The sequence below is a fragment of the Desulfonatronum zhilinae genome (genome assembly GCF_900182865.1).
GTDB lineage: Bacteria > Desulfobacterota > Desulfovibrionia > Desulfovibrionales > Desulfonatronaceae > Desulfonatronum > Desulfonatronum lacustre.
Genome location: NZ_FXUJ01000022.1, coordinates 1 through 55,645 on the forward strand (window position 1 = coordinate 1; position 55,645 = coordinate 55,645).

Consider the following 55,645-nt stretch of genomic DNA (forward strand, 5'->3'; position numbering starts at 1 on the left):
CGAGACTTTTGGGGTCTCGCTCGCAAGCGCCACGCCAGCCCTCGACTATGTGCTCAAATAGAAAAATCATCGCAAAGCCAAACCCATAAATTCTGCGGAAGAGCCAAAAACAAGAGATACTCGGTCACGCCGAATTCCTCGTACAGTTGTTTTTTGATCACCGTGTCCTTGAACGCTGTCGCCTTGGATACGATTTCAATGACCAGATCCGGCGCTCCCTGGATGGACTTGGGCGTGACCTTGGCCTTGTCGCAAACAATGAACAGGTCCGGCTGAACCACGGTCCGTTCGTCCAGGACCACGTCCGTGGGGGCGGTGAAGACCGCGCAGGGTGATTTCCCCGCGAGAAGGGACTTTTTGATCTCAAAAAAAAAATTGCCGACCAGGGTTTGATGCCGTGTTGACGGCGCGGGAGTCATGGCAAAGGCCTCGCCGTGAATGATTTCCCAGCGTTCCTGGTCCGGCCAAGTCAGGTAATCCTGGTACGTGAATCCGTCGGGTTTCAAAGCGGGCAATGCGGTCATGGCGCCTCCAGCATGGGGAGCGATCCCAGGAGTCTGAATTGATGATGAGACAAGCTTTAAGCCTAAGCGCCGGTTGCTTCCTGGTCAAGAAATCGGTGCGGAAAGTTGACCGCCTTGCTTCATGAAAGCGTCCGGATCATGCATGCCTTTTCCGACGATGCCTTCTCTATCAATACTCCGTGGACGAGAACGAGGGAATCGTGTTCATGCTGACGGTGGATGATCGAAAAGACGCTTACGGATGATCGGCCAACCGGCAAACTAAGCCTGCTCCGGACCGTCGCGACGCGGGCTCGTGACGTTGACTCTCATACGTCGCCGAGGCCCTTGTCCCATTCCTTCCCCATGGCCCTGCCCACTGCGGCAAAGCCTTCAAGGTGCGAGACGCCGTGCGCGAGTTCTTTTTGGGCTTGCCTGACTCCGTGTTTGACTTCTTCCAGGATCATGTCCGCCTGCTTGCGCTGCAGGCCGCAGTGATGTTCGGCAAAGCGCAGCAGGCGTTTCCGGTCCGGCCATTTTTTTGATCCGTCCAGGGCCAGGGCCAGGGCGTCGTGGGGGAGGTAGGCCGTGGTGGTCACGATGTCGAAGGTGGGGGCCAGCTTTCCGCGTCTTGCCTCAGGGCTGTCGGAGATCAGGCAAAAATTTTTACGGTGCGCGTCTCCGTTGCGCAGCACAACGCTGACGGCGATCATCTTGAACAGGTCGGCAAGGCATTCTCCGAGGCATTCTTGGATGCAGTAGTTCTGGAGCACCTTGGTCAGTTGTTCATAACTCCCGTGGTACTTCTTCGCGCTGGGCAGGCCCGCCAGGACGCAAAAATCCTCAAATCCCATGTACCGGTCCTGCTCCGTGAGGTCGAATCGTTCGACCACCAGGAACTTCCCGTTTTTCGAAACCTCCCGGTACGTCGTTTTGGCAGATCGATTTGCTCTTGACGTTGTCCGTGATGTGGATTACTCATAGCTATAAGTATCCACATTGAGGAGGTGCGTTATGCGAACAATTCAGATGACCCTTGATGATAATCTCGTCAAGGCGGTGGATCGTGTTGCAAGGGAACTCCACACGAGTCGGTCCGCTTTCACAAGAAAGGCTCTACAGGATGCGCTGGAAAAGTATAAAAACGGGCAACTTGAGCTAAAACATCGACGTGGTTACGAACAATATCCGGTTGCCGGCGATGAGTTTTCGGTTTGGGAAGCCGAACAGGCATGGGGGGATGGATGAAGCACGGGGAAATACGCTGGTATAAATTCGCGGCGCCGGATAAAAAACGGCCAGTCCTCATCCTGACGCGCGACAGCGTGTTGGAGTACCTGGGGGAGGTTACCATCGCGCCTATCACAACTACTGTGCGCGATATTCCATCGGAAGTGTTTCTCTCGACGATTGAGGGTATGCCCAAGGATTGCGCGGTCAATTGTGACCACTTGCAGACTGTTTCAAAAGGTAAAATCGGTCCATTGATCACATCCCTCCCCCGAACGAAGATGGTAGAGGTCGGACGAGCAATCCGGTTTGCACTCGACATTTGAAAATGGAGCTGCCAACCACGATCTTCAGCGGATCGCAAAATCGCGCCTGTTGAAGTTGAAGAGCAGCAGTCCAAAATGCCTGCCACATGCCACAAGTAATCGCCAAAAAGGATCGGCACGTGAGCTTGGTCACGCCCAAGAAACAGGTCGCTGAGCACGGGGAGGTCTTTCCTCCCGGGTGGATGATTGAGGCGATACTGAAAAAAGGAACACTTTGAGCCAAGAGCAGACCTGACCCCTCTCCGCAGAAATGCACCGGCACATGAGCTTGGCCAAGTCCAAGAAACGCGCCGCTGGCCACGCGGAGGTGTTTCCAGCGTGGATGGTCGAAGCGATGCTTCTCTGTCGCGGAACGACGTTCGTTTCGCGTGGGGTCAGCTAGAAAAGAATCGGCGTCTTGTTGTGTCGTTTTTGTATGGCACTTTCCTACAAATTCAGAATTGGAAAAAAAGGAAAATTGAATGTTTGGACGGTTTTTTATGATAGGTATGAAGGTGATGTGTATTCTAGTTGCGCTTTCAAGCAGTGTTTCCTTTGCACAGGATTCAGCAACGGAATTTGACAGACCAGTCATCGGGGTCATTCTTCCTTTTTCCTCAGCCTTTGAAGATATCGCTATTGAGCAGCAAAGAGCCATCAATCTGGCTCTTTCAAAGTCGGATGTTCCTGTAACGATTATCTTCAAGGATGGAGGTGCGGACAAGGAAAGCGCTGTGCAGGCATTTCAAGAGCTTGCAGGGCTTGAGGATCGTCCTCTGGCAGTCATCAGCTGCTCCAGTTGGGCTTCTGACGCGATACATCCCCTTGCTGCCGAGAAAGGCATATTTCACATCGCCATTGGCAGCGCGGCGTTGAATCGCACCCATTCAGGAAATACAGTCCGATTCACTCTGGACGCGGCGGATGAGCAGCAGCAGTTGGCCGAGTATCTGTCCTCCTTCGAGAAAATAGGAATTATGGCCATGGACAACGACCTGGGCAACAGCTGGATTTCCCACATCCGGCACACTTTTCCTGATCAGGTTGCAGCAGCGTATGTGTATGATCCTCAAAAGATGGACATCCACGAAGAACTTGCGGAAATACAGACCATTGATCCAGACGTCCTGGTGCTCATCAGTGCGGGGGAGGCTGCCGGGATTGCCCGGCAGGCCCGAAAAATCGGAATAACCTCGCAATTCGTGGGCACTCGGCCCATTGAGCGTGTGGAACTACTGGCTGAGCCGGAATACACCAACGGTCTTGTCTATACCTACCCTTCCTACAATACAAAGCATGAATTTTCTGGCATGTACCGGGGGAAATACGGAAGCGATCCCGGATTTTTTGGGGTCGAAGCCTTTGATGCAGTGACCACTCTTTTGCAGATCCTGGACAAGGGGGTTGTGCGGTCGGCTGATCTGTTTCAGAGCTACGCAGGGCGGATATTCGTGGGTGCGCTGGGGGAGATTTACTTCACCAGCCATGGAGACGCCAGGTATCCATATCTGTTTAAGCAGATAATGGACGGCCGGTTTCAGGTTGCCGGATTTCAATTTCCCATGCTTCTTGAAAAGACTTCGCAACAGCTTGAAAACATATTCCAGGAAATGGACCAGGATATTGCACTGGCTGCCCGGAAGCTTTCCAAAACAGGACTTGCGGGAGAGCCTGCCGCTTCAATACTCCAGGAACTTTACGCAAAAAATCCCCATGCCTACAACTGCGTTACCGTTGATGCTGAAGGGATAATCGTCAATGTGGCCCCGGACAGGTACCTGGATGTCATTGGAGAGGACATCAGCCATCAGGAACAAATCGTTCGGCTGCATTCCACGCGTCAGCCTGTACTCAGTCAGGCCGTAAAGATGGTTGAGGGGTTTGTGGGTATTGACCTGGAGCATCCTGTATTCAATCTTGAAAATGAGCTCATTGGATCAGTCAGCATTTTGGCCAAACCGGATTTTTTCGGGAGCATTATTTCCCAGAAGGTCTCCAACTTTCCCTTGGAAATGTTTGTGATCCAGAAGGATGGGGTCATGGTCTATGATATCAATGAACAGGAAATCGGCAAAAATGTTTTTCTTGATCCTCTATATCAAACATATCCTTCCCTGCTTGCAGTTGCTCGCAGGATTGCTGCCGAGCCGGATGGCCGGGGGCGATACCGTTTTCTGGACAAGAACATGCGTGAGGAAGTGGTCAAAAATGTTGTCTGGACCACGGTGGGGCTGCACGGAACCGCCTACCGGCTGGCTCTGGCCTTTGAAGAGTAAGAACCAGACAACTACCCGATGAACCAGGACCGTTTCTCGATGCGTTCCTGTTGATGTTATGCTAAAAATAGCATAGCTGATTCCTTCAGAAAAGCTTCCACATTGGCGTCGAGTTCCTGGCAACGATACATAATTGTATGGAGTGTATGCTGCAAAAGTGTAGCTTTTTCTAGAGTCTAGGAAATATTCTCAACGATTCCAGGATTTTATTTTTGGCACACATGATGCTCTACTCAGAAAAAACATTGAGCAGGAGGAGGGAGTCATGGGTATTGTTCTGGGGATTTGGATCGTGGCCATGGTTTTTGTGGTTTGTGAGAAATTGGTGGGTAATTGCCTGTATGTCTATTCCGACGGAGTGGATGGGGACGCTTCGTGCAGCTTGTCCCGGATTCCGGCAGGGGAAGCGGCCACGAAAGGCCTGCCTTTGTTCCTGGCAGGTATCGGCCTGCCACTGACCATGGCCAGTCCTTTCGGCGGGTTCCTTTGTCTACTGGTTGCGGCGCTGCTTTGGAGAATAGGCAAGACAACCGGAATCCGACCATGGCCGGACAATGACTGACGGCTCGTTTCTCTTCCCCCTGCAACTGACCTTGCGCGTGGCGTCCCTGGCCACGCTGTTCGCCCTGGTGTCCGGGGTGCTGTTGGCCTGGGTGATTCATCGGTTTCGTTTTCCCGGTCGGAACATGCTTGACGCCGTGTTGACCCTGCCCATGGTTCTGCCGCCCACGGTGCTTGGCTACTATTTGATCGTGCTGATAGGGCGCAACGGAGTGATCGGCGGCTGGCTGGAGTCGACTTTTGGGATCACCCTGATGTTCACTTGGCAGGGGGCGGTGATTGCCGCGTCCGTGGTGGCGTTTCCCCTGGTGTTCAAGTCGGCCCGAGCCGCGTTGGAAGGGGTGGGGCAAAAATACGAGAACGCGGCCCGCACCCTGGGCTGCGGCGAATGGCAAATTTTCTTGCGCGTCTTGCTGCCCATGGCCGTGCGCGGAATCGTGGCCGGAACCATGCTGGCCTTTGCCCGGGCCATGGGCGAGTTCGGGGCCACCTTGATGGTTGCCGGGAACCTGCCCGGTCGAACCCAGACCATGCCCTTGGCCGTGTACAGCGCCGTGCAGACCGGGAACCAAGACTTGACCAACATGTTGGTGCTTGTCTTGTCCGCCTCCTGCGTGTTGATTTTATGGATTACGGGATCTCTGCTCAAACCCAAATGGGAGGAAAGGTGATGCAACGAATTGCCGCCGCCTTGCTGTGTGTTTTTCTGTTTCCTGCCTCGGTCGTGCCGGTTGCGGCTCAGGAGTTGATCGTGTCCGCGGCAGCCTCGCTGACGGATGCCTTCAGTGTGCTCAAGAATGATTTTGAAAAGGAACACCCTGGAACGCAACTGGTCTTCAACTTCGGAGCCTCCGGGGCGCTCTACCGGCAGATCGAACAGGGCGCGCCCGTGGACGTATTCGCCTCCGCGGACATGCGCTGGATGGGCGAGGCCATCCGGATCGGGCGCGTTGAAGCGATGGAATCCAAAGTCTTTGCGCAAAACCGGATTGTCCTGGCCGTGCCTCAAAACAACCCCGCCGGGATTTCGACCTTGAAAGACCTGGAGAACGCCGGTGTCCGTCGGGTTGGTGTGGTCACCCCGGACACCAGTCCCGCGGGGAATTACACCAGGCAGTCACTGAAGGACCTGGAACTCTGGGAAGTTTTGGAGCTTAATTACATTTTCGCGGAAAACGTGACCCAACTGCTGAGCTATTTACGGCTCGGCGAGGTGGATGCCGGGTTCTTTTTCGCCTCGGACGCGGTCCGGGGGGCGGACAGCGTGGCCGTGGTCATGGAAATGCCCATGAAGGAGTCGGCCCTGTTTCCCATCGCCCCGCTCTCCGACAGCAAACAGCCGGACTTGGCCCAAGCCTTCGTGCGTTTCATCCTCTCCGAGAAGGGACAAGCCGTCCTTTCCGGGTACGGATTCAGCAAAGCGGAATGACAATGCTTCTGCGATGCGACATCACGACACGCTTCACCGGTGATGTCGGCGGTTTTGCGATGGATGCGTCGTTCCAGGCGTCTTCCACGTCCATCGTTCTCTTTGGGCCGTCCGGTTCCGGCAAAACACTGACCCTGATGACCCTGGCGGGATTGCTGGCCCCTCGGTCAGGGCACATCGCGGTCCGAGGCGTCACGTTTTATGACTCCCGGACAGGAGTGAACGTGCCCGCCAGAAAGCGCAATGTCGGCGTTGTGTTTCAGGACTATGCCCTGTTTCCGCATCTGACTGTCCGAGAAAACGTGGCTTTCGGCCTGAAGCGACCATTTCGTCCGCTCAGCACTGAACAGCGGCGAAAGGTGGAGGAACTGCTGGAATTGTTCGGCATCGCCGCTCTTGCCGGACAACGTCCCCATCAATTGTCCGGCGGCCAGCGCCAACGCACGGCCCTGGCCAGAGCCCTGGCCCCCAATCCGCGGCTGTTGCTTCTGGACGAGCCGTTCACGGCCCTGGATCAGCCCTTGCGGGCGAAAATGCGCGAGGAACTGGCCCAAATTCAGAAACGTGTTGACGTGCCCATGGTCATGGTCACCCACGATCTGGCCGATGTGGAGGTCTTTGCCCAAAGCCTGGTGGCTTTTGGTCACGGACGGGTGTTGGAGGTGCTGGATTATCGGGAGCGTCGCTCCGGTGGTGAAAGCGCGGGAGATATTCTGACTCCGATGTTTGAGGCGGCCAATGGCAATGCCAATGAATCCGGATGATGTCCTTTTTCCGGCCTGAAGGCGGGCTTGACTGAAGACTCCGGAATCTGCGACGGCAAGACGTCAAGCGTGGAGCCTTTTGGCTTCGGCATCTTTCCAGCGGAAGACAAAATTCTTACTTTGTGTCACCAGTGCCTTGAGCATAGTGGGCGGTTCATCTCTTCACGTGTCAACAGCTTTTGAACCATCCCGTAAACTTTTCTACTGATCCCACACCAAAATGCACACCATCCCTGATGAAGACCCCGCGACACGGCATTCGCCGGGCGCTTCGTTTTCCGTCCCACCGAACGTCAAGATTCTCGACTCCGTCCAACTGGCGGAGCTGGAGCGAACCTTTCGCGTCTGGGCAACGGACTCTCCGCGGCGGGACGTTCGGGAGTCCAGGCGGCGCATCCTTTTGATATTTCTTTTGATCCGTCATACGGGCGCCAAGCTGAACGAAATATTGGACCTCAAGGCGGGGGACATCGATCTGGGGAAGCGGGTCGTCACCGTGGGCGGCGAGGAACGGGAACGCGCCAGGGTCGTTGAAATTCCCGACGACCTGGCTGAAGAGCTGCGCGCGGCCTTGACTGCGGGCGGGCATGGTCCGGAGGATGCCTTGTTTCGAATCGACCCGGCCCATGTCCGGCGCAAGTTTTACGAGCAGGCCGAGGCTTGCGGGCTGCCCCGGGAGTTCGGCAATCCCAGTACGCTGCGCCGCTCACGCTCCGTGGAACTGCTGCGCGGCAATCTGCCCCTGCCCGTGGTCCAGCGGCTGCTCGGCCACTCCACGCCCAACCTCACCGCCGCGCATCTGGATGTCTCCGAGGAAGACGTCCACCATGCCGCCAGACGGTATATCGACCGGGAGAGTCGCCGGCGCACCAGCGCCCGGAACATTTTTTTCGGCAAGATCACGGAAATTCTCACCGGGGACATTCAGTCCGAAGTGACGCTGCTGACTCTGGGCGGGCTGCACGTCGTCTCGGTGATCACCAACGCCAGTCTGCGCAGGATGCGGCTGAAGGCCGGGATGTTCGTGACCGCGGAAATCAAGGCTCCTTGGGTACTCGTCGCCGGCTCCGAGGGAGCGGACCAGAACAGCGCGGACAACCGCCTGCCGGCCATGGTCATCGACGTCAGCACCGGTCGGATCAACGCCGAAATTCTGCTGCGCCTGGCGGACGGCACGGAAATCTGCTCCATAACGACCGCCGCGAGCAGCCGTCGCCTGAAGCTGCGCTCAGGCGACCAGGTCTGGGTGCTTTTCGGGGCCTATTGCGTGGTTCTCAATCGGGAGTGAGGCCGACTTCAGTCGGGACGCGGCGCGGCGTCCCTCATTCCTCAACGGACTTGACCCATTGCGGCGTCAAGGGTATCTCCACGCATACTTACACGATAATTCATGAAAACGTGCCTTTCTCCTTTCGATTTGGTTTGAATTTGATCATCGGAGCCATATTCCTGGCCCTGGCCGTGCTCCTGGGCAACCACATCCTGTCAGTCCTCTTCCCCATGTCCGCCCTGGGCGTGCTGCTCGTCTTTGCCGGTCTCCAACTTTGCATGAGCATGCTGGACATCAATGTTCGCAAGGATTTGTTCGTGGCGGTCGCCGTGGTCGGCATCACCCTGGCTTCCAACCTGGCCGTGGGATTCGTCGTGGGAACCGCCCTGGCCTATGTGCTGCGTTCGGATAGGTTGAAGGTGTGACCGGAGGCGACCATTTGTCCAAACTCTTACTTGTTGAGAGTTGGTGGCGAGGCAACGCGGCTGAACCCCAGAGTTGCCCCACGGATGAGGCGTGAAGCGTCATGTTCCCGGTGACACGCTCGTTGGGTCACACGTCGCCGAGGCCCTTCTCCATGACCCTTCTCCATGACCCTTCTCCACATTCATAGATCCTGCTTCCGCGAATTTAATCTCCTAATCCTGGCCGCGCATTCAGACAGCGGGCCCGCCACATTCCCGCCGCCGACTCTGATATTTCTCTGGCCTGAACTCCGCGATGCGAATGGTGCGAAAGACTGACAAAGGCCTTGCTCATCCTCTATCCGGCGTACTATGTCTGGCCCTGTTCTGCTCCTCGGGGTTGCCTCTCCTGGGAAGAAAACTCTTCAACTGATCCCTGCACGCCAGAAGTTGAAGGTGTGATCGGGGACGAGCGTCGATGAGTGGCCATCACGCCGTAAAACGCAAGCACTTCACTCAAGACAGGAGAACACACAATGACATCCCCCTGGATTGCCTACAACGACCTGGCCTGGGTCGATGATTGGTTGGCCGATGCGGCGGATTATGAGCGGGAGGCCGCTGTTTATGTGGAGCTGATCCGGCGGGCCGCGACGTCGGGCCTGGTTCGTGCGCCGCGGACTCTGCTGCATCTGGGCTGCGGGGCGGGCGGGCATGATCGGGAGTTCAAGCGGCACTTCGCGATCACCGGCGTGGACCTGAGTCCGGGCATGTTGAACATGGCCCGGACCAGACATCCGGAGATCGAATATTTGGAAGACGACATACGCTCCGTGCGCTTGAACCGACGATTCGACGCGGTGGTCATCCCGGACTGCATCGACTACATGACCACCCCGGACGAGTTGCGCCAGGCCGTGCGAACCGCTGTTGAACACCTCCATCCGGGCGGGGTACTGCTGGTGGTCGGCAAACCGGCGGAGACCTTTCAGGACAACAATTTCGCCTATACCGGCGAAAAGGACGGCGTCCACGTCACGCTGCTGGAAAACAACTACGTCAATCCATACCGCCCCGGCACCTACGAGGCCGCGCTCTTCTATCTGATCCGCCGCCACGGCGACCTGACCACCCACGCGGACCTTCACGTCCTCGGCCTCTTTCCCCAGGCGACCTGGGACCAGGTGTTCCAGGAGGCCGGGCTCGCCATGCGTCAAGAGATTCTCGACGGCGTCTACGACAAGTTTCTGCTCAACGACGGCGCGTATCCGATGACGATTTTCGTTGGGCAAAATAGCTGAAAAACAGGAAACGCTCATGACCAATCCGCTGATCAAGCCCGAATTCCCCCTGTCCGCGAAGTACGACCCGGACTGGATGCTGGATAACCAGATGGGGCCCAACGCCGTTTGGCTGATGGAATGGCTGGCCCGGGCCCTGGCCCTGCGACCGGGACTGCGTGTACTCGACCTGGGGTGCGGGCGGGCCATGACCAGCGTTTTCATGGCCCGGGAGTTCGGCGTGCAGGTCTGGGCCGCGGATTTATGGATCTCTCCGGAATTCAACCATGCCCGGGCCGAGGCTGCCGGGGTTGGCTCCCTGGTGTATCCCTTGCGGGCCGAGGCCCACGCCCTGCCTTTTCCCGAGGCCTTCTTCGACATGGTCGTGTCCGTGGACGCCTATCAGTACTTCGGCACGGACGTGCTCTACCTGGGCTACCTGACCCGCTTCCTGAAACCCGGCGGCCGGATCGGCGTGGTCGTCCCCGGCCTGACGCAAGCCTTTTCGGAGGTTCCGGATCACCTGGCCGCGCCGCAATCCAACGGCAAGGTCTTCTGGGAAGATGAGTGCTGGAGCTTCAAGACCGCGGACTGGTGGCGCGAGCACTGGAGCCGTAATCAGGGCGTGACCGACCTGAGCGTGGATATGCTGCCGGACGGATGGCGGCACTGGCATGACTTCGAGCGGGCCGTGGAAGCTTCCGGAAAGTCCCATTTCCCATCGGACGCCGAAGCCCTGGCCGTTGACCAAGGGGAATTCATCGGTTTTGTCCGGGCCGTGGGCAAGCGCACCGACTGGATGGCCGAGAACCTGTACAGCCCGGACGTGGGCGTGCGCTGCGGCGTGGACGGCTGATGAAAGGGCTGAACAAGCTTTCGATGGTCGCCGACCTGCTGACCGGACTGCGCCGGACGATCCGAGGGGCAGCCGCTGACAAGAATCCCGAAAGCGACCCGGGCAACGCCGTGCTGGACGAGGCCCTGCGCCGAGCCAGGGCGGCCCAGCCTCCGCCGGTGGTCTGGCTGCTGGGCAAGACCCAGTCCGGGAAGACATCCATCATCCGCTCCCTGACCGGCAGCCCGGATGCCGAGATCGGCAACGGTTTTCAGAGCTGCACCCGGACCGCCCGGTTCTACGACCACCCGGCCGATGCCCCGGTGGTCCGCTTCCTGGACACCCAGGGGCTGGGGGAGGTGGACTACGATCCCGCCGAGGACCTGGCCTTTTGCGAATCCCAGGCCCAGTTGGTCATTGCCGTGATCAAGGCTTCGGACGGGCTGCAAGGCGCGGTGTTCGACGTCTTGCGGGCCGTGCGCCGTCGGCGACCGGACTGGCCGGTGATCGTGGCCCAAACCTGCCTGCACGAAGTCTATCCCCCGGGCTTCGAGCACGTTCTGCCCTACCCCTTCGACCAATCCGGCTGGGAGACGCGGGTTCCCCCGGACCTGACCCGGGCTCTGCTCTTCCAGCGCGACCGGCTCGGCGCCCTGCCTGGAAACGAGCCGATGGCCTGGGTCCCGGTGGACCTGACCCTGCCCGAGGACGACATTCTACCCACGGATTACGGCCTGGACGCCCTTTGGAAGGCCGTTCAGCGGGCTTCCCGGTTCGGCCTGGAAGAGCGGCTTCGAGACGAGAGCGACCGGGAAGACGGCCAGAGCGATTCATTTTCCCTGGCCGCTCATCAGCAGATCGTCGGCTACGCCATGGCTTCCGCGGCCATTGGGGCCCTGCCCCTGGTGGACCTGGCGGCCCTGCCCGCCTTGCAGATGAAGATGCTCCACAAGCTGGGCGAACTGGCCGGAGTGCGCTGGGACAAGCGGCGCGTCGCCGAATTCTCGGCCCTGCTCGGCCCGGGCATCATGGCCGGATATGGGCTGCGCCTGGCCGGGCGCAGCGTGATCAAGTTGATTCCGGTCCTGGGCCAGACCGGAGGAGCGGCCTACGGCGCGGCCACCGGCGCGGGCCTGACCTTCGCCCTGGGCAAGGCGGCCCGACTTTACCTGGACCACGCGGCCCAAAGGCGCTCCGTGCGGGCCGAGGACGTCCGGAAGATCTTTGACGAGGCGTTGCGCCGGGGCCGGAACCTGATCAAGCCCTTCGGGCAAAAGGACGGATCATGATCAGCAAGATCGCCCTGCTGCGCGGCTTCGGCCTGCTGCGCCTTCTGGCCGTGTTCCTGGCTGCCCTGCCCCTGCTGGCCCTGCCGGCCCTCGGCCTGGCCTGGATCTGGCTGTCCGACCACCGCCCTTTCTGGCTGGCTGCGTTGGGAATCTGCGCTGTTTCCGGCTACGGGTTGCACCTGCTGGCGGCCCGAATCGAACGTTCCCGATCCAAGACCGATCAAGCCGAACAACCAATAGACCCCGAATCTCGCACCACCAGACCCGCCCCTCACTGGTCCCGCCAAGACGAGGCCTGTTGGGTCAAGGTGGAGGAGTTGGCCCAGCGAACCTCGCCCAAGGACTGGGCGGTCGCGGACGTGCAGCGCATTGCCCTGCTGGGCCGGGACACTCTGGATGTGGTCGCCGGCCACTATCATCCCGAAGCGGACAACCCTCTCCTGGAACTGACCATCCCCCACGCCCTGCTGATCACCGAACGGGCCGCCCGGGATCTGCGCCGGGAGATCACCCGGACCATCCCCTTCAGTCACAAGCTGACCATGGGCCTGCTGGCCCGGATCAACCGTTGGCGGGAAACCGCCAGGCAGTACGAAACCCTCTACCGCCTGGGCCGGGCCGTGCTTTCGCCCTATTCGGCCCTGTTTCATGAAGTGCGGCGCAACCTGGGAAACAGCATCGCCGGATACGGCCTGGACAACGTCAAGGCCTGGCTGCTGCGCGAATACGTGCGCAAGGTCGGGTACTACGCCATTGAACTGTACAGCGGAAAACTGCTGCTGATTGACGAGGACCCCACGGCCCGTCCCACAGCGGCCACCCGAAGCGACCTCAATGACGCCGGAAAGCACGGCGAACCCTCCACCTCAGAGCCCTTGCGCATCCTGGTCCTGGGGCGGGCCAACACGGGCAAGTCCAGCCTGATCAACGCCCTGTTCGGCAGGCTTCAGGTGACCACTGATACGCTGCCTGGAACCACCCAGGCCATGAAAGCCTATCGCCTGGAACGGGAGGGCCGGGACGCGGCCCTGATCCTGGACGCCCCCGGATGCGACACCGATCTTCTGCCCCCCAAGGCCCTGCGCCGGGCCGTGCTGGACGCGGACCTGATCCTTTGGGTCACAGCGGCAAACCGGGCCGACCGCCACGCCGAGCGCGAGCAACTGGACCGGATCAGGGCCTGGTACGCCGAACGCCCTTCCCGCCGCCTCCCGCCCCTGGTGGTCGCGCTCACACACATCGACCAGCTCCGGCCGGTCAAGGAATGGCAGCCTCCCTACGATCTGAACGCCGCTCCAAACCCCAAGGCCGTGGCCATCGCCGCGGCGGTGCAAGCCGTGGCCCGGGACCTGAACGTCCCCGTGGACCAGACCATCCCGGTCTGCCTGGCTCAGGGGCGTCTCTACAACGTGGAGGACACGTTGGCCGCGGTGATTCTGGAACTTCAGGAGGAAAGCGAAAAGGCGCGGTTTCTGCGCTGTCTGGAGGCGCGGAAGGGAGAGGAATTCTGGAGCGCCGTCAAAGAGCAGATGAAGACGGCGGGCAGAATGCTCGGGTCGGTTCTTAGATAGCCATCACGAGATGAGAGAAGAGAAAAGATCAAGAAGCCGCGCCACGCACGGACGCGACTTCGGTGAAGACCTGGTGAACCATGGCCGCCTGCTCCCGGTCCGCGAACTGGAAGCGGACCCGCTCCCGGCCGGAGCGGGCCATGTCCTCGTCCAGGGTCAGGTCAAGCTGGAAGCCCCATTCCTGGTCGCTTCCCAGCACGGATTCTTCCAGCGGCGCAAGCGGGCCGACCCGCAAATCAGACACGCTTTCGCACTCGATGTTGCCGTAAAACCGGTGGCCGTTGCCCACGAAATGCACGGTCCTGCCGCGCACGTAGACTTCCTCCAGGCTGCGAAAGGCCAGGAGCATGGCGCAGGAGCCAACGGCTTCGGAAACCGAGGTCATTTCAGGGTCACTTCAGGTTGACCTGATCGGCGATGGTGGTGATGGAGGCCACGGCATCGTTCAGAAAGTCATCCAGTCCCACCCCGATGGTCTCGCACTCCCGGATGATCTCCCGGTTCACCGCCGCGGCAAAGGCCTTGTCCTTCATTTTCTTCTTCAGACTCTTGGCCCCCAGCCCCTCCAGCTTCGTGGGCCGGATCAGGGCCGCCGCGGAAACCAGGCCGGTGACGGTCTCGGAGCAGCGCAAGGCGTGGTCGAAGGTGGTGGACGGCGCAACCCCGTTGCGCTCGCCGTTATGGGCGCGGATGGCCGTCAAGGCTTCCTCGGGCAAGTCCTCGGCCAGCCACGTGGCCGCCCGCAAACCGTGCTCTTCCGGCAATTCCTTGGTTTCATGGAAGTCCAGATCATGGAGCAGCCCCGCCAGCCCCCAGACTTCCTCATCCTGCCCCAGCCGCCTGGCCACCCCCCGCATCACCGCCTCGGTCTCCAGGGCATGATGCAGCATATGCTGTTCCTGGCCCTTGCTGGAAAGCAGCTCCCAGGCTTGTTCACGCGATATCATGATATTCTCCTTACGCTCAAAAAAACAACTTGCGTGGCAATTATTCGCCCACTGCCTGGCATGCGGCGGCAATCACGTTGTCGGCGAGATAATATCCTGAGGCGCGCAGCTCCAATAAGAGCGGCCGCACAACGGGAATCAACCCGCGACGTTTGGCTGCGACCAAAATCCCAGCCGTCCCCTTGACGGGAAGTCCATAAACATGCCGGGCGATTCGTCGACCTCGTCGTTCATCAATGATCGCCATGCACGGCGACAGATGCCGTGCAAGGCATATGACCTCGGCCTCTCCGTCATCCAACTCCATCACCAGCAAAGGGTCGGGAACGGGACTCACTCTGACACGCATCTGCCAGACTGCTCTCTGCAAAGCTCTGGCCCCCGGCTTGTCGATATCCGCCACCGACACTTCGTTGTAGACGGTCCGCGGAACCCAGCACTCGGTAAACAACGTTGGCAACAAATCGAGAGAATCAAGCAGTGATAGCGCGATCAGCGGACCGGCATTGACCACCGCGCGATCAAACATCGGCGTTAAACTCCGCCATCACCTCATCATTGTCCAGCGCTGCTATGGGTACACCGGCTCGTCCTGCGGCAAGAAGAAACTCTACCCGCCCCATTCCGCAAAGCTTTGCGGCCTTGCCGGAACTCAAGCGTCCAACTTCGAACAGTTTCAAGGCCAGCATAAATTGGGCTTCGCGTGCCAACGCTTCCGGGGACATACCAGGCAACGCCAAAGCATCAAAAGGGAGTTCGAGCACGACCGTATTCATAAGCTGCCTCCACTCAGGGGGAAGTCCAAAACCTGCAACATCTTGAAAACTCACCTAAAAGATGATCTCCGTTCCGATCCCGCCCTTGGTAAACATCTCCAGAAGGATGGAATTCTCCAGGCGGCCGTCGATGATGTGGGCCTTTTCGACGCCGGCTTCCACGGCTTCCAGGCAGCATTTGACCTTGGGGATCATGCCGCCGCGCAGCACCCCTTTTTCCAGGGCTTCCACGGCCTTGTGCCGGTTCATGGACGAGATCAGATTACCCTCCAGATCCAGCACGCCGGGTACGTCGGTGAGCAGGATCAGCCGTTTGGCCTCCAGAGCCGCGGCCACGGCCCCGGCCACGGCGTCGGCATTGATGTTGTAAGTTTCGCCATCGTCGTCCACGCCCACCGGGGCGATCACCGGGATGAAGCCTTCTTTTTCCAGGGTGCGAATCAGGCCGGTGCGGATGTCCGTGACCTCGCCCACCTTGCCCAGGTCGATAATTTCCGGGGGCATGTCCTTGTGCGGGATGACCATCTCCATTTTCTGGGCGTTGATGATCCGCCCGTCCTTGCCGGAGAGCCCCACGGCCTTGCCTCCGTGCTGATTGAGCAGGTTGACGATCTCCTTGTTCACCTTGCCCACCAACACCATTTCCACCACGTCCATGGTGGCCTCGTCCGTGACCCGCAGCCCTTCCCGGAACTGGCAGCAGATGCCCAGTTGATCCAGCATCCTGCCGATCTGCGGGCCGCCGCCATGCACGATCACCGGATTGACCCCGATGTAGCGCAGCAGGACGATGTTCAGGGCGAACGCCCGCTTGAGCTGCTCGTCCTTCATGGCGTGCCCGCCATACTTGATGACCACGGTCTGCCCGAAAAAATCCCGGATGTACGGGAGCGCTTCGAGCAGGGTTTTGGCTTTGGCGACTTCGTGTTGCATGGGGTTGTACTCGCTCAACCAGGTAAAAGGTGCGATTTAAGCAGATTCGGAACCAATCGTTTTTTCGACACCGAAACCGATTTCGATAGCGATTTCGATTGATGCCGTCACGGTTAAGGAACCGGCGCTACAGTATATACCGCGACAAATCCCGACGCTGCTGGATATCCTGGAGCTTGTCGCGGACATAGGCGCCGTCCACGACCACCTGGTCCCCGGAACGTTCCGAGGCCTCGAAGGAGAGGTCGGAGAGAATTTTTTCCAGGATGGTATACAGCCTGCGGGCGCCGATGTTTTCCGTGTCGTCGTTGATCTTTTGGGCGAAGTCCGCCACCTCTTCCAGGGAGTCCGGGGCGAATTCCAGGGTCACGCCTTCGGTGCCCAGCAGGGCCATGTACTGTTTGGTCAGGGCGTTCTCGGGCTCGGTCAGGATGCGCAGGAAATCCTCCTTGGTCAGCGCGGACAACTCCACGCGCAGCGGAAAGCGGCCCTGTAATTCCGGGATCAGATCCGAAGGCTTGGACATATGAAAGGCCCCGGCGGCAATGAACAGGATGTGGTCCGTGCGCACCATCCCGTACTTGGTGTTCACGGAACTGCCTTCCACCACCGGCAGCAGATCCCGCTGCACGCCTTCCCGGGACACGTCGGCCTTGGTCGCTTCCCGGCTGCTGCAAACCTTGTCGATCTCGTCCAGGAAGACGATTCCGCCCTGCTCGACCCGCTCCCGGGCCGCCTCCATGATCTTGTCCATGTCGATGAGCTTGTCGCTCTCCTCCTGGATCAGCAGTTCATAGGCGTCCTTGACCTTGACCCGACGTTGCTTGCGGCGCTGGGGAAAGACCCGGCTGAACATGTCCCGGAACTGCATCTCCATGTCCTCCAGTCCGGGCATGGCCATGATCTCCACCTGGGGCGAGGAAGCCTTGACCTCCAGTTCCACCAGACGCTCATCCAGCTTGCCGTCCCGCCACAGCTTGCGCAATTTTTCCCGGGTCGAATCCTGGCCGGCGTCGCCCTCGATTTCCAAGGCCTGGCCACTGGTCGGGGGGATGGTGGGGGATGTCTGCTGTGGCGGTTTCTTGGCCGGCAGAAGCAGGTCAAGCAACCGTTCTTCAGCCAATTTCTCGGCCTTGACCCGGACCCGCTCGGTTTCCTCCTTGCGCAGCATGGTCACACCGATCTCCATCAGGTCCCGGATCATGGACTCCACGTCCCGGCCCACATAGCCGACTTCCGTGTACTTCGTCGCCTCCACCTTGATGAACGGCGCACTGGCCAGCTTGGCCAGCCGCCGGGCGATTTCCGTCTTGCCCACACCGGTGGGGCCGATCATGATGATGTTCTTGGGCGCGATTTCGTCCCGCAATTCCGGGGGCAACTGCTGCCGACGCCAGCGGTTGCGCAGGGCGATGGCCACCATGCGCTTGGCGTCCTTCTGGCCGATGATGTAGCGATCCAGTTCCGATACGATTTCACGGGGGGTCAAGTAGCTCATCAGGTGGTCGTCTCCTTCTTGGCCTCGTCTTTGCGCAGGGATTCCAGGCTCAGTTGGTCGTTGGTGAACACGCACAGTTCCGCGGTAATGGCCATGGACTTGCGCACGATGTCCTCGCAGTCCAGTGATGTGTTCCGGGCCAGGGCCCGAGCCGCGGCCAGGGCATAACTCCCGCCCGAGCCAATGGCCGCCACCCCGTCGTCCGGCTCGATCACGTCCCCGGTGCCGCTGAGCAGCAGGATGGACGTGTCGTCGGCCACCAGCAGCATGGCCTCCAGCCGCCGCAAATACTTGTCCAGCCGCCATTCCTTGGCCATTTCCACACTGGCCCGGACCAGGTTGCCGCCGTATTCCTCCAGCTTGGCCTCAAAGCGCTCGAACAGCGTCATGGCGTCCGCCGTGGCCCCGGCAAAGCCGACTATCACCCGATCCTTGTAAATCTTTCGAACCTTGCGGGCCTTGTGCTTCAGGGCCACGCTCTGGCCCATGGTCACCTGCCCGTCCCCGGCCATGGCCACCCCATCCGCGTCCCGCACGGCGAGGATGGTCGTTCCGTGTAATTGCATCGTAACTGCTCCGTCAAAAGAAGATGTTTCAGTATGAGCCTGAAAATACTATCTTATCACCCAATGAGCTTCAATGGAATCCACCGAAAGATCGGCACCGCAATTCCATTCAACATAATATTTTCCATTTTGAATATTCATGAATTCATCAAGATCGCGCAACGGCTGAAACGCCTCAAATTCGAGATATGGACGGACGTCGAACCAACCGACCCTCCCGTCTTCAGAGACGATATTCAACGTATAATCACTTTGAGGAATAACTTGAGCGATTCTCATTGATCCAGCCCTCGAATCCGAAAAGGATGTTTCCCGTTCACGGCCAGTTGCCAATTCGCAAGCAAGTCGTCCTTGTGAATCTCTATCCAGGCGACAACAAGCTTGTGCTTTTTTAATGGCAGCTCTCCCGCCAGCACCGAACCGTCATCAATGGCGTACACAGCTACGCTTCCTTGGTATTCCGCATGAATATGCGGCAGTTGATGCCTGTCGACATCCCGAAAAAACATCCGAATAATGATTCCATAGAACAGCGAGACTGTCGGCATATCCTATCCCTTCTTCGACTTGATCACGGCCCGGGGCTTGCTGCCTTCCTGGGCCCCCAGCAGACCGTCTTTTTCCATTTGCTCGATGAACCGGGCCGAGCGGTTGAAACCAATCCGGAAGCGGCGCTGAAGCAGGGAGATGGAGGCTCGGCCCTGTTCCAGGACGAATTCCACGGCTTGGCTGTAGATGGGGTCGTCCACCACGTCAGAGCCTTCGGGACCGTTCCCGTTGGTGACGCCGGCCTCCTCCTTGGCCCATTCGTTGAAATCCAGCTCAAAGCTGGGTGGCTGCTGTTCATGCCAAGCCTGGACCACCGCGGCGATTTCATCGTCGCCGACGAAGGCTCCATGCATGCGCTGCAACTTTCCTGCGCTGGGCTTGAAGAGCATGTCGCCCTGTCCCAGCAGGTGTTCCGCGCCCACGGAATCCAGAATGGTCCGGGAATCGTGCTTGGACGTGACCTGGAAGCTGATCCGGCAGGGAAAGTTGGCCTTGATCAGCCCGGTGACCACGTCAACCGAAGGTCGCTGCGTGGCCAGGATCATATGAATGCCCGCGGCCCGGGCCAGTTGGGCCAGACGGACGATGCTCACTTCCACTTCCTTGCCCGCGGTGAGCATCAAGTCCGCCAACTCGTCGATGATGATCACCAGGTAGGGCATGGCCCGATGCTGTTCGGCCTCTTCCGGAGGCAGTCCGGCGACCTTTTGCTGGTACGACGAGATGTGCCGGACGCCCAAAGCAGCCATGGCCTCGTAACGGGCGTCCATCTCGGCCATGGCCCAATCCAGGGCACTTTTGGCCAGGGACATTTCCGTGACCACGGGGTGCACCAGGTGGGGCAGGTCCGCGTACACGGCCAACTCGATCCGCTTGGGGTCCACCAGCAGGAACTTGACCTCGTCCGGCCGGGCCTTGAACAGGATGCTCACGATCATCGCGTTCAGGCCCACGCTCTTTCCGGCCCCGGTGGCCCCGGCCACCAGCAGGTGGGGCATCCGGGCCAAGTCCGCGACCATGGGCAGACCTTCGATGTCCTTGCCGATGGCAATGGTCAGTTTGGATTTGGATTTCTGAAAGGCATCGGACTCCAGGATATCCCGCAACCAGACCGACTGGCGGTGCTCGTTGGGGATCTCCACGCCTACGGCGTCCTTGCCCTGCAACGGAGCCACCACGCGCACCGAAGCGGCTTTCAGGCCCAGGGACAGATCGTCGCTCAGACCGGCGATCCGGCTGATCTTCACCCCCGGCGCGGGCTTGTATTCGAACATGGTGATTACCGGGCCGGGCTGGATGTTCTGGACCTCGCCCTGAACCCCGAAGTCCGCCAGGCAGGTCACCAGGGACTTGGCCATCTCCTGGAGGCGCTGCGGGGAGGTGCGCGGCTGCTTGCGATCCGGGACGGCCAGAAGGTTCAGGCTCGGAAAAAGCGGAACGCCCTTCTCCCCCAAAGCAAAATCCAGCTTCTCCGTGACCGCGGCCAGCGGGTCGCGTTCCTTTTTCCCTTCCTTGGGTTTGGCGGGTCGGCTTTTCCCACCGGGAACATGAAACTCCTCCAGCAGGGACGACGGCATGTCGCTGTTTTTCCGCTTCTCGGGCTTGCCTTTGGCCGGGCGAGGACGGGGAGAACGCCTGGTCCATTCGACCAAGGCGCTCCCCCAGGTGGTCCAGTAGACGCCGAACAGCAACTGCGAGGCAAGAAAGACCAGGAACAGCCACAACAGCAAGGCTCCGCGCTCATGAAACAAAACCATGCTCAAAGCGTGGAGCTGGTCTCCGAAGTAACCGCCACCGCCAATCCCCGAAACGACAATCCGCTCCTGAATCCAAGGGTGACTGGCCGCGGCCAGCAAGGCGAAACAAAGCAGCAGCAAACCGATCCAACGCCACCAGGACACCTGGAACACGCGCCAGACGCAGGCCAGCCCCAACCAGACCAGGACCACCGGAAACATGAACGCCAAAAGCCCGATCAGGTCCACGAACAATCCGGCCAGATAGGCCCCGACGATCCCGGCCTGATTATTGATGGACTGAATGCTGGTGGCCTGCTGATTGAAAGACGGGTCCTGGGGGTGGTAACTGAACAGGCTGAGAGTGAGAAATGCGGCGGCGAAAAGCAGGGTCAGGGCGCATATTTCCCGAAGCAGTCGCGTTTCATTTCTCGGATGGGCGTCGGCGGTCACGGCGGAAGGACTCATGCCAGCCCGTTGAAAAACTCCCAATTGCCGCGTTGCCGCAAAGCGTTCAGACTCTCACGTATGAAGAAATACGCTTCGACCTTGAACGGTTTTTGCTTCGTGCACTTGGGATTTTTGAACGAACTGGAGGATAAGGTCATGTCAATACTCAGACGAGTGATCAAACGAGTCTCGGGCAAATCGTCCGCTACTCGCGGCTGATGTAGGTCCCGGAGCGGGTGTCGACCTTGATCTTGTCGCCCTGGTTGATGAACAGCGGGACGTTGACGGTCAGGCCGGTCTGCACCACGGCCGGCTTGGTGGAGCCGCTGACCGTGTCGCCTTTGAGGCCGGGATCGGTTTCGGTCACTTCCAGCACCACGGAGGCCGGCATGTCCATGTCGATGGCCTGGCCGCGATACAGCAGCACTTTGACCTGTTGACCATCCACCAGATAGCGGCCCTTTTCCCCGGCCTGCTCCTCGGTCACGCTGAGTTGCTCGTAGGTGGTCATGTCCATGAACACGTATCCCGTGCCGTCGTGATACAGAAACTGCATTTCCCGGGATTCCAGGTCCGGCTTGGCGAATTTTTCCCCGGAGCGGTAGGTCTGGTCCAGGATCCGGCCAGTGAGAATGTTGCGCAGCTTGGTGCGCACGAACGCACCGCCCTTGCCGGGCTTGACGTGCTGGAATTCCACGATCTCGTAGGGCGTGTCGTCGATTTCAAGTTTCAGTCCGCGTTTGAAGTCGGTCGTCGAAGGCATGGCATAGGTCCCATGAATGAGGTTGAAGATTATCTTTGTTCGGCGATGGATGTGGACCACCGCAGCCAAAGCGTCTGCACGGCCAGGGCGTAGCTGAGCAGGCCGAAACCGGAAACCACGCCGATGCAGTGCTGTGCGATCAGGCTCGCATGTCGGATGGACTCGGCCCTGGCCAGAATGTTGCTCAGATGCACTTCCACGCAGGGCAGGTCGATCCAGGCCAGACAGTCGGCCAGGGCCAGGCTGGTGTGCGTGAAAGCCCCGGCGTTCAGAGCCACGCCGTAAACATCCTCGTTACGGGCCTGCTCCAGGCGATCGATGATCCGGCCTTCACCGTTGGCCTGAAAAAAAAGCAGCTCCACCTCGTCCACGGCCCGGCCCATCAAGGTTTCCAACAAATCCGGCAGATCGCGCATGCCCTGGGTGCCGTAAATGTCGGGCTGACGCTGGCCGAGATGGCCGAGATTGGGGCCGTTGAGGACGAGAATGCGACAGGTCATGAAAGGAAACGCTCACGGAAGGCTGCTGTTTTAAGGAAGATACGATTCGGCGTCCGTCACCTTGGTCAATGACGACAGATCCAAGCGTGCACTACGAAAGAATAGGTAAATCTAGCTGGTTGTCCAGAAAATCGCAACCTGGCGGAAACTGACGGGAACAGTCAGCCGGAGACGTTCAATATCCGAAGCGGAAAGACGACCGGGAAACGGGCACCCGGTCGACGACTTGATTAGATTCGATCAACGTCTAAGCTGCATCCACGGGATTTGACGCGTCGATATCCAAGTCCGCCGACGCCGTTGACGTATCCATCGCCGCTTCCGAACAGCGCGCAGCCTTACGCCCCTCGTGCCGGGCGAAGACCAGGAAACCGGTATGGGCGACCATCCTGTCGTCCGGGCGCAGTCTTTCGGCCACGGGCTTGTAGCGGCGCAGGAATATCTCCAGGACTTCCACATCCTCGAAGGGAGCTTTTTCCAGGCCGGCCAACAGGGAGCTGACCTGGTTGGTCGTGGGCAGCAGGAAGCCCACCGGCGCTCCGGGCATGATCGCCGCCACGACCTGGTCCAGGAAGTCCCATGGGGTGCGCACGTCCAGAAACAGGGCGTCCACATCGGTCTGCACAAAGCCTTCGGCGATGTTTTGATTGAACTGCTCCACCCGTTCTCCCAACCCGGACCAGCTCAGGTTTTCGCCGCACAGGCGGTAGAATTCTTCGCGCTGCTCATAGGTGTAGACCCGGCCATGGTCTCCGACGTACCAGGCCAGGGCCGTGGTCAACGCCCCGGAACCGCTGCCGGCCTCGATCACCCGGCATCCCGGCGCGATGCCCAACTTCAGCAGGATATAGCCGATCTCCTTGGGATAGATGATCTGGGTCCGTCGCTTGAGCATCTTGACCATGTCGTAGAGGCTCGGCTTGAGCAGCCGGAAGGGATGGCCGAGGTGGGTGCGCACCTCTTCGCCGTACCCGACTTGCAGCAGGGCCGCGTGTTCCAGCACCCCGAAGTGGGTCTGCATGGTTTCGCCTTCGCGAACTTTTCGAATGTAACGCTTGCCTTGCGGACAGACCAGCATTACCAGATCACCTGGATTGAGCATATTGCCTCCTGAAGATAAAGAAGTGTGCTGGTATGTGCTGAATCCCGACGTGTCAAGGTTGAAAGCCCGCCCAGGCAGGGCAATTTTGTTCTCGAACCACGGGTACTCTGGATCGGTATCGAAATCGAAATCGCCATCGAAATCGTTTTCTGGTAACATCCCGATTTCGATAGCGATTTCGATTTCGATGATTCCTGGCCCTTCCTTGGGGGTCCCCTCGAACACCCTGCAATCTACATTTTGAAATTATAGATATTTTCCAGAGAACAAAATGGCCCTGCCCGCCCAGGACGCCCTGCCCCCGTCCGGGACGAGGACGCCGAGAGCCAGCCTTGAGGCCCACCACATCAATATCCGATTCCATACAAAACCAACGAACGCTCCATGCAATTCAAAACCCTTTACGGTCCGGTCCGATCCGGACGTCTCGGTCTGTCCCTGGGAGTGGACCTCCTGGGCAAACGCATCTGCTCCCTGGACTGCGTCTATTGCGAGGTCGGCCCGACCCGCGTCCTGACCATGGAACGCCGCCCCTACATGCCCGCGCGGGTCATTCTGGACGAGCTTCAGGCTTGGAAACGAGATCAGATGCCCAGACCCGAGGTCGTCACCCTGGGCGGCCTGGGCGAACCGTGCCTGAACACGGAACTGGAGGAAATTATCGCCGGCAGCCGGGCCATCTTTCCGGACATCCCGGTGGCCGTGCTGACCAACTCCACCCTGCTCCACGACCCGGTGGTCCGCCGGGAACTCAGCGGGGCCGCAATCGTCCTGCCCTCCCTGGACACCCTTGTGCCCGCGGAGTTCATCAGGATAAACAGGCCCTGCCAGGGGGGCGATCTGGAACGGATCACCTCGGGTCTTCTTGATTTCCGGGCCGGGTTCTCCGGCCGAATCTTTCTGGAAATCCTCCTGAACCGGGGAATCAACGATACTCCGGAAAATCTGGCCCTGCTCCGGGACTTCCTGCCCCGGCTCAGACCGGACCGGGTGGACGTGGTCACCATGACCAGGCCGGGCGCCTCCCCTCTGGCCGAGGCGGTGGACCATCAAACATTGACGACATGGCGCACCGCGTTGCAAGGAACGATTGCTACGCAAGAGGACGAGCAGGCCGCCGTAATCCAGGACCAGACCCAGGATTTGGCCCAGGATTCGGCCCAGGATTCGGCCCAGGTCTTGGCGACGGAAGCCCAACGCGAGCTGGTGCTGAATTCTTTGCGTCGCCGCCCGCAAACCATCGACCAGGTCCGAGAGGCCCTGGGGCTGGAGCCGGCGCAAATCCGCACCGTATTCGCCGACCTGACCGCCCGAGGCGCGATCCGGCATGCCCATGAACTCGGCGAGGATTTTTTTCAGGCCGCTCTCTGAAACACTCTGCGACCCACTTCCGTTCCATAGACGGAAGAATTCATAATTTTCAATATTTTCAAAGGAAAAATCATGGCTCCAACAAAACAACGCAAGAAAATGTTCATCAGCGTCTTGCCTGGTGAGCAGGTCGAGTTGATTCTGGCCGAAGACGCCAAAATCACCGACTATTTCATTGAAATGCTGCACCAGGCCAAAACCAAGGGCAACATTTACAAAGGTACCGTGAACAACATCGATACGGCCCTGCAAGCGGCCTTCATCAATTACGGCGAGGCCCGCAACGGTTTCCTGCAGATCGACGAGGTTCACCCGGAATACTATCTCAAGGAACACAACCCGGAAACCGGCCGCAAATACCCGCCCCTGCAGAAGGTGCTCAAACCCGGCCAGGAACTGCTGGTCCAGGTGGTCAAGGAGCCCACGGTGAACAAGGGTGCCTTCCTGACCACCTATCTCTCCCTGGCCGGTCGTTTCCTGGTGCTCACTCCGGGCCAGGACCAGTTCGGGGTTTCCCGCAAGATTGAGGACGACGAGGAACGCAGCCGACTCAAAGATATCCTCCGGGAACAGGAACTGGGCGAAGGCATCGGCCTGATCGCCCGGACCAACAGCCTGGGTCAGACCAAGACCAACCTGCTCAAGGATCTCCAGTTTCTGAAACGGCTCTGGAAGGACGTGCGCAAGAAAGGCATGACCGAGCAGGCCCCGGTATTGATCTATCAGGAGAAGGAACTGGCCTTCCGGGCCGTGCGGGACTACCTGACCTCGGACGTGGGCGAAATCTGGATCGACCACCCGGAAACCATGGAACTGGTCAAGGAATTCGTAACCCTGACCTTTCCCCGCCGTCAGAACATGGTCAAACTGCACGCGGACACGGATCGCACCCTCTGGGAGCGCTTCAACCTGGAAAAACAATTGCAGCAGATCTTCGGGCGCGAAGTGTTGCTGCCCAGCGGCGGAAGGCTGGTCTTTGATCAGACCGAGGCCCTGATGGCCGTGGACGTCAACTCCGGAAAAATCAGCGGCAGCAATTTCAACGAAATGGTCTTCAAGACCAACATGGAGGCGGCCCAGGAAATCGGGCAACAATTGCGGATGCGCGACATCGGCGGGCAGGTCGTGATCGACTTCATCGAAATGCGCGACCCCAAGCACCGCCGGGAGGTGGAAAAGGAACTCAAGTCCTCGCTCAAGGTGGACCGGGCCCGGGTGGACGTGGGCCGGCTTTCCAAATTCGGCCTGCTGGAAATGGTCCGCCAGCGCCTGGGCTCCTCGGCCCTGTCCATCAGCTCCGAACCCTGCCCGCACTGCCAGGGCTCGGGGCTGCAACGCAACATCGAATGGCGCGCCCTCCAGGTCTTGAAGGACATCTACCGCAAACTGCGTGCCAAAAACTGCCCCACGCCCCTGGAATACCGCACCGAGGCCGAATTGGCCCTGTACCTGCTGAACCACAAGCGGATCATGCTCAAGGATCTGGAAGACCGCTTCCAGAATTCGATTCTCGTGCTTACCGAGAAATGTCCGGGATAACGAACCGCGCCATTCTGCTCCACGTCTGCTGCGGACCGTGCGCCCTGGTGCCGGTGCAAACGCTGCGGGAACAGGGGGAGGAGGTCGTCGGGCTGTTCCATAACCCGAACATCCACGGCGTGGAGGAGTATTTCAAGCGCCGGGAGGCGGTGCTTCAGGCCGCTCAAGAAATGGACTGTCCGATGATCTGCCTGGACGCGGAATACGACCCGCGCCGTTTTTTCCAGGTCGTGCACGGCCGGGAGGACCACCGCTGCCCCGCCTGCTACCGGCTGCGTCTGGAGCGGACTTTCGCTTATGCCAAGGAACACGGGTTTTCCGCCGTGAGCACCACCCTGCTTTACAGCATCTACCAGGACCGGGACGCCATCCTGGCCATTGGCCGGGAACTGGATGACCGGACCGGAATCCGATTCCTGGACCGGGACTTCCGCCCGGGCTGGCAAGCAGGAATCGACCTGTCCCGGCAATGGGGGCTGTACCGCCAGAGCTACTGCGGCTGCCTGTACAGCGAGCTGGAGCGCCGCCGCAAAAAGCTGAACCGGCTGGCGGACGGCTCCAGTCCGACATGAATTTCGTGCATGTTGCTGTATATCCACATCCCCTTCTGCCGGAGCAAGTGCGGCTACTGCTCCTTTTTCTCGGTCCCCGGCCCCGGCGCGGCCGACCTGGAATCCTACCTGGACCATCTCGAGGCCGAAATCGCCCTCTGGGGACGGCGGCTGGGCCGGGCCGGAGTCCGGCGGCCCGTCTCCTCCATCTACTTCGGCGGCGGAACGCCCAGCCTGCTTTCCCTGGAGCAGATGGAGCGCATCGCCTCGGCCCTGGCCCGGACCTTCGAGCTGGCTCCGGGCCTGGAATGGAGCCTGGAGGCCAATCCGGACTCCGCGGCTGACCCGGACTATCTGCGCGGCCTGCTCGCCCTGGGCGTGAACCGGCTCAGCCTGGGGCTGCAAAGCCTGGACAACAAGAAGCTGGAGGTCTTGGGCCGGCGGCACCAAGCCGCGCAGGGCATGAAGGCCTTTGACATGGCTCGCCAGGCAGGCTTCGCGAACATCAGCCTGGATATGATCTGGGGTTTGCCCGGACAACGAGCCCTGGAATGGCTGCGTGAGCTGGAAACCGTGGTCAATCTCCAGCCCGACCACCTCTCCTGCTACGGCCTGACCCTGGAGCACGACACGCCCCTGGCCCGGGCCGAGTCGGCCGGGGACATCGTCCTGCCGCCTGAAAACGAGCAGGCCAAGATGTTTCTGCAAGGGGCTGAATTGCTGGAATCAAAGGGATACCTGCACTACGAAATATCCAACTTCAGCCGGATGGGCTTTGCCTGCCGCCACAACCAGGGCTACTGGCAATCCCAAAGCTACCTTGGGCTGGGGGCCGGGGCGGTCTCCACCCTGGGCGGCCTGCGCTGGGAAAACCCCAAGAACATGAAGGATTACGCCGAACTGGTCCGCACGGAGCGGATCGGGGACACGTCGACGGCCCTGACGACCGCGGACAAGATCAAGGAGTTGGTCATGCTCTCCCTGCGCACCACCAAGGGGCTGAGCCTGGCCGAATACCGACAACGCACCGGCCAGGACTTCCTGCGCCGACACCGCCGCCTGATCCAGGTGCTCCGACAAAACGACCTGATCCGGGTCCACTCCGGCCTGCTGCGCCTGACCAGATCCGGGATGCTGGTCAGCAACGCCATCCTCGAACGCTTCCTGCAGGATGTCCCCGACCATCTTCCGGACGATGCCCGGGATCACGCCCCCGCACTGGAGCCCGGATCGCAATCGAAATCGTAATCGTAATCGTAATCGAAATCGAGAAAGCCAAGCATATCATGGAGCGATGGCGACACCGATTTCGATAGCGATTTCGATTTCGATTTCGACCAATATGCCCTGACTGGTCGTGTCATATTGAACGTAAATCAGACGTATGCAAACCTGGTATCTCTATTCCCTGCTGGCCCTGCTGCTTCTGGGCGGACAGCGCTTTCTGTACAAGGTCGCCGCGGCCAGGAATTGCGGCACCTTCCTGACCACCTTCTGCTTCATGACCACCGTGGCCGTGCTCAGCTCCGGCCTCCTGGTCCTCTTCCCGCCGGTCGTGCCCAGCCTGAGTTTTCTGGTTTTGATCTCCCTGGCCAACAGCCTGACATTCGTCAGCGCCACCCTGGCCCACATCCAGGCCCTGAAACACATGCCCGCCACCGTGGCCTATCCCCTGATCCGGATGAACATCGTCCTGGTGGTCCTCTTTGCCGTACTTTTTCTCCAAGAACGGCTTGAGCCCTTGCAAATCCTGGGCGTCGGGCTCTCCTTGGCCACCATCTGGGTTCTGGGTCGGGACAGCGCACCGGACAACGACGCCCGGACCAGAGCCAAGGGCCTGATCCTGGTTTTCGTGGCCATGCTGGCCGGGGCCCTCTCGGCCATCAGCTCCAGATACGCGGCCCAGCATACGGATCTCCTGGCCTTCATCGCCCTGTCCTACGTCTTCTCCACCCTCTTCACCCTGGCATTAGCTCCGAGGATGTTCGCACCAACCCAAAACCAGGGCCAAATCAAAAGTCCGCGCCGACTGGCCGTAACCATCGGCCTGTCCATGGGCCTGCTCAACCTGGCCGGGTTCTACCTCTTCCTCAAAGCCCTGGCCCTGGGACCGCTGGCCATCGTGGTCTCGATCAACGGCATGCACTTCCTGGTGGCCGTGGTGCTGTCCGTGCTGATTTTTCGGGAGAAATTGACCACGGGACGCCTGCTGGGGCTGGCCCTGGCAATCATCGCCATCGTGTTGCTGCGGGGGTGATGAGGGTTATGTCTGGGCCGGAATGATCCAGATGTTGGCGTCTCCGGACATGTCGGACAAATAGGCGATCCAGCGGCCGTCGGGAGACCATTTGGGCACTCCTTTGTTGATGTATTCCCACATACGTCTTGGCCACCCTTCCCCGCAACCGCTCGGCGATGTTACCAGCCCGGCTCCTGGTTCTACGGCCCCTGGAATGTTCGTGCGGCCCTTCGCGGCTGGAACGACCCGGACAGCGGGCGCAGTTCCCTGGGATTCCGGCTCTTGAGAACTGATTAACTTTTGGCTTTTTCAATGCCTTTACGCCAAGCCAGACATGGTGCATAATGGACTTCGCTATTCCGAAAAAGAAGCAAATATGGAAAAAATATCTCGTTTTTTTCGCATGCCCGGAGGCGGTTTTTTCCTCTTCGGGCCGAGGGGAACCGGCAAGTCCACATGGCTGCGCCAAACAATGGGGGATGCCCTGTGGATCGATCTGCTCGATCCTGAAGCCCAGCGCGTCTATCAGGCCCGGCCAGAGCGGTTGAAGGAATTGATCGCCGCGTATCCCGCCGCGAGGGACGTAGTGATTGACGAAATCCAGAAGGCGCCGGCCCTGCTGGACGTGGTCCACGCCCTCATCGAGTCAGACCGCTGGCTGCGTTTCGTGCTGACCGGTTCCAGCGCCCGCAAGCTGCGACGCGGAGGATTCAATCTGCTGGCCGGCCGCCTAGTGGAAACAACCATGCATCCTTTCATGGCAGTGGAACTGGGCGCGGCCTTCAACCTAGACCGCGCCCTGCGCTTCGGCATGGTTCCCCTGGTGACGCAGTCCCCTGACCCCGAGGCGGTGTTGCGGACCTATGCCTCGCTGTACCTGCGCGAGGAGGTCCAGGCCGAGGCCCTGGTCCGAGACATAGGCGCCTTTTCCCGATTCCTGGAGGCCATCAGCTTTTCCCAGGGCAGCATCCTCAACCTGGCCCAAGTGGGCCGGGAATGCCAAGTGGGCCGCAAGACCGTGGAGGGCTACTTGGACATTCTGGAAGATCTGCTGCTGTGCTTTCGCGTCCCCGTGTTCACCAAACGAGCCAAGCGCCATTTGGTCAGCCATGACAAGTTCTATTACTTTGATGTCGGCGTGTACCGCTCACTGCGTCCTTCCGGCCCTCTGGACAGGCCGGAGGAGATCGAAGGTCCTGCCCTGGAAGGCCTTGTGGCCCAGCACCTGATGGCATGGGCCGCCTACCGGGAATCTCCCGCCCGACTGTACTATTGGCGGACCAAGTCCGGCAGCGAGGTGGATTTCGTGGTCTATGGCCCGGACACGTTCTGGGCCGTGGAGGTCAAGCGATCCGGGTCCATCCATGGCAAGGATCTCCGCCCGCTCAGGACATTTTGCCAGGACTACCCCGAGGCCAAAGCCTGCCTGGCATATCTTGGCCGGGAACGCCTCTTGATCGACGGCATCCTGTGCATCCCCTGCCGGGAATTGCTGCTGGGACTGGATCCGGCCAGACCCGAACTGATCAATCCGGACTGAAAAAGGCCCGGTGCCAGACGTCTCAATACGCTTTGCCACCTGATATCAATCCTCAAAAAAGACTACATGGCTTCCGGGTCGCCCGCTCCCCAGGACTCGTTTTCCGGCACCGGGGAGACAAGCCCCCGCAACCTCGCGGCGATGTTCCAGGCTCGACAGTGCCGAACCGTGGCCGCCGGGGTCAGGTGTTCCCAGGGCCGGTCGGCGATCATGGCTTGACGGACCTCGGTGCCGCTGATGCCTTTTTGCTCCGGCGGAACATCCCAGAGTACATGGGTTTTCAATCCAAGGGACTGGAACTGACCCAACTTGTGTCGCCCCCAGTCGTCGCAGATGGAGAGCAGAAAGACCGCGTCCAGGGGCACGTAGTGGCGGTAGAGATCGGGATGGGTGATGGGCAGGGGGACGATGGTGGTCTCTGACTGGCTGACCCCGGCTTCCAGGAGCACGTCCCGGAGAATCACCAAGCGTTCGTAAAAGGTCAGGGGGTTGGCCAGTGCGCTGGATCGCTTGCGATCCGCGGCCATCTCGGCGGTCAGGCTGGGGTCCGGGTTGGTGATGCCCACGACAAGATGACGACAGAGCGCCTTGCCGGCCAGCAGGTATCGCAGGTGGTCGTTGTGCGGGACCTGAAACCGACCGTGAATCACACCGATGTCGTACATATGGGCTTCCATGGATCTGTGGGTTCATTCAATTTTACGTTCAACATGACACAAATAGCCAGGGCATGCTCGAAGTCGAAATCGAGATCGAAATCGCCGTCATTCGATGAAGTTTTTGTATTTCTCGATTTCGATGCCGATTTCGATCTCGATTTCGACGCTGACTCCAATGCGAAGTTGGACTGATAATGTCATTTTGAAAGAGGAATACGGACTGGCAGGGGCTGGTAGTCTCCAGGCCAATACAGACAGTCCTCCGGGGTGTCCCGGACCCCTTCCAGGCGGGCCATGTCCAGGTGATTCAGGATCAGCCGGAGCAGTTCCGTGCCCCGCACGCAGCCCAGGCACCCCTGGGCTGCGTGGATCTCGTCGAAGCGGGTCACCACGTCCCGTCGGACCCCGGTTCCGTGAAACAGTAAGGGCACCGGCTCGCCGGAGTGGATCATGTTTCCGGAACTGGGCGTGGAATGGTCCGCGGTGACCACCACCAGCAGGTCCGGACTCTCCAACAGCGCTTTCCCCGTGCCCAAGGCCTGATCAAGAGCCTCGATCACTGCTTTCTTGAGCAGGGGATCCTTGGCGTGGGCCGCCTCGTCCGGGGCCTTGGTGTGCAGGTGGATGAAATCGTACCGGGTGAAGTGCTCCGGCACGTCGGCCAGGTCCCGGGCAAAATCCTCCGCCAGGTCGCCGGTGTCCCGGGGCGCTTGCCAGTCCAGTCCCAGATGTCGGGCCAGGCCGCGAAACACCGCGCCCGAGGCGATGCTCAACCCACGCAGGCCAAAGCGCCGGGAAAATGGCGGTACCGGTCGCAAGCTTCCCGCACGCTGGGTGACCAGCCCGGTGATGGGCGGAAGCCCGGCCCTTCGACGGCGGTCATTGAGAGGATGCTCCCGCAGGGTGTCCCAGGCGTGCAGGAGATAGGCCCTGAGCACGCGGGCCGTATTTCGGGCCCGGACCGCATTCTCCGCGTCCAATGTCGTCGAGTGTTTTGAGATCAACGGCAGCAGGTCGGGCAGGAACCGACCGTCGCGCATCGGCCCGGTGTCCGTGATGTCCGGGGAAACCTCGCCGGAAAGGATCAGCACGCCGAACACGCCTTTGACCGGGACGTACCGGATCCGGATGCCGTCCTGTTCCCACTTGTCCACGGCCCGGATCAGGGCCGCGACCTCCTCTTCATCGGCCCGGGGAACGTCCCGGACCAAGGCCAGGCAGCCGTCCCGCTCTTCCAGGGCCGCGAAGTGCGCCAGGATGGCGACTTCGTCCCGGGCCAAATCCACGCCGGCTCCCAGGGCCTCCAAAGGCCCCCGCCCGGGAAAGTCCTTCCGATCATAGCCGAACATGGCGAAATGCGCGGTTTCACTGGGCAGGGCCTCGCCCAGGCTTCCGGCGTGGTACAGACCGTTGGCGCCGTTTCGGGCCAAGTGGTCCAGGTGCGGCGTGTGGGCGACCTGGAGCGGGGTTTGCCAATCCAAGACCTCATGAGAGCGGTCTCCCAGACCATCCAGAACGATCAGCAGGCACTTGTCGGGCATCATGGGCTTGGGGCTCGGTTAAAGATTCAAGGGGGAACAGAGGCGATTTTGCCCAGGAACGGCAAATCGGGATCGAATCGGGAAAACCGGATGTGGCTCCGCTTCGCGAGGATTGAGGTGAGATGGCGGGACGCCTGGATCCAATTCATCCAGGAGCAAGGCCCGGGTGGCCAGGGCGTGCTCAGGGCGCTGCAATTCAATGGTCCACCAGACGCACTCGGTTTGCAGGAGCTTGGCCATGAGCGGCCTGAACGGGGCGATGTCCTCAATGGGATGATGACCTTGGTCGTCCTCACGACCGTAAATATGGACCTCGAACAGCCTGTCCGCGAAGAGGTCCACGAACCGTTCCGCCGGGCAGCGGCCGCCGCGCGCGGCCTCCGAGCCCAAGGCGTGGCCGACGTCCAAGGTAATCATGGCTCCGGCCCGTTCGGCCCAGCGCAATACGTTCGCCGGTTCGCTGGATGGTCCGAAACGCAGATTTTCCAGGCAGACCACGATGCCCAGGTCTTTCCCGTGGGCCACCAAGCGAGCCAGATTCTCGACAAGCCTCGACTCCTGCACCGGCAGGTTCGGGTCGAGTCCGGTATGCACCGTGACCACGGGCTCGCCCAGCCCGACCATGGCCCGCAAAGTGCGCAAATGCGCCTCCAGGGCCAGATCGGCCAGGGCCGGGTCGGCGTGGCCCAGTTCGTGCTCAAAATATCTGGTATGGAACCGGACGAAACGGCGTTGGGCCAGAAACGGCCGGATCATCTCCGCAAGCCGGTCCAGGTGATTCGGATCCGGTGAAAACTCCACCGCGTCGGCCTGCTCGCCAACCCAATGCAGCCTGGAAGCCGGGTCCGTCGCGGCGGCTGTAAAGGCCAGGGTCGGTGAAGAGATTGGATATGAACTGTTCATGCCGGTTCGGTGGGATGCAATCGGGGAGAGTCGGAAAACCATGCGGAGCGAAAAACCCCCGCCACATGGGCGTATTGAGTATTTCCGAAACAGCCCGGATCAGCAACTGATTTCTTCTATGGCTCAGACAAAAAAGCATTTGCTTTTCCGATTTGACATTTACCCCTGAAATCATTGTAAACTCGTCGACAAACTCGTCACCAACAAAGCCTCGAAGCCACAAAGAGCGGCCATGATCCAGGAACAATCTCCGAATCACAACGACTCACCGAACACCTCCCGGGAAGAAGCGCCCCCCCAGGAATGGGAGTTCGACGAAGAGTTCGACGGTGGGGAGGAAACCTGCGGACGGGTGATCATCAACCTGTACACCTACCTGCTGCCCATGCCACCGGGAACCAAGGTCCTGCTCATCTCCAAAGACCCGGCCGCGCCCATTGAGTTTCCGGCTTGGTGTCGGATGACCAGGAACACCCTCCTGGACATGCGGCACCCCCACTACCTCATCGAGTATAAACCCGAACGGAAAAAGGAGTAACCCCATGGCGAACCGATTCTGCGTGACCATCAGCCACTGCCGCACCGACGGCGACAAGGCCACCCTGGGCTTCGTGGTGGCCAACGCGGCCCAGGGCAGCGAGAAGGAAACCATGATCTTTCTGAGCACGGACGGCGTGTACTGCGCGGTCAAGGGCGAGGCGGAAAAGATCGATGAAGGCGCACCCTTTGCCCCGCTCAAGGAATTGATCACCAAATTCGTCAATGCTGGCGGCAAAATCTACGTCTGCACCCCCTGCCTGAAGAAACGAGGGTTGTCCGAGGCCGACCTGATCGAGGGCTCGGTCCCGGCTGGCGGCGCGGCCCTGGTGGAATGGCTTTCCGCTGATCCGGCCTGCGTGGCGTATTAGGTTGGATGGCTGATTGCAGGTCGATTGGAGGCTGAACCTTCCCGGATTGGCCTCGCTTCTTGGCCTTTGAGCAGACCGCATTTTTTCACGGCCGGGGGCGGTTTTGATCCGCCTCCGGCGCATTTATTTGGAGAGCGCAATGAGTGAACCACTTGATGTTTCCGCCCTGGAAGCGTTGCGTGTGGAGCGGGTCTTTGACGGTGGAGACCTGGACTGCGGGTCCGGGTTGATCCTCCTGATCCGGGAGAACATGCTCCAGACCCCGGTAGGGCAGATTTTGGAAATGCGCAGCCGGGAACCCACGGTCAACGATGATCTGCCGCCCTGGTGCCGGATGTCCGGGCACGTGTACCTGGGCCGTCTGGAAGGTCCGGGGTATGCCCGGTATTTTCTCCGGCGCGGAGCGCCCAAGGCGGACCAGGCCAGCTCGTCCGACGATCAAGCCCTGGCCGAGGACAAGAAAAAGGCCACGGAGTACGAGTGGCGGATGCGGGTCCGGTCCACGGGCAACCTGAAGAGCACGGTCTATTGCCGCAATTTCTCCTGGGACCTGGGTCAACCGGCAAGTTTTAAGGACAAGGACGCCCACCCCTGCGCGGTGGAAGCCTTGTTGGGCGCGCTGGGCGGGGCGCTCAGCAGCGGCTTCGCCACGGACTGCGCCCGGGAAGGCCTGGATGTGGACGACGTGGAAATCACGGTGCGCGGCAAACTGCATAACATCCTGGCGCACATGGGCCTGGAAGAGGGTGACGCGTCTTTTGCCGGAATCGAAGTGAAATGCTTTGCCTCGACCATGGACGACGAAGCCAGGGTCCGCCAAGTCTGGGAGCGGACCGTGGCCCGCTCGCCCATCGCGACCACGCTGGCCAAGGCGGTTGACCTGAACATCAAATTCGCGGTGGTGTGATCATGTTTACGACAACGCAAGTGGGCAGCTGGCCCCGCTCCAAAACCATGCTCAAGGCATTACGCGACCGTCGGCTGGAGCGGATGTCCCGGGCCGAATTCGACGCCGTGGCCGACGAAGAAGTCCGGCGGACCGTGCGCATCCAGGAGGATGCCGGGCTGGACGTGGTGGTGGACGGCGAGCATCGGCGGGACAATTTCTACTCCTTCATCACGGAAAAGGTGGCCGGGACCAAGCTGATGAGCCTGGCCGAAATGCTGGACGAGGTGGAGGACAAATCCGGATTCGAGGAAATGCTGGGCACCCTGGACGTCCCGGCCTCGGCCATCCGCAACCCCACCTGCGTGGGCCGGCTGGAACGCCGCGAGCCCCTGGCCGTGGACGACTTCCGGTTCGTAAAGCAACTCACGGACAAGCCGGTGAAGATCACCCTGCCCGGACCGTACCTGCTCAGCCGTTCCATGTGGGTGTCCAATTACACCAAAAAGGCCTACCGCGATCAAAGCGAGTTGGGCGACGACGTGGTGCGCATCCTGCGTGACGAGTTACGGGAACTGGCCGAGGCCGGTTGCGAATTCGTGCAGTTCGACGAGCCGGTGCTCACCGAAGTGGTCATGTCCGCGGAGTGCGGCCGCCGGACCTTCATGTGAGCGACTCTGGCCACCCGCCGGGATGTGGGTGTTGAACTGAAATACGCCGCGGAACTGATCAACCGCATCATTGAAGGTATCGCCCCGCCGCCCCATGGGCCGCGCATCGGCCTGCACATCTGCCGGGGCAACTGGAGCACCCGGGAGGACGTCCTGCTCTCCGGGGATTATACCCCCCTGCTACCGGCCCTGACCCGGATGCGCGTTCATCAGTTCGTTCTGGAGTACGCCACGCCTCGGGCCGGAGAAATCGCCGTGGTCGGGGAGGCCCTGTCCGGCACCGTGCCCGGAACGGACCGCCTCCGGGAACTCGGTCTGGGCGTAGTCAACCCACGGACCACCGAAGCGGAATCACCCGAAGAAATCGTGGCCAAGGCCGAGCTGGCGCTACGCCACTATCGACCGGATCAGCTTTTCCTGAACACGGACTGCGGCTTCGGCTGCTTCGCCAATCGCTGCGTGAACGTGGAAGAGGTGGCCGCGGCCAAGATACGGAACATCGTCCTGGCCGCCCGAATGCTTCGGGAACGGTATGGATGAACATATCGAAATAATCAGATTACTGTGATGCTCCTTCCTCCACCATCTCCCAGGGTCCGGTTGCAACGAGCCGGACTCCATGGAGAGCCCACTCCGCCGTGAACTCCCGACCTCCACTCTGAGCCGACTCCCCGTCTCCCAACGCCAGGCCTTCCGACACCGGTCGCGCCTCCAACACGGTCGCTCCCTCCTTTTGCCTCCTTCGCCTCGGCAATTCCAGGGCCGAATTGCACCAGCACGGCAAAGCGCACGTCGACCAGAGTCCACTTTTTTGGAGGAACAAACCCTGTCCTCTCATGACATTCCCGTCTATCGAAACCGCTTGGTGTGATTTGTTTTACCTATTTGACATTATACTCAGGAATCGGTTTAAGAAACGTTAAGAACATAGGGTATCGAGATAATTATTTAATTTGCTACGAATTGCTGAAAGTTACGCATAGTCGACAATAAAATTTTTAAGTGTGTTACGGCTTTTTTCCGTTTTCGTCGCTCAAAGTCTCCTCTCGTCGGTTCGATCAACAACCCTCAGTATTATGAGGAGTAAGAAAAGTTCAAAGCTAAAACGCGGTTCTTGGTACGTGAAAATTTGAACTTTTCAGAAAAAGGCCCGCATAGGCCTTGGCTGGTCCAGGCTGGACCCGTGCGGCTCGATATCCCAACAGGCCCTGGAGATGAACAATCTAAACGGAGGTGGGTTATGAAATTCAGTGTTGGCTTGGCCAAGGACGACGCCGAAAAACGGCTTGCGTGTCGTGGCGTCAATCGTCGCGATTTCATGAAGTTCTGCGCCGCGGTAGCCGCGGCCATGGGCATGGAGGCCTCATTCGCCAAACAGGTCGCGGCCGCGCTCACGGATCCGCGCCGTCCGTCCGTAGTGTACTTCCATTTCGCCGAATGCACCGGTTGCTCCATGGCCGTGGTTCGCACCGTCAACCCGTACATCGATGAACTGATCCTGGACACCATTTCCCTGGACTATCACGAAACCCTGATGGCCGCGGCCGGCGATTCGGCTGAAGCAGCCCTGGAACAGGCCATCACCTCGCCCCACGGGTTCATCGCCGTGGTGGAAGGCGCCATTCCGACGAAGGACAACGGCGTTTACGGGATGGTCGGCGGACACACCATGCTGGATATGGCTAAAAAATACCTGCCCAAGGCCCAGGCCGTCATCGCCATCGGAGCCTGCGCGACCTTCGGCGGCGTACAGGCCGCGGACCCCAACCCCACGCAAGCCATGGGCGTGAACGAACTGATGGAACACCTCGGACTGCCGACCCGGGCCATCAACATCGCGGGCTGTCCCCCCAGTCCCTACAACTTCGTCGGGACCGTGGTGCATCTGCTGACCAAGGGCATGCCGGAGCTGGATCGCCTGAATCGTCCGAAGATGTTCTACGGCGAGTCGGTCCATGAACTCTGCGAACGATTGGATCACTTCTTCAACTATGAATTCGCCCCGTCCTTCGACTCCGAGGAGGCCAGAAAAGGCTGGTGTCTGTACGAGGTCGGCTGCAAGGGGCCGGACACCTACAACAACTGTCCCAAGGTCAAGTTCAACGAAACCAACTGGCCCGTGCAGGCCGGTCACCCCTGCATCGGCTGCAGCGAGCCGAAGTTTTGGGATCAGCTGAGCCCGTTCTACAAACCGGTTTAGCAGTCCGTTGAAAAACTCCCAATTGCTGCGTCGCTGCAAAAAGTTCAAACTCTCACGTATCAATAAATACGCTTCGACCTTGATCTTTCTTGCTCCTTGCACTTGGGGTTTTTGAACGAACTGCCGACAAAGGACTTTTTCAACACTCACATTGCCAATAACTCGAAGGAGGAACAATTATGTCTGGCTGTAAGCCCCAAGGTGCGCCGGTCATCCCGGTCACCCCGCAAAGCAACTATTCCGGCCCCGTTATCGTGGACCCGTTGACCAGAATCGAGGGCCATCTGCGCCTGGAAGTGGAAGTGGACAACGGCAAGGTCAAGAACGCCTGGTCCAGCTCCCAGCTCTACCGCGGCCTGGAAACCATCCTCAAGGGCCGCGACCCGCGCGACGCCCAGCACTTCACCCAACGGGCTTGCGGTGTCTGCCAATACACCCATGCCCTGGCATCCGTCCGATGTCTGGATGATGCAGTAGGTGTGCAAATCCCAGAAAACGCCAGGCTGATCCGCAACATCGTTCTGGCCTCGCAGTTCATGGCTGATCATCTCATCCATTTCTACGTCCTGCACGCCTTGGACTGGGTGGATGTGACCAGTGCCCTGCAGGCCGACCCTGTTAAGGCGGCCAAGATCGCTGGAAACATCTCCCCCCGAGCGACTTCCGCGGATGACCTCCGGGCGGTCCAGAATCGTTTGCAAACCTTTGTCGACCAGGGCCAACTCGGCATCTTCTCCAACGCCGATTTCCTGGGAGGTCACCCGGCCTACTATCTCCCGCCGGAGATCAACCTGATCGCCACGGCTCACTATCTGGAAGCCCTGCGCCTACAGATCAAGGCAACCCGAGCCATGGCCGTATTCGGCGGAAAGGTTCCACACACGCAGTTTACCATCAGCGGCGGAGTGACCTGCTACGACGCCCTGCGGCCCGAGCGGCTGGAGGAGTATCGTGGCCTGTACAAGGAAACCCAAAAGTTCATCGAGGAAGTCTACATCCCCGACGTGCTGGCCGTGGCCTCCTATTACAAGGATTGGGCCGGTATCGGCGGATGCACCAACTACCTGTCCTTTGGCGAGTTTCCCAAGGTGGAGAAAGACATCAACAGCCGCTGGTATCCCCAGGGCGTGATCATGAACCGCGACTTGGCAAACGTGCAGGATTTCGATCCCGCGGCCATTTACGAGCACGTGGCGGCAAGCTGGTACGAAGGCGACGAAGCCCGCCACCCCTCTGAGGGCGTGACCGAGCCCAAGTACACCAGTATTGACGACAAACAACGCTATTCCTGGTCAAAAGCTCCCAGGTACAAGGACGAGCCGACAGAGGTTGGTCCTCTGGCTTCCGTCCTGGTGGCCTATGCCAAGGGGCACCCCGAGGTGAAAGCCGCCGTGGATCTGGTGCTGAACCATCTCGGAGTCGGTCCTGAAGCCTTGCATTCCACCCTGGGGCGAACAGCGGCAAGGGCCATCAAGGCCTTGACCATTGCCCAAAAGAACGAGGATTGGCTGAACGAACTGGAAGAAAACATCAGACGCGGAGACACGAAAATCGCCGAGAATCATGAGATGCCCGACGAGGCCGAAGGTGTCGGATTCGCCGATGTCTCACGTGGAGCGCTGAGCCACTGGATCAAGATCAAGAACGGCAAGATCGAGAACTTCCAACTGGTGGTGCCCTCCACCTGGAACCTGGGGCCGCGTTGCGCAGCCGGCAAGCTGGGCCCGGTGGAAGAAGCGCTGATCAACACTCCCATCGCCGACCCCAAGCGCCCCGTGGAACTGCTGCGCACCGTGCACTCCTTCGACCCGTGCATCGCCTGCGGCGTGCACGTCATCGACTCCAAGACCAACCAGGTCCACGAGTTCAAGATCCTCTAAGCCTGGCCTTGCCGAGACGTTCATCTGAAAGATAAGCGCTCGGGAAACGCAGGATGGGTTTATCACGGAGAGCGAAGCGGTCTTAATGGTCCTTCGCTCTCCGTCTTTTAATAAACCAACTGCGACACCGAATGTTCGGAGGTTTTCCATGGCCGTAATCATCGCCGACCCAGTCCAGTTTTCCAAGAAAACAGCCAAAATGCTCAAATCCGGGGGCAATGCCGAAGGCGCGGCCCGGCAGGCCCGGGAAATCATCCAGGATCTGGCCGACAGCGGACGCCTGGACCCCAGCGTTGCCCGAAAGCTGACCCCCAACGGCGAGGCCAGAATGGAAAACTGCTGGAAATTCAATCTTCCCGGAGGGCACCGGCTGGTCCTGACCAGGCAAGAGGAAGACTATGTTTTCCTGTTCCTGGGAACCCACGATGAGACCGACACCTGGATCAAGAACAACTCCGGAATCAAACTGGACATCTCCGGAGGAGAAGTCGTATCCGGAGCAGCGGGAGGGAAGGATCATCCGGATTCCCTCGACGAGTACGTTACAGGAACCACCCTTGCCCCTTCAGCAACTGACGACGATTACTACGAACGCCCCCTCCATGAATTCATCGATCAGAACATGCTCCGGGAAATATTCAGTGGATTGTGCCAGGGTCCGGGAATGAAGATTGGCAACGAAACGAGTGGTTGATGTTTCCCAGGAACTGTTGAAGCGCTAGAACTGAGAAGGCTGGTAGTCGGGAGGCTGAAGTGCTTGCCCGAATATTAGGACAACCCCTTGGTTGTCGCATAGCCGCGGCAACCAAGGGGTTTTTTATCGTTATCCGAACAGTTGCCGAACCGGCGAGGCCGCGGCGGCCAATACCCGTTTTCTGGTCAACTTTCCTGGGACGTCCGCCTGGGCCATGGCGTAGCCGTGATACCTGCGGGGGCTTTCCTCGCACAGATAGACGACCCGCGTATCTTCCGGATCGACCAGCACGGCGTTGGGTCGGTAGGCCCGGACTTCGGCCAGGCGCTTCCCGGCCAGTTCCAGCATTTCCTCACGGTCACCAAAGTGCATGGTCCCGGTGGGACAGGACAGCACGCAGGCCGGCAAAAGGCCGTTCTGAACACGGTCCAGGCACATGTCGCACTTGGCTTGAACCTTCGTATCGTCCCAGCGAGGGATATTGTAGGGACAGGACATCCGGATCTCCTCGCCATCCAGGTTCTTGGTGCGATCCGTGAAAAGGATCGCACCGGTTTCCGGATCGTGCAGGATGGCCTGGTCGTCGTACATGTCGCCGACCATCTTGCACGGCGGATGCACGCAGTGTCTGCACTGGTCCGGAAAGAAGTACCAGTTCTTGAATTCGCCGTTCTCCTCCACTTCGGAGAACCGGACCAGCTTCAACGTCTTAAAGGGCAGATCCTTGGGGTTCTGAAACGAACCCCAGTTTTTGGTTTCCTCGGCGGGCAGCTTCTTCCACTGCTTGCAGGCCACCTGGCAGCCCCGACAGGCCGTGCATTTGGTCAGGTCGATGAAAAACGTTTTTCCTTGCATGACTCAGTATCCTCCAGTCTTCGTGTGAGTTGTCCCTGTCCGCTGTTCGTTCAAAAACCCCAAGTGCAAAGCGCAAGAAAAGCTCATGATCGAAGCGTATAACTTCATACGTGAGAATTTGAACTTTTCGCGGCAACGCGGCAATTGGGAGCTTTTCAACGGACGGCTATGCCTTGCGGATGTTGACCATAAACGCCTTGGTCTCCGGGATGCCGGTATTCGGATCGCCCACGGCCGGGGTCAGCAGGTTCGCCGCGTCCCCGCCGTCCTTGGGGTGCACCCAGCCGTAGTGCCAGGGCACCCCGACCATGTGCAGGCTCTGCCCCATGACCTTGTAGGGTTTCAGGCGGGGAGTGACGATGGCCACGCACTCCACCTGGCCGCGCACGCTTTCCACGATCACCTTCTCCCCGTTGGCGATGCCTCGGAGCTTGGCCAGCTCGGGATCGATCTCCGCGAACATCTGGGGCTGGCATTCCAGAAGCCAGGGGGTCCAGCGGGTCATGACCCCTGTCTGCCAGTGCTCGGTAACCCGGTATGTGGTGCCTATGAAGGGGTAGCGCGGATCGCACACAGCCCGCTTTTCCAGCGGTCCGGAGAAATGCAGGGCCGTGGGGTTGTGCAGTTGACTGGAGAACGGTTGCTCTTCAAAGGGGCATTCCAGGGGTTCGTAGTGTTCCGGGAAAGGACCGTCCACCAAGCCGGGACCGAAAAGACGCCCGAAGCCCTCGGTGGTCATAATGAAGGGGTGTCTCTCCGATGGCGGCCAGGGACCGTCGGGCACGTCGCCGACCCACTTGCTCTGCTCCCACTTGATGACCGCCTTTTGCGGGGCAAAGGGCTTGCCCTGTTGATCCACCGAGGCCCGGTTGTACAGGACGCGCCTGTTTACCGGCCAGGCCCAGGCCCAGTTGGGGAACAGACCGATGTTGGCCTGCATCTCGGTCTGGGTCTTGTCGCGGCGGGCCATCAGGTTTCCAGCCTCGGTGAACGAGCCGCAGTACAACCAGTTGGCGCAGGCCGTGGAACCGTCGTCCTGGAGTAAGGCAAAGCTTGGCACCTGGGTTCCGGCTTTATAGGTGGTATCGCCGATCTTTTTGTCCTTAAGAAAATAGCCATTGTGAAGCTTGGCCATCTTGACGGAGTCAAACCTGCCGTCCGTAACCACGGCATCCAGGGTGAAACTGGCCACTGGATCGGGAAACGCACCCCCTTCCTCCTGGTAGAGTTCCTTTATCCGCTTGACCAGCATGACCATCATGTCCCCGTCGATCTTGCTCTCTCCCATCGGTGCGGGACCGGCGTACCGCCACTGGGCCCAGCGTCCGGAATTGGTGATGGAGCCTTCTTTTTCGTAAAACACCGCGGCCGGAAGCATGAAGACCTCGGTCTTGATCTTGGCGGGGTCCATGCCCGGACCGTGCCAGAAAGAACCGGTCTCATTCTGGAAGATGTTCACGTTGACCAGCCAGTCCAGCTTGGTCATGGCTTCCCTGGTCTTGTTGGAATGCGCGCCGCTGACCGCCGGGTTCATGCCCCAGGCGAACAGGCCTTTGAACTTGCCTTGGAGCATGTGGTCGAACATTACCAGCCAGGAGCAGTTCTGGCCCACGTCCAGCCGAGGCATGAAGTTGTAGCTCTCCTCGGGCGTCTTGTCCGGATACATGGCCTTGAGCAGGCTGGCGATGTACTTGGGCCGGTTCTGCCACCAGTTGGCGCTCTTGGGATCATGGCTGACCGGAGTATTGGCCTTGTTGTAGTCGGCCAGGGTGGGCCAGACCGCACGGGGCGTAGGATTGTAGGCCGGGATAATGTGATAGAGCAAAGCGCTGTCCGTGGAGCCCTGGACATTGGCCTCGCCGCGCAGGGCGTTCACCCCGCCGCCGGCGTTGCCCACGTTGCCCAGAAGAAGCTGGATCATGGCCATGGTCCGGATCAACTGGACCGCGATGGTGTGCTGGGTCCAGCCCATAGCGTAGGTGTTGGTCCCGGACTTGTCCGGCTTTCCCGTGGCGGCGTAGGCCTTGTAGACTTCCAGAAGCTTATCCTTGGGCGTGCCGGTGGTCTCGGAGACCCGGTCCAGGGTGTAGCGCTCGAAGTGCTTTGTGAGCAGTTGGAAGACGCAGTTCTTGTCCTTAAGCGTCAAGTCGCGCTTGGGCACCCCCTTGTCGTCCAACTGATATGTCCAGGTGGACTTGTCGTAGGCGTTTTTCTCCGGATCCCATCCAGAAAACAGCCCGTCGTCAAAACCGAAATCCGGGTTCACCAGGAAAGCCGCGTTGGTGTAGTTGACCACGTAGTCCCTGAAATACAGGTTATTATCCAGGATATACTTGATCATCCCACCCAGAAAGGGGATGTCCGTGCCGGAGCGCATCGGAGCGTAGATGTCGGCCTTGCTGGAAGTCCGGTTGAAGCGCGGGTCCACGCTGATCAGGGTCGCCCCCCGTTCCTTGGCCTTCATGATCCATTTGAAGGAAACCGGGTGACATTCCGCCGGGTTGCCGCCCATCATCAGAATACAGTCGCTGTTCATCAGATCGTTGTAGTGGTTGGTCATGGCCCCGCGACCAAAAGACTCTGCCAGGGACGGCACGCTGGAACTGTGACACAGTCTGGCTTGGTGTTCGATGTACACCAGCCCCAGGCTGCGCATCAGGGAAGAAAGGTACCAGCACTCCTCAGTGTCCAGAGCCGCAGACCCCACATGAGCGATGCCGTCCGTTCGGTTGACCACCTGCCCCTGGGCATTGGTCGTCACGAAGGTCTGGTCCCTGGCCTCCTTGACCTTCCGGGCGATCCGATCAATGGCCCAATCCCACGTCTTTTCCTCCCACTTGTCGCCGTAAGGCGCGCGGTAAAGCACCTTGGTCACCCGATTCTCATTCTCGGCCAACTGATAGACCGAGGCCCCCTTGGCGCACAAAGACCCTTCGCTGATGGGATGATCCGGATCACCTTCCACGTTGACGGTCCGCCCCTTGCCGCCAAGGGCCGTGTGGACGATCAGACCACATCCCACGGAACAGTAGCAACAGACCGAGGTTGTTTCCTTGGCGTCCCGGAGTTGCAGTAGCTCAGCCTTGGCCACGGCTGGCCTGAGATTGAATCCCAGGCCGCCGAAAGCCAGGGCCGAACCGGTCACGGCCGAAAACTTGAGGAAGTTTCTGCGGTTAATCTGCATAATGACTCCTTAAAGTTGAAAGTGACACGGCAAGACGCCCCTGCCGAGGATATATGTATCTACTCTCCGGCAAATGCATGCCGCTGAGTTTGATGCGTGGAACGGATGGCCCGTGCGAGTGCGCCAGGAAGAAAACTTAAAACAAAGCTTTGGAAGGATTGACGCACCGCTTCCAAATGCGGACTTCAAATATGAGCGGCGGCTGATGATCAACAGTTCAGATCGTCGGGGAAAGCCGACTCCTGAAGGAGATGGTCGGCAAAAGGCACGGGATGGCAGAGAGTTGGAAAGCGGAAGATGAAAGGCGGAGACGGCGGAGAAAAGAGCGAACGGGATTGACGACCGATCAAGGAGAGTCGGCCCGGGAGGTCGCAAGCGACCATGATGAAGATGCGTCAACAGTGATAACACGCAACAATTCCGTATTGTTCAGGTGCAGTAAAGCCCTTCCGGCATCAACTCCTGAATCAAGGCGAACTCGCCTCAACAAGGGGAAGGTTCAGGAATTTCTGAAAGTATGGGACATGGTCCGTGGCTCTCTCGGTTTCATCATGAAGGTTCGGATTTGATCAGTTCGGTGTCCTTGAGCAAATGCCCTTACGGAGCATACGGCATAACTATGTAAAATTTACGATAGAGGTCAATAGTTCTTCATATTCGGCAAGCTTTGGCACAAATTTTACTCATAATATAATGTATTTCTAAGGCTTCTGATAGTTTTACCGTAATACATTCAAAATATAAATCGCAATAATCGCAAAAATGACATACCTACAACCAAAGACTACAGATTATTAAAAATACTTACTTGAACGCCGCGCCATTGAAAAAAACGATATACAAACTACCAATGCATAGACAATTGCAATTAGACACCAAACCCAATGATACGATACCACTCCATCATAACACTCAGGCGTCCCGCATAGGGTTTCCGTAAAAAACGAATATTATCAAGCCATGAACTATTCATGCGCGGGTCGTATCTGGACAGCTTCTATTTCACCTTGAGGCTTTTGCTTTTCAAGACAACCTTTGCTCAAGGCTTCTCCTTCATCCATGACGCAGTCCATTTACACCGGACGAACAGCCGGAATCGACATCGGCTCACGGTCCATCGAGCTGGTCGTCATCGACACGGCAGGAAGAATCCTCCAACAAGTCAGGACTTCAACAACCTTTGATCCCTTGCGCCAGTGTCGTGATATTCTTGAAGGGATTGGGGTGGAGCGAACGACGGCCACGGGCTATGGTCGCAAGCTGTTCGTGGAAAGCGGCATCCTGGAGCCGTGCGGGGCGATTACGGAGATCCAGGCATATGCCCTGGGCACGGCGCTCTTGTTTCCAGAGGCACGCACCGTCCTGGACATCGGCGGCCAAGACACCAAGGTCATTTCCCTGGGGCCGGGAGGGCGGGTGCTGAAGTTCGAGATGAACGACCGTTGTGCCGCCGGGACGGGCAAGTTCCTGGAAATCATGGCCACTTCGCTGCAAGTCCCCATTGAGGAGTTCGGCGATTTCGCCTTGCGGGCAACCAAACAGGTACGCATCAGCAGCATGTGTACCGTGTTCGCCGAGTCCGAGGCCACGTCCCTGATGGGCCGGGGCGAAAGGCCGGAGAACATCGCCATGGGCCTGCACCTGGCCATCGTGGAACGCACCATGGCCATGCTCAACAGGGTCGGTCTGGAGCCTCCCCTGTGCTTCGCCGGAGGCGTGGCCCACAACCGTTGCGTGATCAAACTGCTTCGGGAACGGATCGGAGAACGGATCGTCCTCCCGGAGCAACCGGATATGGTCGGCGCGCTGGGCGCGGCATTGCATGGCTTGAGGACGGGATCCGACGGATAAGGAGTGGTCGCTCTCCATCATTTGCAAAGCCTGCCACATCAATCCTTCACCCAAGAAAATGATGTCATGACGACTCCCAAACCCCACTGCTTCCCCCGGTTCGAGAACTGGGCGGAAAAGAGCCTGCTGGATTTGGACACGGCCCGCCGGGAAGGCGCGAAGATTGCCGGGGTGTTCTGCACCTACGCCCCCTTGGAGCTGGTCCGGGCCGCGGGAGCCGTGCCCATTTCCCTGTGCGGCAAGAAGCAGGAGCCCATCAGCGCGGCGGAAAGGCGCCTCCCGGCAAACCTCTGCCCCCTGATCAAGTCCAGTTACGGCTATGCCGTCACGGATACCTGCCCGTTCTTCGCGGCCAGCGACTTCATCCTCGGGGAGACCACCTGCGACGGCAAGAAGAAGATGTTCGAGCTGCTGCAAGAGATCAAACCGCTGCACCTGCTCCATCTGCCGTATCTGCAGAACGATAAAGCGGCCCTGGCCTTCTGGATGGACCAGATCCGGCGGATGCAAGCCTTTCTTGAGCAGACCACGGGGCAGCGGATCACCCGGGACCGTCTCCAGAAGGAAATCAGTGCTGCCAACAGGGTTCGACGGCTCTTGATGGAAATCGCTTACATGGCCAGTGAGCATCCAATCCCACTTTCCGGCCTGGACGCCATGCGCGTTTTCGAAAGCTCCTCATTCGTCGTGGATCAGTCCGAGTTTGCCCGACTGCTGGAGACCATGGCGCGGGAGCTGGCCGAGATGAAAACCCAGGGCGTATCCGTTTGCACGGCCGACGCGCCGCGCATTCTGCTCACCGGGTGTCCGGTGGGCAAAGGATCAGACAAGGTTCTGAAACTAATCGAGGACAGCGGCGCCGTGGTGGTCTGCCTGGAAAACTGCACCGGATTCAAGAATTTCGATCTTCTGGTGGATGAGACCGGGAATCCGTTCGAAGCCCTGGCCCACCGCTACCTGCGCATCCCCTGCTCCTGCATGACCCCCAACCAGGGGCGATTCGACCTGATCTCCAGGCTGACCCGGGATTTCCAGATCCAAGGCATCGTCGACCAGACCTGGCAGTGCTGCCACACCTACAACGTTGAGGCCCACGGAATAAAGACCCTGGCGGAACAAACCCTGAACATCCCGTTTCTGCACATTGAAACCGACTACTCGGAGTCGGATACGGAACAGCTCCGAACACGCATCGAGGCTTTTTTGGAAATCGTGGCCATGAACTGAAAGGCCACGGCGGCATAAAACTCAACCTTTGAACGCCATGAGGACATTTCGCCGCCGATGCCGATGGGTTCTTCAAATAATACAAGTGATAACCACCATGCTGACCATCGACATACCCGGCTGGACAAGCCTGACTCTCGAACATCTTGTTTTGGACTTCAACGGCACCCTGGCTCGGGACGGCAAGCTGTTGCCCGGTGTGCGCGAGCGGCTGAACAATCTGGGCCCGGCGCTGGAAATCCATGTGCTCACGGCGGACACCTTCGGCAGCGTGCAGGACCAGATGCGGGGAATCGCCTGCGCGGTGTCCGTCATCCCGGCGTCCGAACAGGCCAGGGCCAAGGCCGCGTATCTGGAGAAACTGGGACCTTCCGGATGCGTCGCCGTGGGTAACGGCCGCAACGACGTCCTGATGCTTGAAGCCGCGGCCCTGGGCATCGCCCTACTCCAGGAGGAAGGCGCGGCTCCGCAAACCTTGGCCGCTGCCGACGTGGTCTGCCGATCCGTGTGCGACGCTCTCGATCTCTTAACGCACCCCCTGCGTCTTTCGGCGACTCTGCGCGGATAGCAGCTGAAATATCCCGGTGATAGGAAAAACGGGGCCTTTGGCTTTCGTCCATGGTTTCAGAAACGGGCTCCTGTTACCCCACATTTTGCTGTTCGAAGAATATGTAGGGTAATTGCTCACATATCTTTGCGTTCCGTGCACGAGAAGGAAGCGGCAAGCCATCAGGGGTCAATCGCGGTTCAGGTCAAAGTCGCCTCAGAATATCTCCTCCATAATCCTCCGGCAGCTATCCTGGTTTTCGAGTTCATTTCGGGACAACTCGGAAACCAGTTCTCCGTCTCGCAGCACCACCGCACGGTCCGCGAGACGGCGCATCTGGCCCAGGCTGTGGGTCACGGCGAGTATCCCATAGCGTTGTTTCAGCTCCTGAAACAACGCTTCAATTTTCCGAGTGGCCTTGAAATCCAGGGAGGCTGTCGGTTCATCCAAGAGCAGGATGGCCGGTTCCAGGGCCAGGGCTCTTGCCAGGCACAACCGCTGTTGCTGCCCGCCCGACAGATTCAGGGCGTTGTCGTGCAGGCGATCCCTGACCTCGTCCCAGAGCCAGACATCCCGCAGAGCCTGTTGGACCCGTTGCTCCACCGTCGCCTTGTCCAACCCCAGGGATACCCGCAGAGGCAGGGCCACGTTCTTGTGGATGGAAAAGGGCAGGACGTTGGGGTGCTGGAATACCATGCCCATGCGCAGACGCAGTTCGGGCAGGGAGATGTCTTTGGCATAGCAGTCCAGCCAGCGATCTTGCGGACGAAAACGAACCCTCCCGCTGGTTTCGCACCCGGAGAATTCCTCGTTCAGCCGGTTCACGGCCCGCAGCAGCGTCGTCTTGCCGGAGCCGGACGGCCCCACTGCCATGACCAGTTCTCCGGGATGGATGCTCAGGCTGACTCCGGACAAAACGGTCTGGCCACCGAAACGCACTGTCAGATCGTTGATGTCCAGGAGAGGTTCAGAATGCGTCATCATGCTTTCCATCGTTTTTCCATGGTTCTTTGTACGCCGAAGGCCAGGCAGAACAACAGTCCCGTGAGCGTCAGCAAAACCAGGGCCGTGCCGAAGGCTTGGTCCAATTCAGCAGATGTGCGGTGTTCCGCGGCCAGATAATAGATGCGGAAGGGCAGGGCCTCGAACTTGTCCCACAGGCTGCGGGGTAGAAAGGCCTGGGCCACCACGCCGGTGAGCAGGATCACGGCGGTGTCCTCGGCGGCCCGGCCCATGGCCAGGATCACGCCGCCCAGGATTCCCCGTCCCGCCGAGGGCAGCAGAACGTGCCGGATGTTCTGCCACGCGCCGAACCCCAGGCTGGGGCCGAGCAGACGCAGATGGGCCGGGAGTCCCGATAAGGCGTTCTGGGTTGTCCGAACCAGGTAGGGCAGGATCAGCAGGGCGATGCAGATCGCGGCCAGCAGCAGACAGGTCTTGGCCTGGGGGGCGAAGGTATGCCGCAGGACCACGATCATGCTGAACCCGAACAGTCCCATGACAATGGACGGAATACCGGCCATCAGATCCACGGCGAACCCCGCCACGCCCTGAAAGCGGGGGGTCGCATACTCGGCAAGATAAATGCCCCCGGCAATCCCCACGGGCACGGCCATGGCGCAGGACAGCACCACCAGGAGCAATGTTCCGGCCAGAGCGGACCACAGCCCCCCAAAGGCTGGTCGGGCTCCGGTCATAGCCTCCCACCAGTGGGTCTGTCCAAAGAACAGCTCCGTCCCCAGCACGCCCGCTCCCCGGTAGAGGAGGAACCCCATTACGGCAAGCACCGCCATGGCCGTGCCTAGTGCCGCAGCCCAGCAAAAGACCACGGTGGCCTGGTCGGCAAACCGGCGGCGAGTTCCCGGGTTCATGAGCTGAAGGAGCGGCCCAGGCCGCGCAGGGCCAGATTGATCAGAATCATGATCAGAAACAGAATCAGGCCGGAAGCGAACACGGAATGGTAGAACGTGCTTTGGCTGTCCGTGGCCACGACCAGGCCGATATGCGCGGTGAGGGTGCGGATGGAGTCCAGAGGGGAGCCGGGAACCATGGGGGCGTTGCCGGCCAGCATCAATGAAATCAGGGTATCGCCCACGGCCCGGCCAAATCCCAGGATCACAGCGGCCAGCAGCCCGCGCCGGGACAAGGGAAGAAGGACATGGCGGATATAGGACGGCCTGGATAAACCCAGTGAGGCGCAGGTCGTCCGGGCCGTACGGTCCACTTCGCGCAGTGTGGCGTGAAAAACCAGAACAATGGTCGGGAGAATCAGCAACGTCAGGGCGATCATGGCCGTGAGCAGGGAAAAACCGGTACCCCGATCAAACCATTGGCGCATCAACGGGACCAGGAGAAAAATCGAGACAAAGCCGTAGATCACCGTGGGAATGCTGGTCATGTAATGGATCATGGCCAGACAAAGGCCTTTGATTTGCCCGGGTGCCAGCACCTGGACGAAGCACGAGACGCCCACGGCCAAAGGCGTGGCCAGAGTCAAAGCCCCGAGTGAGAGAAGCAGAGAACCCGTGACCATCGGCAGGATGCCGAATTGGCCTTGAAACGGCAGCCAATGCCACGACAATACCGCGCCCAGCCCGCCCGCGGTGAACAGCGGCAGCACGAGATAGACCAGGACCAGCAGGATGCAGAAGGCCGCCGCGACGCAAGTCGTCGCGGCGGCGCACAAGATATGCCGAATCCAGGATTCGGAAAGCATGGGGAGATAAGCTGCTGGAAGCTACCGCATCGGGATGTAACCGGAAGCGCGAATGATCTCGGCCCCGTCCTCGCTCAGGACGTAATCGATGAACGCCCTGGTCAGGCCCTCGGGCTCGCCCTTGGTGTTCATGTACAGGTGGCGGATCACCGGGTAGCTGCCGTCAATGGCCGTTTCCTGGGAAGGGACGATCCCGTCCACGGCCAGGGGCTTCACGTTATCGTCGATGTGGCCGATGCTCATATACCCTATGGCGTTGCGATCCTGAGAGACCGCCACTTTCATGGCTCCGTTGGACTGGATGATGTTCGCCGTGCCCACCACGGGCTCCTTCTTCAGCAGCTTGCCCCAAAACACCTCGTGGGTGCCGCTGGCCTCCTCCCGTCCGTAAACGTGAATGGCCGCGTCGTTGCCGCCCACTTCGTTCCAGCGGGTGATCCGGCCGGCGAAAATGTCCCTGATCTGTTGGGCGGAAAGATCCGCGATCTGGTTGGCAGGATGTACAATCGGCGCCACGCCGTCGATGGCGAAGGCGAAGGAGCGCAGGCCGTACTTGCTCACTTCCTCGTCAGACAAGGCGCGTCCGGTGTTGCCGATGGCCACCAGACCCTCCCCGGCCTTTTGCACGCCGATCCCCGTGCCCCCGCCAGCCACGGTGATTCGGACCTTGGGATTGGCCGTCATGATTCGCTTGGCCGCCTCGTTCATCACCGGGATGTGCGCCGTACCTCCGGCGATGTCCAGCGAGCCCTCCATCCCGGCAAACCTGTCCAGGTTCCCGGCCAGGACCGGCGAAGCGAGCAGGATCAGAGCCAGAGTCAGAACAAGAACTTTGCTGTGTGTGGTAAACATGAGGATTTCTCCATTTTAGGATTAAGGGTTGGGGAAGAGAACGGATTTTCATTCACGCAGTCGCCTACAGGATATTTTCCAGGCAGGTCAAATACGTATCATCTATCTAAAACAAACTTTCTCATTGATTTTTTCGATATGCCGATTTGCTTAAAAGGTTCCAGATTCGATTGAATGGGTATGCTTTTCTTGAGAGATCCGATCCTGTTGTTCTTGGCAAGCGTACATGGTGGAGCAAAGCTTTCGCCAAACCGAGGAACTCACCCGAAGCACTTGGCTGACAGCCAATGCGTGACGCTCGGAAAGAAAATTGAGTTCAAAAAAAAGGCACGACTCAAGCCGTGCCTTGTTACCGTCCGGTACCCGTGCCGACAAAAGCCAACTCCGGGACGGATAGGAATCAGTCCATCAACAAGACGAACAACTTCCCCCGCACCCACCGCCTCCGCCGCCCACCTGGACCTCGGAGGAGACGGCGAATCCGTACGGCGTCATGTCGATCTTGATGGCCCCGGCTTTTTGGCTCAATTCCTTGTCGATGAGAAAGGTATAGCCGCTGAGTTCCTGCACCAAGTCCGTCTCCTGCTCCGTGTCCAAAGCCAGGGAGAGCCGTTCTCCACCGCATCCGGCGGCCAGAAAAACCCGAATCGGGGATTGCTCCTTGCCTTGAAAGTGGCTGTCCAGTTGTTCCTTCACGGAAGGGGTGATTTCAATCATGTTTGTGGTCCTCTTGGGTTAAGTGTTTGCTTTTGTGAGACGTGCATAACATCGGGTAAGAACAAGAACCCGAAAAGTCAAATAGCCTCCCTATATTGTATTGCCGCAAGAGCATTTGCCGTTCCAATTGATGAGGGCAACCGTTTCGCCCCGTGCATCGAAAAAGACAATCTTCCGAAGAAGCATTCATTTGTCTTTCAAATTAGACAGCAAGCTCAAAGATGCGCTAAAAGAATCCGGTTCCGTGAACACATGACTGTTTCCACCGCACCGACACCGAATGCTCGGAGGTTTTCCATGGCCGTGATCATCGCCGACCCTGCCCAGTTTTCCAAGAAAACAGCCAGAATGCTCAAATCCGGAGGTAAAGCCGGGGGCGCTGCCAGGCAGGCCCAGACAATTATCCAGGACCTGGCCGACAGCGGTCGCTTGGACCCCAATGTTGCCCGGAAGTTGACCACCAACGGCGAGGCCAGAATGGAAAACTGCTGGAAATTCAACCTCGCCGGTGGGCATCGGCTGGTCCTGGCCAGGCATGAGGGAGACTTCGTCTTCCTGTTCCTGGGAACCCACGATGAAACCGACACCTGGATCAAAAACAACTCCGGGCTCAAGCTGGATGTCTCCGGAGGGGAAATCGTCCCCGGAGCTGCATCGGGCCCGAAAGGCCACCTGAACGACCATCGGAACGGCCATCTGAAAGGCCACCTGAAAGGCCATCTGAGCGACCACCTAAACGACCACCAAAACGCGTCCGGAGCGCCCGAAACATCCAGAGCATTGGGCTCGTCATACGCGGACGACGACTACTATGAACGCCCCCTCCATGAATTCATCGACCAGAACACGCTCCGGGATATTTTTCGCGGACTGTGCGATGCTCCCGGCCTGAAGGTCGGAAACGAACCGGCCGGCTAATGTGGCAGGCCTGAGTGGCCGCCGTACCATGGCCTGTAGTTCTTGCATGTCGACGTGATCGGTTTCCTTCTCGGAAGGGCCAGGGCTCCTTGGCCGGAAAGGTTGTTCCCAGGATCTCAATACCATTTCCAATTCGAAGCTTCTCTTTCGGTATCGGTATCGGCATCGGGGTCGAATTATTGGGAATAAACAGTATCGATCCCGATACCGATACCGACGCCGATAACTGCATTTCTCAAGCGAAAAACGCATCGCCGAAGTAGAATTGGTATAAGATTCATGCTTCGATGAGTCCAAAAAAATCGCGCCAGGGCAGGCAGAGCGTCGATCCAATGCGGTATGCCCGGTCCATCTCCCCAACGCAAAAGGTTTTAGCGTGAGGGTGTTCGGCTGCAAACGAGGCCAACCCGCGCAGCTCGGATGCGCGAATGGTCTGGCTGCTTTTGATTTCCACGGCCCACAGTTCACGTTCCGTCTCCAGCACGATGTCCACTTCCGCTCCATGCGCCGTACGCCAGTAATGCACCGGCCAGTCCTTTTCCCGATACGACAACAGCCGCTTCAGTTCCAGGATGACGAACTGCTCGAAGAGCCTTCCGTAAACGGTCGTGCCCCGTTGCGGCGCTTCTCCCATACGTCCGCACAGCGTATTGATCACGCCGAGGTCAAACAGGTGGTAGATCGGATGCATGGTCAGGCGCTTGCGGGCGCTTTTGAGGTAGGGGTGCAGCGGTCATCGTCTCGGCGCGAAGCGCTGGACGAGGTCGTCAACAACTTCATAGAATACAGGAATTACCAGCAGGCTCAGGAAGGTCGAGGTGATGAGGCCACCGATCACGACGATGGCCATCGGCGCGCGGAAGCTCGGGTCGGCGCCGAAGCCCAGGGCAATGGGCAGCATCCCGGCGCCCATGGCCAGCGAGGTCATCACGATGGGGCGTGCGCGCTTGCGGCAGGCGTCGAGCAGTGCATCGAGCCTGGGCAACCCGTGGTCGCGTTGTGCCATGATGGCGTACTCAACCAGCAGGATGGAGTTCTTAGTGGCGATGCCCATCAGCATGACCATCCCGATCATGGCGGGCATGCTGAGGTGGGTACTGGTCAGGAACAGCGCCAGGATCGTCCCCGGAATGGACAACAGCAACGCCCCGAGGATTGTCGCCGGCTGCGCCCAGGCGTGGAACAGCAGCACCAGCACGATGTAGATGCAGACCACGCCCGTGCCCATTGCCAGCAGGAAACTCCGGCCAAGTTCGTTGGACGTTTCCGCCTGGCCGATGTCGTGCTTTACCAGGCCCTGCGGCAGGTGGGACAGGCTGTGCAGCGCGTTGGCGCGCCGCTGCACGTCGCCCAGGGCCTGGCCGTCGAGTTCGAGTTCGAAGTTCACGTTGCGCAAGCGGTCGAGTCGGTTGATTTGCGCCGGGCCGCTGGTGATCTCAATGTCCGCTATGTCGCGCAGCGGCACCGGGCCCCGCGCGCCCGGCACCGTGAGCTGGCGCAGCAGTTCGAGATCCCGCGTGGCTTCGTCGGGCAGCCGCACGACGATCGGCACCTGGCGCTGGCCGAGGTTCAGCTTGGGCAGGAACTGGTCGTAGTCGCCTTGTGTGGCCACGCGCACGGTTTCCGCGATGGCGTCGGTGCTCACCCCCAGGTCTGCAG

The 55,645-nt window shown here is 59.5% G+C and carries 56 protein-coding genes and 1 pseudogene (1 of these 57 cut by a window edge); 30 read left to right on the forward strand and 27 right to left on the reverse strand.

What is annotated here, in order from left to right; genetic code table 11:
- Positions 1–53 precede the first annotated feature (53 nt).
- The gene (locus tag AC559A_RS15155; RefSeq protein ID WP_498818548.1) at positions 54–524 is read right to left on the reverse strand and encodes a Uma2 family endonuclease; all 471 of its coding nucleotides are present in this window, start codon (positions 522–524) and stop codon (positions 54–56) included.
- A 308-nt stretch (positions 525–832) separates the two neighbouring features.
- Positions 833–1,426 (reverse strand): annotated as a pseudogene (locus AC559A_RS15160) (HipA domain-containing protein); the annotation flags it as partial.
- A 91-nt stretch (positions 1,427–1,517) separates the two neighbouring features.
- On the opposite strand from AC559A_RS15160, the gene AC559A_RS15165 reads away from it, so the two are divergent.
- The 13 genes from AC559A_RS15165 to AC559A_RS15225 all read left to right on the forward strand — a co-directional run bounded on the left by AC559A_RS15165 (position 1,518) and on the right by AC559A_RS15225 (position 13,717).
- Positions 1,518–1,751, forward strand: coding sequence for a ribbon-helix-helix domain-containing protein (locus AC559A_RS15165; protein ID WP_028572125.1), 234 nt, complete (start codon positions 1,518–1,520; stop codon positions 1,749–1,751).
- Complete coding sequence (locus AC559A_RS15170) at positions 1,748–2,059, forward strand: type II toxin-antitoxin system PemK/MazF family toxin (protein WP_498818549.1); 312 nt, start codon at positions 1,748–1,750, stop codon at positions 2,057–2,059. The genes AC559A_RS15165 and AC559A_RS15170 overlap by 4 nt, the downstream gene beginning before the upstream one ends.
- A 461-nt stretch (positions 2,060–2,520) precedes the next feature.
- Positions 2,521–4,314 carry an ABC transporter substrate-binding protein gene (locus AC559A_RS15175; RefSeq protein WP_498818550.1) on the forward strand — a complete coding sequence of 598 codons (1,794 nt, stop codon included), beginning with the start codon at positions 2,521–2,523 and terminating at the stop codon, positions 4,312–4,314.
- 265 nt (positions 4,315–4,579) lie between these two features.
- Complete coding sequence (locus tag AC559A_RS15180; protein WP_498818551.1) at positions 4,580–4,876, forward strand: hypothetical protein; 297 nt, start codon at positions 4,580–4,582, stop codon at positions 4,874–4,876.
- On the forward strand, positions 4,869–5,546 hold the full coding sequence (gene modB / locus AC559A_RS15185) for a molybdate ABC transporter permease subunit (RefSeq protein ID WP_498818552.1): 678 nt from the start codon (positions 4,869–4,871) through the stop codon (positions 5,544–5,546). The genes AC559A_RS15180 and modB overlap by 8 nt, the downstream gene beginning before the upstream one ends.
- Entirely contained in the window at positions 5,546–6,304 is a 759-nt protein-coding gene (gene modA, locus AC559A_RS15190) for a molybdate ABC transporter substrate-binding protein (RefSeq protein ID WP_498818553.1), read from the forward strand. The genes modB and modA overlap by 1 nt, the downstream gene beginning before the upstream one ends.
- A 2-nt stretch (positions 6,305–6,306) precedes the next feature.
- Entirely contained in the window at positions 6,307–7,068 is a 762-nt protein-coding gene (locus AC559A_RS15195) for an ABC transporter ATP-binding protein (protein ID WP_498818600.1), read from the forward strand.
- A 220-nt stretch (positions 7,069–7,288) separates the two neighbouring features.
- Positions 7,289–8,356, forward strand: a complete 1,068-nt coding sequence (locus AC559A_RS15200; protein WP_498818554.1) for a TOBE domain-containing protein — start codon at positions 7,289–7,291, stop codon at positions 8,354–8,356.
- Between the two features lie 134 nt (positions 8,357–8,490).
- Entirely contained in the window at positions 8,491–8,763 is a 273-nt protein-coding gene (locus tag AC559A_RS15205) for a hypothetical protein (protein ID WP_028572132.1), read from the forward strand.
- A gap of 515 nt (positions 8,764–9,278) precedes the next feature.
- Positions 9,279–10,043, forward strand: a complete 765-nt coding sequence (locus AC559A_RS15210) for a class I SAM-dependent methyltransferase (protein WP_498818555.1) — start codon at positions 9,279–9,281, stop codon at positions 10,041–10,043.
- A 16-nt stretch (positions 10,044–10,059) separates the two neighbouring features.
- The gene (locus AC559A_RS15215; protein ID WP_498818556.1) at positions 10,060–10,878 is read left to right on the forward strand and encodes an SAM-dependent methyltransferase; all 819 of its coding nucleotides are present in this window, start codon (positions 10,060–10,062) and stop codon (positions 10,876–10,878) included.
- Complete coding sequence (locus tag AC559A_RS15220; RefSeq protein ID WP_498818557.1) at positions 10,878–12,146, forward strand: YcjF family protein; 1,269 nt, start codon at positions 10,878–10,880, stop codon at positions 12,144–12,146. Before AC559A_RS15215 ends, AC559A_RS15220 begins: the two co-directional genes overlap by 1 nt.
- On the forward strand, positions 12,143–13,717 hold the full coding sequence (locus AC559A_RS15225; RefSeq protein ID WP_498818558.1) for a GTPase family protein: 1,575 nt from the start codon (positions 12,143–12,145) through the stop codon (positions 13,715–13,717). Before AC559A_RS15220 ends, AC559A_RS15225 begins: the two co-directional genes overlap by 4 nt.
- Positions 13,718–13,745: 28 nt before the next feature.
- Here AC559A_RS15225 and AC559A_RS15230 read toward each other — a convergent pair whose 3' ends face one another.
- The 13 genes from AC559A_RS15230 to AC559A_RS15290 form a co-directional block, all read right to left on the reverse strand.
- Positions 13,746–14,102 (reverse strand): hypothetical protein, encoded by a 357-nt coding sequence (locus AC559A_RS15230; RefSeq protein ID WP_498818559.1) that lies wholly within the window; start codon positions 14,100–14,102, stop codon positions 13,746–13,748.
- A gap of 7 nt (positions 14,103–14,109) precedes the next feature.
- A complete protein-coding gene (locus AC559A_RS15235; protein WP_028572137.1) occupies positions 14,110–14,664 on the reverse strand; it encodes an HDIG domain-containing metalloprotein in 555 nt (184 codons plus the stop codon).
- Positions 14,665–14,704: 40 nt separating this feature from the next.
- Positions 14,705–15,193, reverse strand: coding sequence for a PIN domain-containing protein (locus AC559A_RS15240; RefSeq protein WP_028572138.1), 489 nt, complete (start codon positions 15,191–15,193; stop codon positions 14,705–14,707).
- Positions 15,186–15,440, reverse strand: a complete 255-nt coding sequence (locus AC559A_RS15245; RefSeq protein ID WP_028572139.1) for a UPF0175 family protein — start codon at positions 15,438–15,440, stop codon at positions 15,186–15,188. The genes AC559A_RS15240 and AC559A_RS15245 overlap by 8 nt, the downstream gene beginning before the upstream one ends.
- A 54-nt stretch (positions 15,441–15,494) precedes the next feature.
- Complete coding sequence (gene argB, locus AC559A_RS15250; RefSeq protein WP_028572140.1) at positions 15,495–16,373, reverse strand: acetylglutamate kinase; 879 nt, start codon at positions 16,371–16,373, stop codon at positions 15,495–15,497.
- 127 nt (positions 16,374–16,500) lie between these two features.
- Positions 16,501–17,871 (reverse strand): ATP-dependent protease ATPase subunit HslU, encoded by a 1,371-nt coding sequence (gene hslU / locus AC559A_RS15255; RefSeq protein ID WP_498818560.1) that lies wholly within the window; start codon positions 17,869–17,871, stop codon positions 16,501–16,503.
- Positions 17,871–18,437: an ATP-dependent protease subunit HslV gene (gene hslV / locus AC559A_RS15260; protein ID WP_498818561.1), complete on the reverse strand. Its 567-nt coding sequence runs from the start codon at positions 18,435–18,437 to the stop codon at positions 17,871–17,873. The genes hslU and hslV overlap by 1 nt, the downstream gene beginning before the upstream one ends.
- A gap of 48 nt (positions 18,438–18,485) precedes the next feature.
- Positions 18,486–18,716 (reverse strand): DUF2442 domain-containing protein, encoded by a 231-nt coding sequence (locus AC559A_RS15265; RefSeq protein ID WP_498818562.1) that lies wholly within the window; start codon positions 18,714–18,716, stop codon positions 18,486–18,488.
- Positions 18,713–18,985, reverse strand: coding sequence for a DUF4160 domain-containing protein (locus tag AC559A_RS15270; RefSeq protein WP_498818563.1), 273 nt, complete (start codon positions 18,983–18,985; stop codon positions 18,713–18,715). The genes AC559A_RS15265 and AC559A_RS15270 overlap by 4 nt, the downstream gene beginning before the upstream one ends.
- A 3-nt stretch (positions 18,986–18,988) precedes the next feature.
- On the reverse strand, positions 18,989–21,190 hold the full coding sequence (locus tag AC559A_RS15275) for a DNA translocase FtsK (protein ID WP_498818564.1): 2,202 nt from the start codon (positions 21,188–21,190) through the stop codon (positions 18,989–18,991).
- A 187-nt stretch (positions 21,191–21,377) separates the two neighbouring features.
- Positions 21,378–21,935 (reverse strand): elongation factor P, encoded by a 558-nt coding sequence (gene efp, locus AC559A_RS15280; RefSeq protein ID WP_498818565.1) that lies wholly within the window; start codon positions 21,933–21,935, stop codon positions 21,378–21,380.
- A gap of 29 nt (positions 21,936–21,964) precedes the next feature.
- A complete protein-coding gene (locus AC559A_RS15285; protein ID WP_028572147.1) occupies positions 21,965–22,435 on the reverse strand; it encodes a type II 3-dehydroquinate dehydratase in 471 nt (156 codons plus the stop codon).
- 247 nt (positions 22,436–22,682) lie between these two features.
- Positions 22,683–23,537, reverse strand: a complete 855-nt coding sequence (locus AC559A_RS15290; protein WP_498818566.1) for a tRNA (adenine-N1)-methyltransferase — start codon at positions 23,535–23,537, stop codon at positions 22,683–22,685.
- Between the two features lie 384 nt (positions 23,538–23,921).
- Between AC559A_RS15290 and AC559A_RS15295 the strand changes: the two genes are divergently transcribed.
- The 6 genes from AC559A_RS15295 (at position 23,922) to AC559A_RS15320 (ending at position 30,777) form a co-directional block, all read left to right on the forward strand.
- A complete protein-coding gene (locus AC559A_RS15295) occupies positions 23,922–24,908 on the forward strand; it encodes a radical SAM protein (RefSeq protein ID WP_498818567.1) in 987 nt (328 codons plus the stop codon).
- A gap of 72 nt (positions 24,909–24,980) precedes the next feature.
- Entirely contained in the window at positions 24,981–26,447 is a 1,467-nt protein-coding gene (locus tag AC559A_RS15300; protein ID WP_084031977.1) for an Rne/Rng family ribonuclease, read from the forward strand.
- Positions 26,435–27,019 carry an epoxyqueuosine reductase QueH gene (locus AC559A_RS15305; protein WP_498818568.1) on the forward strand — a complete coding sequence of 195 codons (585 nt, stop codon included), beginning with the start codon at positions 26,435–26,437 and terminating at the stop codon, positions 27,017–27,019. Before AC559A_RS15300 ends, AC559A_RS15305 begins: the two co-directional genes overlap by 13 nt.
- Before the next feature lie 9 nt (positions 27,020–27,028).
- The gene (hemW, locus tag AC559A_RS15310; protein WP_498818569.1) at positions 27,029–28,246 is read left to right on the forward strand and encodes a radical SAM family heme chaperone HemW; all 1,218 of its coding nucleotides are present in this window, start codon (positions 27,029–27,031) and stop codon (positions 28,244–28,246) included.
- 136 nt (positions 28,247–28,382) lie between these two features.
- Entirely contained in the window at positions 28,383–29,255 is an 873-nt protein-coding gene (locus tag AC559A_RS15315) for a DMT family transporter (protein WP_498818570.1), read from the forward strand.
- A 358-nt stretch (positions 29,256–29,613) separates the two neighbouring features.
- Complete coding sequence (locus tag AC559A_RS15320) at positions 29,614–30,777, forward strand: ATP-binding protein (protein ID WP_498818571.1); 1,164 nt, start codon at positions 29,614–29,616, stop codon at positions 30,775–30,777.
- Between the two features lie 62 nt (positions 30,778–30,839).
- Here the strand turns inward: AC559A_RS15320 and AC559A_RS15325 are convergent, their stop codons facing one another.
- The 3 genes from AC559A_RS15325 to AC559A_RS15335 form a co-directional block, all read right to left on the reverse strand.
- Positions 30,840–31,442, reverse strand: a complete 603-nt coding sequence (locus tag AC559A_RS15325; RefSeq protein ID WP_498818572.1) for a nicotinate-nucleotide adenylyltransferase — start codon at positions 31,440–31,442, stop codon at positions 30,840–30,842.
- A gap of 191 nt (positions 31,443–31,633) precedes the next feature.
- Positions 31,634–32,980 (reverse strand): BPG-independent phosphoglycerate mutase family protein, encoded by a 1,347-nt coding sequence (locus AC559A_RS15330; RefSeq protein ID WP_498818573.1) that lies wholly within the window; start codon positions 32,978–32,980, stop codon positions 31,634–31,636.
- Between the two features lie 15 nt (positions 32,981–32,995).
- On the reverse strand, positions 32,996–33,880 hold the full coding sequence (locus AC559A_RS15335; protein WP_498818574.1) for a sugar phosphate isomerase/epimerase family protein: 885 nt from the start codon (positions 33,878–33,880) through the stop codon (positions 32,996–32,998).
- A 232-nt stretch (positions 33,881–34,112) separates the two neighbouring features.
- On the opposite strand from AC559A_RS15335, the gene AC559A_RS15340 reads away from it, so the two are divergent.
- The 7 genes from AC559A_RS15340 (at position 34,113) to AC559A_RS15370 (ending at position 41,119) form a co-directional block, all read left to right on the forward strand.
- Positions 34,113–34,418 (forward strand): sulfurtransferase TusA family protein, encoded by a 306-nt coding sequence (locus AC559A_RS15340; protein WP_498818575.1) that lies wholly within the window; start codon positions 34,113–34,115, stop codon positions 34,416–34,418.
- 4 nt (positions 34,419–34,422) lie between these two features.
- Positions 34,423–34,788, forward strand: a complete 366-nt coding sequence (locus AC559A_RS15345; protein WP_045220123.1) for a DsrE family protein — start codon at positions 34,423–34,425, stop codon at positions 34,786–34,788.
- A 139-nt stretch (positions 34,789–34,927) separates the two neighbouring features.
- The gene (locus tag AC559A_RS15350) at positions 34,928–35,695 is read left to right on the forward strand and encodes a sulfurtransferase TusA family protein (RefSeq protein WP_498818577.1); all 768 of its coding nucleotides are present in this window, start codon (positions 34,928–34,930) and stop codon (positions 35,693–35,695) included.
- Between the two features lie 2 nt (positions 35,696–35,697).
- Positions 35,698–36,885 (forward strand): vitamin-B12 independent methionine synthase, encoded by a 1,188-nt coding sequence (locus AC559A_RS15355; protein WP_498818578.1) that lies wholly within the window; start codon positions 35,698–35,700, stop codon positions 36,883–36,885.
- A gap of 700 nt (positions 36,886–37,585) precedes the next feature.
- Complete coding sequence (locus AC559A_RS15360; RefSeq protein ID WP_028572156.1) at positions 37,586–38,545, forward strand: hydrogenase small subunit; 960 nt, start codon at positions 37,586–37,588, stop codon at positions 38,543–38,545.
- A gap of 179 nt (positions 38,546–38,724) precedes the next feature.
- The gene (locus AC559A_RS15365) at positions 38,725–40,425 is read left to right on the forward strand and encodes a nickel-dependent hydrogenase large subunit (RefSeq protein WP_498818579.1); all 1,701 of its coding nucleotides are present in this window, start codon (positions 38,725–38,727) and stop codon (positions 40,423–40,425) included.
- A 148-nt stretch (positions 40,426–40,573) separates the two neighbouring features.
- Positions 40,574–41,119, forward strand: a complete 546-nt coding sequence (locus AC559A_RS15370; protein ID WP_498818580.1) for a hypothetical protein — start codon at positions 40,574–40,576, stop codon at positions 41,117–41,119.
- A 129-nt stretch (positions 41,120–41,248) separates the two neighbouring features.
- Here the strand turns inward: AC559A_RS15370 and AC559A_RS15375 are convergent, their stop codons facing one another.
- Together AC559A_RS15375 and fdnG are read right to left on the reverse strand one after the other, a co-directional pair.
- On the reverse strand, positions 41,249–41,974 hold the full coding sequence (locus AC559A_RS15375; protein ID WP_498818581.1) for a 4Fe-4S dicluster domain-containing protein: 726 nt from the start codon (positions 41,972–41,974) through the stop codon (positions 41,249–41,251).
- Between the two features lie 166 nt (positions 41,975–42,140).
- A complete protein-coding gene (fdnG, locus tag AC559A_RS15380) occupies positions 42,141–45,158 on the reverse strand; it encodes a formate dehydrogenase-N subunit alpha (RefSeq protein ID WP_498818582.1) in 3,018 nt (1,005 codons plus the stop codon).
- 1,059 nt (positions 45,159–46,217) lie between these two features.
- Here fdnG and AC559A_RS15385 point away from each other — a divergent pair.
- The 3 genes from AC559A_RS15385 (at position 46,218) to AC559A_RS15395 (ending at position 48,804) form a co-directional block, all read left to right on the forward strand.
- Positions 46,218–47,009, forward strand: a complete 792-nt coding sequence (locus AC559A_RS15385) for an acyl-CoA dehydratase activase (protein ID WP_498818583.1) — start codon at positions 46,218–46,220, stop codon at positions 47,007–47,009.
- Between the two features lie 66 nt (positions 47,010–47,075).
- A complete protein-coding gene (locus tag AC559A_RS15390) occupies positions 47,076–48,236 on the forward strand; it encodes a double-cubane-cluster-containing anaerobic reductase (RefSeq protein WP_498818584.1) in 1,161 nt (386 codons plus the stop codon).
- Positions 48,237–48,333: 97 nt separating this feature from the next.
- Positions 48,334–48,804 carry an HAD family hydrolase gene (locus AC559A_RS15395; protein WP_498818585.1) on the forward strand — a complete coding sequence of 157 codons (471 nt, stop codon included), beginning with the start codon at positions 48,334–48,336 and terminating at the stop codon, positions 48,802–48,804.
- A gap of 195 nt (positions 48,805–48,999) precedes the next feature.
- Here AC559A_RS15395 and AC559A_RS15400 read toward each other — a convergent pair whose 3' ends face one another.
- From AC559A_RS15400 to AC559A_RS15420, 5 genes are all read right to left on the reverse strand, one after another.
- Positions 49,000–49,767, reverse strand: a complete 768-nt coding sequence (locus tag AC559A_RS15400) for a phosphate ABC transporter ATP-binding protein (RefSeq protein WP_498818586.1) — start codon at positions 49,765–49,767, stop codon at positions 49,000–49,002.
- Complete coding sequence (locus AC559A_RS15405; RefSeq protein ID WP_498818588.1) at positions 49,764–50,654, reverse strand: PstA family ABC transporter permease; 891 nt, start codon at positions 50,652–50,654, stop codon at positions 49,764–49,766. Before AC559A_RS15405 ends, AC559A_RS15400 begins: the two co-directional genes overlap by 4 nt.
- Positions 50,651–51,499, reverse strand: coding sequence for a PstC family ABC transporter permease (locus AC559A_RS15410; RefSeq protein ID WP_498818589.1), 849 nt, complete (start codon positions 51,497–51,499; stop codon positions 50,651–50,653). Before AC559A_RS15410 ends, AC559A_RS15405 begins: the two co-directional genes overlap by 4 nt.
- A gap of 21 nt (positions 51,500–51,520) precedes the next feature.
- Positions 51,521–52,351, reverse strand: a complete 831-nt coding sequence (locus AC559A_RS15415; RefSeq protein ID WP_498818591.1) for a phosphate ABC transporter substrate-binding protein — start codon at positions 52,349–52,351, stop codon at positions 51,521–51,523.
- Positions 52,352–52,759: 408 nt separating this feature from the next.
- The gene (locus tag AC559A_RS15420; protein ID WP_028572161.1) at positions 52,760–53,068 is read right to left on the reverse strand and encodes an IscA/HesB family protein; all 309 of its coding nucleotides are present in this window, start codon (positions 53,066–53,068) and stop codon (positions 52,760–52,762) included.
- A gap of 297 nt (positions 53,069–53,365) precedes the next feature.
- Between AC559A_RS15420 and AC559A_RS15425 the strand changes: the two genes are divergently transcribed.
- Positions 53,366–53,986, forward strand: a complete 621-nt coding sequence (locus tag AC559A_RS15425) for a hypothetical protein (RefSeq protein ID WP_498818593.1) — start codon at positions 53,366–53,368, stop codon at positions 53,984–53,986.
- A 277-nt stretch (positions 53,987–54,263) separates the two neighbouring features.
- Here the strand turns inward: AC559A_RS15425 and AC559A_RS15430 are convergent, their stop codons facing one another.
- Together AC559A_RS15430 and AC559A_RS15435 are read right to left on the reverse strand one after the other, a co-directional pair.
- Complete coding sequence (locus AC559A_RS15430; RefSeq protein WP_028572163.1) at positions 54,264–54,677, reverse strand: DUF4143 domain-containing protein; 414 nt, start codon at positions 54,675–54,677, stop codon at positions 54,264–54,266.
- Between the two features lie 42 nt (positions 54,678–54,719).
- Positions 54,720–55,645: the 3' end of an efflux RND transporter permease subunit gene (locus AC559A_RS15435; protein ID WP_498818594.1), read on the reverse strand. The gene runs 2,113 nt beyond the window's last position; 926 of the gene's 3,039 nt are visible here — the last part of the coding sequence; the start codon falls outside the window, past its right edge — the gene reads right to left on this strand; it ends in the stop codon at positions 54,720–54,722.

What these genes read in the sequence shown, in the direction of transcription:
- AC559A_RS15155 (WP_498818548.1), bottom strand. Translation starts at nt 524, where the DNA reads ATGACCGCATTGCCCGCTTTGAAACCCGACGGATTCACGTACCAGGAT.
- AC559A_RS15165 (WP_028572125.1), top strand. Translation starts at nt 1,518, where the DNA reads ATGCGAACAATTCAGATGACCCTTGATGATAATCTCGTCAAGGCGGTG.
- AC559A_RS15170 (WP_498818549.1), top strand. Translation starts at nt 1,748, where the DNA reads ATGAAGCACGGGGAAATACGCTGGTATAAATTCGCGGCGCCGGATAAA.
- AC559A_RS15175 (WP_498818550.1), top strand. Translation starts at nt 2,521, where the DNA reads ATGTTTGGACGGTTTTTTATGATAGGTATGAAGGTGATGTGTATTCTA.
- AC559A_RS15180 (WP_498818551.1), top strand. Translation starts at nt 4,580, where the DNA reads ATGGGTATTGTTCTGGGGATTTGGATCGTGGCCATGGTTTTTGTGGTT.
- modB (WP_498818552.1), top strand. Translation starts at nt 4,869, where the DNA reads ATGACTGACGGCTCGTTTCTCTTCCCCCTGCAACTGACCTTGCGCGTG.
- modA (WP_498818553.1), top strand. Translation starts at nt 5,546, where the DNA reads ATGCAACGAATTGCCGCCGCCTTGCTGTGTGTTTTTCTGTTTCCTGCC.
- AC559A_RS15195 (WP_498818600.1), top strand. Translation starts at nt 6,307, where the DNA reads ATGCTTCTGCGATGCGACATCACGACACGCTTCACCGGTGATGTCGGC.
- AC559A_RS15200 (WP_498818554.1), top strand. Translation starts at nt 7,289, where the DNA reads ATGCACACCATCCCTGATGAAGACCCCGCGACACGGCATTCGCCGGGC.
- AC559A_RS15210 (WP_498818555.1), top strand. Translation starts at nt 9,279, where the DNA reads ATGACATCCCCCTGGATTGCCTACAACGACCTGGCCTGGGTCGATGAT.
- AC559A_RS15215 (WP_498818556.1), top strand. Translation starts at nt 10,060, where the DNA reads ATGACCAATCCGCTGATCAAGCCCGAATTCCCCCTGTCCGCGAAGTAC.
- AC559A_RS15220 (WP_498818557.1), top strand. Translation starts at nt 10,878, where the DNA reads ATGAAAGGGCTGAACAAGCTTTCGATGGTCGCCGACCTGCTGACCGGA.
- AC559A_RS15225 (WP_498818558.1), top strand. Translation starts at nt 12,143, where the DNA reads ATGATCAGCAAGATCGCCCTGCTGCGCGGCTTCGGCCTGCTGCGCCTT.
- AC559A_RS15230 (WP_498818559.1), bottom strand. Translation starts at nt 14,102, where the DNA reads ATGACCTCGGTTTCCGAAGCCGTTGGCTCCTGCGCCATGCTCCTGGCC.
- AC559A_RS15235 (WP_028572137.1), bottom strand. Translation starts at nt 14,664, where the DNA reads ATGATATCGCGTGAACAAGCCTGGGAGCTGCTTTCCAGCAAGGGCCAG.
- AC559A_RS15240 (WP_028572138.1), bottom strand. Translation starts at nt 15,193, where the DNA reads ATGTTTGATCGCGCGGTGGTCAATGCCGGTCCGCTGATCGCGCTATCA.
- AC559A_RS15245 (WP_028572139.1), bottom strand. Translation starts at nt 15,440, where the DNA reads ATGAATACGGTCGTGCTCGAACTCCCTTTTGATGCTTTGGCGTTGCCT.
- argB (WP_028572140.1), bottom strand. Translation starts at nt 16,373, where the DNA reads ATGCAACACGAAGTCGCCAAAGCCAAAACCCTGCTCGAAGCGCTCCCG.
- hslU (WP_498818560.1), bottom strand. Translation starts at nt 17,871, where the DNA reads ATGAGCTACTTGACCCCCCGTGAAATCGTATCGGAACTGGATCGCTAC.
- hslV (WP_498818561.1), bottom strand. Translation starts at nt 18,437, where the DNA reads ATGCAATTACACGGAACGACCATCCTCGCCGTGCGGGACGCGGATGGG.
- AC559A_RS15265 (WP_498818562.1), bottom strand. Translation starts at nt 18,716, where the DNA reads ATGAGAATCGCTCAAGTTATTCCTCAAAGTGATTATACGTTGAATATC.
- AC559A_RS15270 (WP_498818563.1), bottom strand. Translation starts at nt 18,985, where the DNA reads ATGCCGACAGTCTCGCTGTTCTATGGAATCATTATTCGGATGTTTTTT.
- AC559A_RS15275 (WP_498818564.1), bottom strand. Translation starts at nt 21,190, where the DNA reads ATGAGTCCTTCCGCCGTGACCGCCGACGCCCATCCGAGAAATGAAACG.
- efp (WP_498818565.1), bottom strand. Translation starts at nt 21,935, where the DNA reads ATGCCTTCGACGACCGACTTCAAACGCGGACTGAAACTTGAAATCGAC.
- AC559A_RS15285 (WP_028572147.1), bottom strand. Translation starts at nt 22,435, where the DNA reads ATGACCTGTCGCATTCTCGTCCTCAACGGCCCCAATCTCGGCCATCTC.
- AC559A_RS15290 (WP_498818566.1), bottom strand. Translation starts at nt 23,537, where the DNA reads ATGCTCAATCCAGGTGATCTGGTAATGCTGGTCTGTCCGCAAGGCAAG.
- AC559A_RS15295 (WP_498818567.1), top strand. Translation starts at nt 23,922, where the DNA reads ATGCAATTCAAAACCCTTTACGGTCCGGTCCGATCCGGACGTCTCGGT.
- AC559A_RS15300 (WP_084031977.1), top strand. Translation starts at nt 24,981, where the DNA reads ATGGCTCCAACAAAACAACGCAAGAAAATGTTCATCAGCGTCTTGCCT.
- AC559A_RS15305 (WP_498818568.1), top strand. Translation starts at nt 26,435, where the DNA reads ATGTCCGGGATAACGAACCGCGCCATTCTGCTCCACGTCTGCTGCGGA.
- hemW (WP_498818569.1), top strand. Translation starts at nt 27,029, where the DNA reads ATGTTGCTGTATATCCACATCCCCTTCTGCCGGAGCAAGTGCGGCTAC.
- AC559A_RS15315 (WP_498818570.1), top strand. Translation starts at nt 28,383, where the DNA reads ATGCAAACCTGGTATCTCTATTCCCTGCTGGCCCTGCTGCTTCTGGGC.
- AC559A_RS15320 (WP_498818571.1), top strand. Translation starts at nt 29,614, where the DNA reads ATGGAAAAAATATCTCGTTTTTTTCGCATGCCCGGAGGCGGTTTTTTC.
- AC559A_RS15325 (WP_498818572.1), bottom strand. Translation starts at nt 31,442, where the DNA reads ATGTACGACATCGGTGTGATTCACGGTCGGTTTCAGGTCCCGCACAAC.
- AC559A_RS15330 (WP_498818573.1), bottom strand. Translation starts at nt 32,980, where the DNA reads ATGATGCCCGACAAGTGCCTGCTGATCGTTCTGGATGGTCTGGGAGAC.
- AC559A_RS15335 (WP_498818574.1), bottom strand. Translation starts at nt 33,880, where the DNA reads ATGAACAGTTCATATCCAATCTCTTCACCGACCCTGGCCTTTACAGCC.
- AC559A_RS15340 (WP_498818575.1), top strand. Translation starts at nt 34,113, where the DNA reads ATGATCCAGGAACAATCTCCGAATCACAACGACTCACCGAACACCTCC.
- AC559A_RS15345 (WP_045220123.1), top strand. Translation starts at nt 34,423, where the DNA reads ATGGCGAACCGATTCTGCGTGACCATCAGCCACTGCCGCACCGACGGC.
- AC559A_RS15350 (WP_498818577.1), top strand. Translation starts at nt 34,928, where the DNA reads ATGAGTGAACCACTTGATGTTTCCGCCCTGGAAGCGTTGCGTGTGGAG.
- AC559A_RS15360 (WP_028572156.1), top strand. Translation starts at nt 37,586, where the DNA reads ATGAAATTCAGTGTTGGCTTGGCCAAGGACGACGCCGAAAAACGGCTT.
- AC559A_RS15365 (WP_498818579.1), top strand. Translation starts at nt 38,725, where the DNA reads ATGTCTGGCTGTAAGCCCCAAGGTGCGCCGGTCATCCCGGTCACCCCG.
- AC559A_RS15370 (WP_498818580.1), top strand. Translation starts at nt 40,574, where the DNA reads ATGGCCGTAATCATCGCCGACCCAGTCCAGTTTTCCAAGAAAACAGCC.
- AC559A_RS15375 (WP_498818581.1), bottom strand. Translation starts at nt 41,974, where the DNA reads ATGCAAGGAAAAACGTTTTTCATCGACCTGACCAAATGCACGGCCTGT.
- fdnG (WP_498818582.1), bottom strand. Translation starts at nt 45,158, where the DNA reads ATGCAGATTAACCGCAGAAACTTCCTCAAGTTTTCGGCCGTGACCGGT.
- AC559A_RS15385 (WP_498818583.1), top strand. Translation starts at nt 46,218, where the DNA reads ATGACGCAGTCCATTTACACCGGACGAACAGCCGGAATCGACATCGGC.
- AC559A_RS15390 (WP_498818584.1), top strand. Translation starts at nt 47,076, where the DNA reads ATGACGACTCCCAAACCCCACTGCTTCCCCCGGTTCGAGAACTGGGCG.
- AC559A_RS15395 (WP_498818585.1), top strand. Translation starts at nt 48,334, where the DNA reads ATGCTGACCATCGACATACCCGGCTGGACAAGCCTGACTCTCGAACAT.
- AC559A_RS15400 (WP_498818586.1), bottom strand. Translation starts at nt 49,767, where the DNA reads ATGATGACGCATTCTGAACCTCTCCTGGACATCAACGATCTGACAGTG.
- AC559A_RS15405 (WP_498818588.1), bottom strand. Translation starts at nt 50,654, where the DNA reads ATGAACCCGGGAACTCGCCGCCGGTTTGCCGACCAGGCCACCGTGGTC.
- AC559A_RS15410 (WP_498818589.1), bottom strand. Translation starts at nt 51,499, where the DNA reads ATGCTTTCCGAATCCTGGATTCGGCATATCTTGTGCGCCGCCGCGACG.
- AC559A_RS15415 (WP_498818591.1), bottom strand. Translation starts at nt 52,351, where the DNA reads ATGTTTACCACACACAGCAAAGTTCTTGTTCTGACTCTGGCTCTGATC.
- AC559A_RS15420 (WP_028572161.1), bottom strand. Translation starts at nt 53,068, where the DNA reads ATGATTGAAATCACCCCTTCCGTGAAGGAACAACTGGACAGCCACTTT.
- AC559A_RS15425 (WP_498818593.1), top strand. Translation starts at nt 53,366, where the DNA reads ATGGCCGTGATCATCGCCGACCCTGCCCAGTTTTCCAAGAAAACAGCC.
- AC559A_RS15430 (WP_028572163.1), bottom strand. Translation starts at nt 54,677, where the DNA reads ATGCATCCGATCTACCACCTGTTTGACCTCGGCGTGATCAATACGCTG.